At 63.8% G+C, this 57,671-nt stretch carries 33 protein-coding genes (2 of these 33 running past the window's edge); 15 read left to right on the forward strand and 18 right to left on the reverse strand.

The genetic code is table 11. The features are described from left to right. Positions 1-818, reverse strand: the 5' portion of a protein-coding gene (locus AC5WNI_RS13960) for a LysR family transcriptional regulator (protein ID WP_153636487.1). Its footprint begins 106 nt before the window's first position; 818 of the gene's 924 nt are visible here — the first part of the coding sequence; the start codon lies at positions 816-818; its stop codon lies off the left edge, out of view. 200 nt (positions 819-1,018) lie between these two features. Between AC5WNI_RS13960 and AC5WNI_RS13965 the strand changes: the two genes are divergently transcribed. From AC5WNI_RS13965 to AC5WNI_RS14025, 13 genes are all read left to right on the forward strand, one after another. Further along, positions 1,019-2,251, forward strand: a complete 1,233-nt coding sequence (locus AC5WNI_RS13965; protein WP_242007692.1) for a TauD/TfdA family dioxygenase — start codon at positions 1,019-1,021, stop codon at positions 2,249-2,251. A 131-nt stretch (positions 2,252-2,382) separates the two neighbouring features. Next, positions 2,383-3,585, forward strand: coding sequence for a GGDEF domain-containing protein (locus tag AC5WNI_RS13970; protein ID WP_175089233.1), 1,203 nt, complete (start codon positions 2,383-2,385; stop codon positions 3,583-3,585). Positions 3,586-3,749: 164 nt separating this feature from the next. Continuing rightward, positions 3,750-4,307: a lipocalin family protein gene (locus AC5WNI_RS13975; protein ID WP_175089232.1), complete on the forward strand. Its 558-nt coding sequence runs from the start codon at positions 3,750-3,752 to the stop codon at positions 4,305-4,307. A gap of 336 nt (positions 4,308-4,643) precedes the next feature. Then, on the forward strand, positions 4,644-5,462 hold the full coding sequence (locus AC5WNI_RS13980; protein ID WP_175089231.1) for a DUF1338 domain-containing protein: 819 nt from the start codon (positions 4,644-4,646) through the stop codon (positions 5,460-5,462). After that, positions 5,459-6,481 (forward strand): succinylglutamate desuccinylase, encoded by a 1,023-nt coding sequence (locus AC5WNI_RS13985; protein ID WP_175089230.1) that lies wholly within the window; start codon positions 5,459-5,461, stop codon positions 6,479-6,481. The genes AC5WNI_RS13980 and AC5WNI_RS13985 overlap by 4 nt, the downstream gene beginning before the upstream one ends. 570 nt (positions 6,482-7,051) lie before the next feature. Further along, entirely contained in the window at positions 7,052-7,846 is a 795-nt protein-coding gene (locus AC5WNI_RS13990; protein WP_175089314.1) for an ABC transporter ATP-binding protein, read from the forward strand. A gap of 187 nt (positions 7,847-8,033) precedes the next feature. Continuing rightward, a complete protein-coding gene (locus AC5WNI_RS13995) occupies positions 8,034-8,858 on the forward strand; it encodes a transporter substrate-binding domain-containing protein (protein ID WP_175089229.1) in 825 nt (274 codons plus the stop codon). A gap of 41 nt (positions 8,859-8,899) precedes the next feature. Next, the gene (locus AC5WNI_RS14000; protein ID WP_043334396.1) at positions 8,900-9,616 is read left to right on the forward strand and encodes an ABC transporter permease; all 717 of its coding nucleotides are present in this window, start codon (positions 8,900-8,902) and stop codon (positions 9,614-9,616) included. A gap of 41 nt (positions 9,617-9,657) precedes the next feature. Continuing rightward, positions 9,658-10,410: an ABC transporter permease gene (locus AC5WNI_RS14005; protein ID WP_175089313.1), complete on the forward strand. Its 753-nt coding sequence runs from the start codon at positions 9,658-9,660 to the stop codon at positions 10,408-10,410. Positions 10,411-10,659: 249 nt separating this feature from the next. After that, a complete protein-coding gene (locus tag AC5WNI_RS14010) occupies positions 10,660-11,424 on the forward strand; it encodes a transporter substrate-binding domain-containing protein (RefSeq protein ID WP_175089228.1) in 765 nt (254 codons plus the stop codon). A 334-nt stretch (positions 11,425-11,758) separates the two neighbouring features. Next, the gene (locus AC5WNI_RS14015; protein ID WP_175089227.1) at positions 11,759-13,048 is read left to right on the forward strand and encodes an efflux RND transporter periplasmic adaptor subunit; all 1,290 of its coding nucleotides are present in this window, start codon (positions 11,759-11,761) and stop codon (positions 13,046-13,048) included. Further along, complete coding sequence (locus AC5WNI_RS14020; RefSeq protein WP_175089226.1) at positions 13,045-16,239, forward strand: efflux RND transporter permease subunit; 3,195 nt, start codon at positions 13,045-13,047, stop codon at positions 16,237-16,239. Before AC5WNI_RS14015 ends, AC5WNI_RS14020 begins: the two co-directional genes overlap by 4 nt. Before the next feature lie 190 nt (positions 16,240-16,429). Further along, a complete protein-coding gene (locus tag AC5WNI_RS14025) occupies positions 16,430-16,840 on the forward strand; it encodes a hypothetical protein (protein ID WP_175089225.1) in 411 nt (136 codons plus the stop codon). Positions 16,841-16,981: 141 nt separating this feature from the next. Here AC5WNI_RS14025 and AC5WNI_RS14030 read toward each other — a convergent pair whose 3' ends face one another. From AC5WNI_RS14030 to AC5WNI_RS14045, 4 genes are all read right to left on the reverse strand, one after another. After that, a complete protein-coding gene (locus tag AC5WNI_RS14030; protein ID WP_175089224.1) occupies positions 16,982-17,599 on the reverse strand; it encodes a nucleotidyltransferase family protein in 618 nt (205 codons plus the stop codon). A 32-nt stretch (positions 17,600-17,631) separates the two neighbouring features. Further along, the gene (locus tag AC5WNI_RS14035) at positions 17,632-18,657 is read right to left on the reverse strand and encodes an XdhC family protein (RefSeq protein ID WP_175089223.1); all 1,026 of its coding nucleotides are present in this window, start codon (positions 18,655-18,657) and stop codon (positions 17,632-17,634) included. A 103-nt stretch (positions 18,658-18,760) separates the two neighbouring features. Further along, positions 18,761-21,145 carry a xanthine dehydrogenase family protein molybdopterin-binding subunit gene (locus AC5WNI_RS14040; protein WP_175089222.1) on the reverse strand — a complete coding sequence of 795 codons (2,385 nt, stop codon included), beginning with the start codon at positions 21,143-21,145 and terminating at the stop codon, positions 18,761-18,763. Further along, positions 21,132-21,725, reverse strand: coding sequence for a (2Fe-2S)-binding protein (locus AC5WNI_RS14045; RefSeq protein ID WP_438940918.1), 594 nt, complete (start codon positions 21,723-21,725; stop codon positions 21,132-21,134). The genes AC5WNI_RS14040 and AC5WNI_RS14045 overlap by 14 nt, the downstream gene beginning before the upstream one ends. 585 nt (positions 21,726-22,310) lie before the next feature. Here AC5WNI_RS14045 and AC5WNI_RS14050 point away from each other — a divergent pair. Next, the gene (locus AC5WNI_RS14050; RefSeq protein WP_175089220.1) at positions 22,311-23,501 is read left to right on the forward strand and encodes an MFS transporter; all 1,191 of its coding nucleotides are present in this window, start codon (positions 22,311-22,313) and stop codon (positions 23,499-23,501) included. 116 nt (positions 23,502-23,617) lie between these two features. Here AC5WNI_RS14050 and astB read toward each other — a convergent pair whose 3' ends face one another. From astB to fabV, 7 genes are all read right to left on the reverse strand, one after another. Continuing rightward, positions 23,618-24,964, reverse strand: coding sequence for an N-succinylarginine dihydrolase (astB, locus tag AC5WNI_RS14055; RefSeq protein ID WP_175089219.1), 1,347 nt, complete (start codon positions 24,962-24,964; stop codon positions 23,618-23,620). A 100-nt stretch (positions 24,965-25,064) separates the two neighbouring features. Then, positions 25,065-26,564 carry a succinylglutamate-semialdehyde dehydrogenase gene (gene astD, locus AC5WNI_RS14060; protein WP_175089218.1) on the reverse strand — a complete coding sequence of 500 codons (1,500 nt, stop codon included), beginning with the start codon at positions 26,562-26,564 and terminating at the stop codon, positions 25,065-25,067. Between the two features lie 151 nt (positions 26,565-26,715). Next, positions 26,716-27,747 (reverse strand): arginine N-succinyltransferase, encoded by a 1,032-nt coding sequence (astA, locus tag AC5WNI_RS14065; RefSeq protein WP_175089217.1) that lies wholly within the window; start codon positions 27,745-27,747, stop codon positions 26,716-26,718. Beyond that, positions 27,747-28,808, reverse strand: a complete 1,062-nt coding sequence (locus AC5WNI_RS14070) for an arginine N-succinyltransferase (RefSeq protein ID WP_043334469.1) — start codon at positions 28,806-28,808, stop codon at positions 27,747-27,749. Before AC5WNI_RS14070 ends, astA begins: the two co-directional genes overlap by 1 nt. 23 nt (positions 28,809-28,831) lie before the next feature. Next, positions 28,832-30,052 (reverse strand): aspartate aminotransferase family protein, encoded by a 1,221-nt coding sequence (locus AC5WNI_RS14075; RefSeq protein WP_175089216.1) that lies wholly within the window; start codon positions 30,050-30,052, stop codon positions 28,832-28,834. Positions 30,053-30,208: 156 nt separating this feature from the next. After that, positions 30,209-31,210, reverse strand: coding sequence for a GlxA family transcriptional regulator (locus AC5WNI_RS14080; protein WP_175089215.1), 1,002 nt, complete (start codon positions 31,208-31,210; stop codon positions 30,209-30,211). A gap of 227 nt (positions 31,211-31,437) precedes the next feature. Then, positions 31,438-32,640 carry an enoyl-ACP reductase FabV gene (gene fabV / locus AC5WNI_RS14085; protein ID WP_175089214.1) on the reverse strand — a complete coding sequence of 401 codons (1,203 nt, stop codon included), beginning with the start codon at positions 32,638-32,640 and terminating at the stop codon, positions 31,438-31,440. A 350-nt stretch (positions 32,641-32,990) separates the two neighbouring features. On the opposite strand from fabV, the gene AC5WNI_RS14090 reads away from it, so the two are divergent. After that, on the forward strand, positions 32,991-33,404 hold the full coding sequence (locus AC5WNI_RS14090) for a DUF7079 family protein (RefSeq protein ID WP_107336043.1): 414 nt from the start codon (positions 32,991-32,993) through the stop codon (positions 33,402-33,404). Positions 33,405-33,567: 163 nt separating this feature from the next. Here the strand turns inward: AC5WNI_RS14090 and AC5WNI_RS14095 are convergent, their stop codons facing one another. From AC5WNI_RS14095 to AC5WNI_RS14120, 6 genes are all read right to left on the reverse strand, one after another. After that, a complete protein-coding gene (locus AC5WNI_RS14095) occupies positions 33,568-34,236 on the reverse strand; it encodes a transglutaminase-like cysteine peptidase (protein ID WP_175089213.1) in 669 nt (222 codons plus the stop codon). A 22-nt stretch (positions 34,237-34,258) separates the two neighbouring features. Next, complete coding sequence (locus tag AC5WNI_RS14100; RefSeq protein WP_175089212.1) at positions 34,259-36,208, reverse strand: bifunctional diguanylate cyclase/phosphodiesterase; 1,950 nt, start codon at positions 36,206-36,208, stop codon at positions 34,259-34,261. Positions 36,209-36,274: 66 nt separating this feature from the next. Then, complete coding sequence (locus AC5WNI_RS14105) at positions 36,275-37,582, reverse strand: TolC family outer membrane protein (protein ID WP_175089211.1); 1,308 nt, start codon at positions 37,580-37,582, stop codon at positions 36,275-36,277. Positions 37,583-37,615: 33 nt separating this feature from the next. Continuing rightward, a complete protein-coding gene (locus AC5WNI_RS14110; RefSeq protein ID WP_175089210.1) occupies positions 37,616-38,998 on the reverse strand; it encodes an HlyD family type I secretion periplasmic adaptor subunit in 1,383 nt (460 codons plus the stop codon). Next, positions 38,991-41,165, reverse strand: a complete 2,175-nt coding sequence (locus AC5WNI_RS14115; RefSeq protein ID WP_254627048.1) for a type I secretion system permease/ATPase — start codon at positions 41,163-41,165, stop codon at positions 38,991-38,993. Before AC5WNI_RS14115 ends, AC5WNI_RS14110 begins: the two co-directional genes overlap by 8 nt. A 97-nt stretch (positions 41,166-41,262) precedes the next feature. Beyond that, positions 41,263-57,671, reverse strand: partial view of a VCBS domain-containing protein gene (locus AC5WNI_RS14120; RefSeq protein ID WP_495928552.1) — the 3' portion only. It continues 5,518 nt past the right edge of the window; the window shows 16,409 of its 21,927 coding nt (coding positions 5,519-21,927); its start codon lies beyond the right edge, outside the window; the stop codon is at positions 41,263-41,265.

The raw sequence follows: 57,671 nt of genomic DNA on the forward strand, positions 1-57,671 counted from the left end.
AGCGCGAAGACCTGCTCCAGCCCGCCATTGCCGGACGCCAGCCATTGCCGGAAATGGCCTTCATGCACCAGCGCCACCCCCATGCCGAGCCGCGCCATTTCCAGCGTCATCACCTGGGTATCACAGCTGATGGTGGAGGTCGTCTTCTCCAGCCCCAGTTGATCTGCCGCCACCAGCCAGCGCCGCCAGCCCACCGCAAAGCCTGCGGCATGCAGCAGCGTCATGCCGGCCAGGTCCGCCGCCGTGGTCAGCTGCGCGCTCAGCGCCGGACTCGCCACGACGGCCATTCTCTCCTGCCCTGCCCCCACCTGGATCGCCTCTACCTGCGGCCAGTCGCCCTGGCCGTAGCGCAGCTCGATATCCACCTGCTCGCCATCGAAGTCGCTCTGCCAGAAGGCACTGACCAGACGCAGCGCGATCTCGGGCTGATCACGATGGAAGTTCGCCAGCCGCGGCAACAGCCAGGCCTGCTGGCTCATCGGGGTCGCCCGCAGGCTGACCGGCGCGGCGCGCGAGGGGCCGAAGACTTCCAGCGTGCCTTCCTGAAGGCGCTGGAAGCCATCCTGCAGCGCTGGCAACCAGGCCTGACCGGCCGGCGTCAGATTGAGGCTGCGGGCGTGACGCACGAACAATGGCTGGCCAAGGCGGTCCTCCAGCTGGCGAATCCGCTGGCTAATGGCCGACTGGGTGACACTGAGCTCCTCGGCGGCACGCGTGAAGCTCATCAGGCGCGCAGCGGCTTCGAAGGCCTGCAACCAGGCCAGCGGCGGCAGGGGGCGCGGCAAGGCATCCGGCGTCGTGGGGGAAGGTTCGTGCATGGCTATCTCGCATCAGAGCATGAAGGTCAATCGGCACACATTAGCTCAGCTAAGTCATGGCCGTCATATTTCGCGTTGGCCAGCCGTGATGACGAGGGGGACAATGGCCTCATTCTCGGGTCACGGCTCAGCCATACGACCCAGCCACGCGACACGCGTCGGCTCACCTGCTACTGCACACACGACATAGGACGGCGCCCATGGAGACTCTCATCGCATCTGCCCCTGACACCCAAGGCACTGAAGCGTCACAGGCACGCCATCAGTGGGACATGAAGGAATACCTGCCCCATCACGAGGGCGCGCCGCTGGTGAAGGCAGACCACGACGAGACCCTGGCGTCACTGGCATGGGCCAGCGGTGAGCAGACCCGACTGCCGCTGATCTGGCTGCGCGACCACTGCGCCTGCGATCTCTGCCGTCATCCACAGACCTTCGAGCGCACCTTCATGCTGATGGACGACGCGGCCCTGACGGTGCACCAGATGCGTGTCGAGCAGGGCAATCTCGTCGTCGTCTGGCAGGACGGCCACACCAGCCGCTTCGATGCCGGCTGGTTGCTGCAACGTCGTCCGAGTGATGCGCCGCCGGCCACGCCGGTCCCTGCAAGCCAGGCCTGGCAGCAGGGCCATGAGCCTCACGTCACCGCCTTTGCCGACTACATGGCCGGTGGACAGGCGCGCCTGGGCTGGCTGGAAGCGCTGTGCCGCGACGGCTTCGCGATTCTGGATGCCGGCCCGACGGCAGGCGGCGAGATCGACCAGGTGGCCGCGACCATCGGCCCGATCCGCGCGACCAACTTCGGTGGCCGTTTCGAGGTCTTCTCCAAGCAGGCGCCCAACAACGCCGCCTACACGCCGATCGCACTGGAACTGCACACCGACCTGCCCAACTGGCGTCAGCCGCCAGACATCCAGATGCTCTACTGCCTGGCCAATGAGGCCGAAGGCGGAGACTCCATCTTCGGAGACGGCATGGCGGTCGCCGAAGCCCTGCGCGAGCGGGACCCGCAGGCCTTCAGGCTGCTGGCCGAGACTCCGGTGGACTTCCGCTTTGCCGACGAGACCACCGACCTGGTGGTGCGCGAGCCGGTGATCCATCTGGATGCCAACGACAAGGTCATCGAGGTGCGCTTCAACAACTGGATCCGCGACAGCCTGCGCCTGCCGCTGGAACAGATGCAGGCCTGGTACAGCGCCTATCGCCAGTACTGGAGCATCCTGCGGGAACCGGCCTTCCGCCTGCATCTCAAGCTGGAAGCCGGCCAGATGGTGGCCTTCGACAACCGCCGCGTGATGCACGGACGCAAGTCCTTCGACCCGACGACCGGCCGCCGCCACCTGCAGGGCTGCTATGTGGATTACGACATGGTGGAATCCGCGCTGCGCGTCACGGCGCGCCAGCTGGCCGGTGCCAACCTCACTCAGTCGTGAGCACGAAAGCTCTCATGCCGCGGAGTACTTGAAATAGCGTTGAACCGCACGCAAAGGTTGCGGCGGTTCCTCCAGGGCATACCACGCAAGGCAGTGGCATCCTGAGAGTCTGGCAACTCAGGTATCGCCCCATGAATCCCATGACACTCTGCTTTGCGGATGACACCCTGGAACGACGTTATCGGCGTCGACAGATCGAGACCTCACACAAGCTCAGCCGGATCACCATCCCGCTGAGCTGTCTGCTGTTCGCGTCCTATGGGCTGATCGAGCTCAGTCTGCTGGAGCACTACGAGCCCTACCTGCTGCTGCGCACCAGCGTTCTGATCGGCGTGTTGGGCCTGTTCCTGCTGTCACGCCTCCCGCGTTTCCGACACCACGTCAACGGCATCCTGTGCCTGGCCTCGCTGGTGGCAGCGCTGGGGACGCTGGCGATGTTCCATGTGGGGGACGGTCACGCCGGAGAGCACCTGGTGGAGAGCCACGCCGCCGGACAGCATGAGGACGAGCATGGTGACTTCCCGGTCTACTTCGTCGCCCTGTTGCTGGTGGTCTTCTGGACCTACACCCTGCTGGGACTGCAGTTCATCTATGCCATGGCCTGCGGACTGCTGATATGGATGGGCTGCACCGTCAGCTGCGCGCTGATGCATCTTGGCTCCGATACACTAGTGGAGGTCAACGAAGTCTTCTTCATGATGGCCGTCAATATGCTGGCAGGCCTTAGCGCCTACTCGCGCGAGCGCCAGAGCCGGCAACTCTTCCTGCATGAATGCCATATCACCGGCGAGCGGGACGATCTGCGCGACCACGCGATGTGCGACTCGCTCACCGGGCTGCTCAACCGGCGCGCCCTGCTGACACGCCTCGACCAGATACTCGACATTCAGACCCCCGGCACGGTGCAGGCCGCACTGTTCATCGACCTCGATGGCTTCAAGCCCGTCAATGACCGCCACGGCCATGCCATCGGCGATGAGGTGCTGCGCATCACCGGCGAGCGCCTGGGCAACACCCTGCGCGGCAACGATATCGTCGGTCGCCTGGGCGGCGATGAATTTCTGGTGCTGATCAGCCGTGAGGGCAACGGCCGCAAGGGCCCGGAGCAGCTGGCGGAACGTCTGATCGACGCCATCAGCCGTCCCATCACGCTGGAAGTGGATGGCGAGCCGCTGATCATCGCCGTCAGCGCCAGCATCGGCATCAGCCTGTTCCCCTTCTCGGGCGCCACGCCGGAAACGGTCATCGCACGCGCCGACAGCGCCATGTACGAGGCCAAGCAACGCGGACGTGGCGTCGTCGTCACCGGCAATCCGCTGCGTCTGGTACTGTGAGGCTCGACGCCTCAAGCATCTCACCGCGCCACCCTCCCTCTTGAGACAGCGGCAGACGCCCCAATGAGACAAGGATGACGTTTCATCCTTCTTCTCATGACCCGCATCACGCAAGGACACCCCACGACTCATCAATGGGGCGTACTGGCGCATGGAGCCTGCCAATGACACGCTTGCCGCATCTAGCCTTCTCTCTCGGCTGCCTCGGCCTTCTCGGCGGCTGCGCCGGAGTTCCCTCCGGCACCCAGCCCGTCGAGGGCTTCGAGCTCGAACGTTACTACGGTGAATGGCACGAGATCGCCCGCCTCCCCAACAGCTTCGAGGAGGGCCTCAGCTGTGTCAGCGCCGATTACTCGCCCCGCGAGGACGGCGGCGTGCGCGTCATCAATCGCGGCTACAACGCCGAGCAAGGGGAATGGAGTCAGGCCGAAGGTCGCGCCTACTTCACCCGGGGCAGCGAGACGGCGGCCCTCAAGGTCAGCTTCTTCGGCCCCTTCTATGGCGGCTACAACGTGCTGGCGCTGGATGAGGACTATCAGTGGTCGCTGGTGGCCGGTGCCGATCGCGACTACCTGTGGATACTGGCGCGTGAGCCACAGCTGGATGACGTCACCTATCAGGCGCTGGTCGATCAGGCCGCCGAGCTGGGCTTCGCCACCGACGCGCTGATCAAGGTCGAGCAGGGCGATGCCTGCCCTTCTCCTGACAACACCGATAGCTGACACCGAACGCTGACATCAAAAGCCTTCGCGCGAGTCGTGGTTGCTTGAGGTCACAGGCCGCCCCCGATTCCGAGCCCCGTAGCCAAGAGCCAAAGCCCAAGGCCTGGAACCAAGGTCTAAACCGGCGCGTGGCGTTTATATGGTGCGGACAGCCGCTTTCATCCAACCGACCTCGCATCTTGTCACGCGCGCGCGGCTCGCCAATGGTGAGCTGACAATCTTCCGGGGTAGCGCCTCGCCGAGTTCGCCACCCTGATGCCAATCGTTTGATGCTGTCGCCCAGTGCCAGTGCCGCCTCGCTGCACTGGGCTACTCAGTTCAGAGGGAGCCCGTGCCATGGATATCCAGCAGTTCTTCAGCGCCCTGTGGGATGACTACGTCGCCATGACGCCCCAGGCCCAAAAGATCCAGGATGCCTTCATCGCTGACGGCGAGACCATCGTCAACGACCACGTCGCCTTTCGCACCTTCGATCGCGGGCCCATCACCCTGAGCGCGCTGGAGCCTCACCTGCTGGCGCTGGGCTATACCCGCTTCGCACCCTATGATTTCTGCGAGAAGAAACTGCGCGCCTTCGGCTATCTACCGCCATCTTCCGACATGCCGCGCGTCTTCCTCTCCGAGCTGAAATGCCACGAGCTGTCCGAGCGCGCCCAGGCGATCATCGATGGCCTGGTCAGCCAGATCTCGCCGGATGCCGTCACCCAGCCCTCCGTGCTGTGGTCGGGCCGCCTGTGGAAAGCGCCCAGCTTCGAGCAGTATCAGCGTCTGATGGAAGAGAGCGAATATGCCGCCTGGCTGTCGATCATCGGCCTGCGCGCCAACCACTTCACCATCAGCGTCAACGCGCTCAGCCATCACGACACGCTCGACAAGGTGCTGGCGCGTGTCGAGGCGCTTGGCCTTGGCATCAATCCGGCCGGAGGACGCATCAAGGGCTCGCCCGAGGTGCTGCTGGAGCAGGCCTCCACCCTTGCCGACCGCCAGACCTTCACCTTCGCCGGTGGCGAGGAGCATGAAATCTCCACCTGCTACTACGAATTCGCGCGCCGCTATCCCGACGCCAATGGCGAGCTGTATCAGGGCTTCGTGGCGGCCAGCGCCGACAAGATCTTCGAATCCACCAATGTTCGCCAGGAGCCGACTGCCTCGTGATTGCCGACTGGCTAGACCTGACACTCGAAGGCCACGCCAGCGCACGTGGCATGGGCCGTATTCCCGGCGGCCGCTATGAGATCGTCGCGCCCGGCGTGCTGGAGATCACCCCCGACGTCATGGGGCCCAAGGCGCGCCCGTGCGTGATCTCCGCTGGCATCCACGGCAACGAGACCGCCCCCATCGAACTGCTCGGTGAACTGATCGCAGGCCTGGAGAGCGGTCATCTGATCATCGGGGCTCCACTGCTGCTGATTCTGGGCAACCTACCCGCCATCCGCAGTGGCGAGCGCTTCATCACCACCAATCTCAATCGGCTGTTCAAGCGCGCCGAGGCAAGCGTCACAGGCAACGACTGCCCGTCGGATGATGAGCCGGCGCGCGCGCGTCAGCTGATGGCGGCCGTGGACACCTTCTATGCTCGCTTCCCGCTGACCGAGGGCACGCGCCGTCTGCACTACGACATGCACACCGCCATCCGCGACAGCCTCTATCCGCGCTTCGCGGTGGTGCCCTTCAGTGATGGCGATGCCATCAGCGCAGCGCAGTGGCCGATATTGAGCGCCGCCGGCATCCAGGCCGTGCTGCACCAGCATCAGCACAGCTGGACCTTCTCGCACTATTCGCGCCACTACCATGATGCCGACGCCTTCACGCTGGAGCTGGGCCAGGTACGCCCGTTCGGCGCCAACGACATGGCGGCGCTCGCACCGATGAAAGCCCTGCTCGCGGCACTGGCGACCGGCACGGCGCCCGCCGAAGCGGACCCGGAGGCCATCGACTACTTCACGGTGGAAGTGGAATTGATGCGTCAGTCAGCCGACTTCACGCTGTGCTTCAGCGAGGATGTCGCCAACTTCACCGCCTTCGCCCCCGGCAGCGTGGTGGCCGAAGACGCCGCTGCTGGCCCCTGCATCATCGGCGATACGCCACTGCGGGTGGTCTTCCCCAACGCGAAGGTGGAGATAGGCGCCCGCGCCGCCCTGCTGCTGGCCGAGAGTTCGACACCGACAGACTGAGTCCCCAGACACTGAACAACAAGCGCCGGCGTTCTGCCCGCCCACTCCCCGCAGGGCGCAGCACGACGGCGCGATTGCACTGATGAAAGCCTTGACTACAACGACAACAGGCGACCTTGATCATGAAGACTCCTCCCCCACTGCCGGACGGCATCCACGTGCGTCCTTGCACGCTCCACCAAAGTCGTAACATTCCTCCACGCCAGATAGCGGTGAACCCTGCGTTGAGCTGGTAGAATCGGCCCCCTTTCCCGTCCACGACATGCAAGCACAGGCATTCTTGGCCTGTTGTAGACGGTCACTGGCAGCGAGAACGACGATCAATCGGACTGATCGTGAGGAACTGGCCATGCCCCTGACGGCATTCTCCGCCACTCCTCCCGTGCCACGCCTTGCCGCCTCACCACGTCTGCGTCGCGCAAGTCAGCGAGTGGCAGCGAAGGCAGTGCCAGGCAGCCGTGCCATGTCGGCAACGAACCTGTATCCCGAGCCCGACCGCCCCGCGGCGGACTCGTGGCGTGTCATTGCCCCCAGGGCTGGCAACGTCCGGATTGGAGTAACTGCATGACCATGAGATCTTCCGTGGCCGAGAGCCCGAGCAGCGACGCGCTGCCTCTCGAGGTCCGCAACATCACCAAGTCCTTCGGCACCAATCAGGTGCTCAAGGGCTTGTCGCTGCAAGCACACAAGGGAGATGTCATCACCCTGATCGGTGCGTCCGGTTCCGGCAAGAGCACCTTTCTGCGCTGCATGAACCTGCTGGAGCAGCCGGACGGTGGCGACATCTTCGTGCATGGCGAGCAGATCGGCTTCAAGGAAAGCCGCCGTGGCCGTGAACCGATGAACTGGCGTCAGGTCGAGCGCATGCGCGCGCGCCTGTCGATGGTCTTCCAGGGCTTCAATCTGTGGTCGCACATGACGCTGCTGGAAAATGTCATCGAGGCGCCGATCCACGTGCTCGGTAAGCCGAAGAAGGAAGCCATCGCCCACGCACGCAGCCTGCTGGACCGCGTCGGCCTTCTCGAGCGCGCCGACTACTATCCGGCGCAGATGTCCGGTGGCCAGCAGCAGCGCGGCGCCATCGCACGCGCGCTGGCGATGGAGCCGGAGGTGATGCTGTTCGACGAGCCGACCTCGGCCCTCGACCCGGAACTGGTCGGTGACGTGCTCAAGGTCATGCGTGACCTGGCCGAGGAAGGCCGCACCATGGTGGTGGTGACCCACGAGATGAGCTTCGCGCGGGATGTCTCGAGCCAGGTGGTCTACCTGCACCAGGGACTGGTCGAGGAGGCTGGCAAGCCGGAAGACGTGCTGGGCAATCCCCAGTCGGAGCGCCTCAAGCAGTTCCTGGCGCCCAAGTACTGAGAAAGCGCCCTGATCAGCAGCCCTGATCACCAGTACTGTTGAATATCTCTTGGCCCATCGCTGAGCCAACCGCTCGGCCTGTGGCAGATCCGGCACGGTGATCCCGTGACCGGCACATGATTCAGCACCGCGAGCGCCACGCCAATGGCAAGCCTCGAGGTGTCCAAGACTTCAGGAATGACAAGCAATGAAACAGTTCGCGACACGTGCCCTGCTGGGTCTCACCCTCGGTCTCTCCAGCTTCGCCATTGCCACCAGCGCCGCCCAGGCGGCCGATGTGCCGGACCCGCTGCGCCTGGGCATCGACGTGCCCTACGCGCCCTTCGGCTACAAGCTGCCCAGCGGTGAGCTGACCGGCTTCGAGATCGAACTGGGCAACGCCATCTGCGCCCAGCTCGCCACTCACTGCGAATGGACCGAGCAGGACTTCGACGGCATCATCCCGGGCCTGATGGCGCGCAAGTACGACGTCATCATGTCGGCGCTGACCATCAATCCGGAGCGTGAGCGTCAGGTGCTGTTCTCCGAGCCCTACTTCACGCCGCCGTCCGGCTGGTTCGTCAAGGCGGATAGCCCGCTGGCCGGCGCGAACAACCTCGATGCAGAGGCCCTCAAGGGCAAGGTGATCGGTGTCCAGCGCGGCAACCTGCAGGATCACTACGTCACCGACCTCTACGGCCGCAAGGCAGAAGTGCGCCGCTACACCAAGCTCGATGACCTGGTGCTGGACATGGACAGCGGCCGCGTCGATGTCGCCTTCCTGGACCTGCCGGTCGGTCAGGACACCCTGGTCAACGCCAATGACGGCAACTTCGTCAACACCGGCAGCGCCATCAGCGAGCCGAAGAAATACTTCGGCGACGGCTTCGGCATCGCCATGAAGAAGCGCGACCGCGAGCTCAAGAAGGCCATCGATGGTGCCCTGGAAGCGCTCAAGGCCGATGGCACGCTCAAGCGTCTCAACGACAAGTACTTCGCCAGCGCCGCCATCGCGTCCGACAACCACCAGTAAGCCGCTGAACGGGTTATTCGGCGCTTCACGGGAGATTTCCCATGATTGACCTACAAGGCTACGGGCCCAGCCTGCTGGAAGGTGCCTGGGTCACGGTGCAACTGGCCGTGCTGGCCCAGCTGCTGGCCATCGCGCTGGGGTTATTGACGGCGACGGCCAAGATGTCGCGCTCCACACCTCTGCGCTGGCTCGCGACGCTCTACACCACCATCATCCGCGGCGTTCCGGACATCGTGCTGATGCTGCTGCTGTTCTTCGGTGGCCAGATCGGCATCAACATGGTCACCGACTGGCTGTACGACAGCTACGACATCGACGTCTTCGTCAATGTCGATGAGTTCACTGCCGGCGTCGTCACCATCGGCTTCATCTTCGGTGCCTACATGGGCGAAACCTTCCGCGGCGCCTTCATGGCGGTGGATGCCGGTCAGATCGAAGCCGGGCGTGCCTATGGCATGAACGACTGGAAGGTCTTCAAGCGCATTCGCTTCCCGCTGATGATGCGCCACGCCCTGCCGGGGCTGGGCAACAACTGGATGGTACTGCTCAAGACCACCGCCCTGGTGTCGGTGATCGGGCTGGTCGACATGGTGCGTGTCGCCAGTGAGGCCGCCAAGGCGACCCACGAGCCCTTCACCTTTCTGTTGCCGGTCGCGGCGGGCTATCTGCTGATCGCCACCGTGTCCGAGTGGGGACTGGCACGTCTCAAGAAGCGCTATAACGCCGGATTCGGGGAGGCTAGCGCATGGAACAACTGAATGAGGCAGGCTCCTCAGGCATCATCGCCCAGCTGGGCCGGATGCTTGAGGATGCGCTGAGCGACAACTACATCTTCACCGCGACCACTCTCTGGCACTACTGGGAAGGGCTGGTCACCACCGTACAGCTGGTGTGTCTGGCGCTGCTCATCGGCCTGATAATGGCCGTACCGCTGGCGATCATGCGCGGTTCGCGCCGTCGCTGGGTGAAGATGCCGGTCTATCTCTACACCTATGTCTTCCGTGGCACGCCGCTGCTGATCCAGCTCTATCTGATCTACTACGGCGTAGTGTTCTTCGACGGCTTCGACATCTCGCTGGGCGTGACCAGCGTGCATGTGCCCAGTATCCAGGAGACCTGGCTATGGGATTACTTCCGTGATCCCTTCGTGCCGGCGCTGCTGGCCTTCGTGCTCAATACCGCAGCCTACACCACCGAGATCTTCCACGGTGCCATCCAGTCGACCCCCAAGGGCGAGATGGAAGCCGCCCGCGCCTACGGCATGTCACGCGGCAAGATGATGCGTCGCATCATTCTGCCCAGTGCCTTCCGTCGGGCACTGCCGGCCTACGGCAATGAAGTCATCTTCATGCTGCATGCCAGTGCCATCTGCAGTGTGGTGACGCTGCTGGACCTCACCGGCGCCGCACGCGACATCTACGCGCGCTTCTATGCGCCCTTCGAGGCCTTCCTGTTCGTCGCCGCCATCTACCTGTGTCTGACCTTCACCATCATTGCCATATTCCGGCAATTGGAGAAACGCCTGCTGGCACACTTGAAACCATTAAGCTGAACGTCAAAAGCGCCCTTTGGAGGGCGCTTTTTTCATATCAGGAGATAACGGCAGGAATTCATCTCGTTTAACGACCGTTTGAATTTGTCCATTGACCCTCTTCACCACAGCCTCGGTCTGGGCTAGTGTGGAGCCACTGGCATGACACACCCCCTTATGTTCCCGACTCAGACGACTGGTGTTCAGGAGGGAGTGTCTGATGCCACTGATCAGCCAGTATGACCAACAACAATGATGGATGGGACTGACATGAAGAAGCTTCTGGGAATCTCCCTGCTGGGTGCAGCATTGATGGCCGGTGGCGCTCAGGCGGCCGAATCGCTGCGCATCGGCGTCGACGTGCCCTACGAGCCGATGGAGTACAAGACACCCGACGGTGAGCTGACCGGTTTCGATATCGAACTGGGCAATGCCATCTGTGCGAAGATCAACCGCGACTGCGAGTGGGTCATCCAGGCGTGGGACGGCATCATTCCCGGCCTGATGGCGCGCAAGTACGACGCCATCATGTCCTCGATGACCATCAATGAGGAACGCCGCGAGAAGGTGCTGTTCTCCGACACCTACATCACTCCGCCCTCCGCCTGGTTCGCCCCGTCCGACAGCGAGCTGAGCGCCACCTCCACCGAGGCCCTGGCCGGCAAGGCCATCGGCGTGCAGCGCGGTACCCTGCAGGACAACTACGTCACTGATCTCTATGGCAAGAATGCCGAGGTCAAACGCTACACCACCGCCGATGACCTGGTGCTGGACATGGACGCGGGTCGCCTCGATATCGCCTTCCTCGATTTCCCGGTAGGCAAGTCCACCCTGATCGACGGCGGCAACGGCAACTACAAGGCCGTGGGTGAAGTGGTCACCGAGCCCAAGAAGTACTTCGGCGACGGCTTCGGTATCGCCATGCGCAAGCGTGACAAGGACCTGGCCGAGCAGATCAACGGTGCCCTGGCCGAACTGAAGGCCGATGGCACCTACGACACCATCCATACCAAGTACTTCGGCGAGAAGCAGTAAGTTCGACTCAAGCGGCATGCCAGCCATGCCGTGATGTCTGCGCCATGAGATGAGCGGCAATAGACACAAGTGACATGTTCGACAACAAACCCCGTTGGCATCTACCGCGGGGTTTTTGCGTTGAGGCAGTGTTCAGTGACATTCAGCCACCTGTCTTGTGACAACCCTGTCACGACCTGAACAGGGCCAATCGCTCAAGCGCATCACGTGGAAAGCATGCCATCTACACAATTGGTGCAATTTCAGCATCAAAGCAGTGTGTCTGATGGGACTTATCGATAATGCGCAGTCTCTCTAGGATGCCGTGCAACTCCTTCTGCAACGGTAGATTCCCATGTCGAGACTGAACTCACGTCCGGCGCGCCTTTCTCGTATCGCCTCTTCCCTGCTGCTGACCCTCGGCGGCCTGCTGACGCTCAGCGCCTGCAGTGAAGGCAGTGGTGAAGCGAACGACAGCGCGCAACAGACGCCCCCCACGATGGAAGTCGTCGCTGCCATCTCGCAGCCGGTGGCGGCCTGGCACACCTATACCACGCGCCTGGAATCTCCCCAGCGCGTACAACTGCGCCCACGCGTGAGCGGCGAAGTCGAAGAAGTGCTGTTCACGGAAGGCAGTCAGGTAAGCGCCGGCACGCCACTGGTACGCCTTGATCAGCGCCCCTTCAAGGCTGAGGTCGAGCGACTGGAAGCCGATGTCGCTCGCTTCAAGGCCGAACTGGCCAACGCGCGCAGCGAGTCCGGTCGTGCCGCCAGCCTGGTCAAGCGCCACCTGATCTCCCGCGAGGAAGCCGATTCACGCAGCACCAATGCCACCGGTCTGAGCGCTCAGCTCAAGGGTGCCATCGCTCAGCTGGAGCGTGCACGCCTGGATCTGGACTACGCCACCATCCGTGCCCCGATCGACGGCCGCCTGTCCAATGCGCGTATCACGCGTGGCAACACGGTACAGGCGGGGGAAAGCGTGTTGACCACTCTGGTCGAGACCCGTCAGCTGGACGCCTATATCGACATCAGCGAGCTGACCTGGAACAAGGACTTCGCGCATGTCAGCGCCGAGGACCATCTGCCGGTGGAACTGCAGCTGGCCGGACAGGAAGACTTCCCCTTCCAGGGTGAGCTCGACTTCATCGACAACAGTGTCGACATCGATACCGGCACCCTGCGCATCGGCACCACCTTCAATGCCGATGATCCCGCTCTGCGTCCGGGTGCCTTCGCGCGCCTGCGTATCGCCTCACCCGAGATCCGTGATGCCGTACTGATTCCGGAACGCGCCATCGGCACCGATCTGGATCGTCAGTTCGTGCTGGTGGTCGGTGAGGACAACACCCTCGCCTACCGTGGCATCAGCACCGGTCCGCGCTTCGGCACGCTGCGCGCCGTGACCGATGGCCTGGCCGCCGGTGACCGCGTGCTGGCGGCTGGCCCCGCCAAGGCAGGCCCAGGCATGCCGATCAGCCCCAAGCTGGTCGACATCGAGGATGACGGTGCCCTCAAGTCACTGGCGGCGCGTGTCTCCCGCCTGCAGGGGCAGCAAGCTGCCCGCCAGTTGAACCAGGACAACGACCAGAAGGCCGCGACTCTCGCCGAGGCTGACCGTCAGGCAGCCGGAGGCCGTTCGTGAACATCTCCGGTTTCTTCATCAAGCGCCCGGTCTTCGCCGCGGTGCTGTCGATCCTGATCGTCATCGGCGGCTTGCTGTCGCTGTTCAAGCTGCCCATCTCCGAGTATCCCGAAGTCGTGCCACCCACCGTGGTAGTGCGCGCCAACTATCCGGGCGCCAACCCGGAGGTCATCGGCTCCACCGTGGCCACGCCGCTGGAACAGGAAATCACCGGCGTCGAAGGCATGCTGTACATGGATTCCCAGGCGACCTCCGATGGCAATCTGACCCTGACCGCGACCTTCGCGCTGGGCACCGATCTGGACAAGGCCCAGGTCCAGGTGCAGAACCGCGTGGCTCGCGCCACGCCGCGTCTGCCGCAGGAAGTGCAGCAACTCGGCATCACCACCGAGAAGGCCTCGCCCAATCTGACGATGGTGGTCCACCTGACATCCCCGGACGGCCGCTATGACCAGCTATGGCTGTCCAACTATGCGCGCCTGAACCTCAAGGACAATATTGCCCGTCTCGAGGGGGTCGGCGACGTGCAGCTGTTCGGTGCCGGCGAGTACTCGATGCGCGTGTGGCTCGACCCGGACGCCGTGGCGGCGCGAGGCCTGTCTGCCGGTGACGTGATCAGTGCGCTGCGTGCGCAGAACCAGCAGGTCGCCGCCGGCTCCATCGGTGCTCAGCCCTCGCCTGACGACAACCAGTTCCAGCGTCTTCTCAATGTTCGTGGCCGTCTGGAAAGCACCGAGGAATTCGAGAACATCGTCATCCGTATCGATGAAGACGGCCGTCTGACACGCTTGAAGGATGTCGCGCGTGTCGAACTGGGCGCCGACAGCTATTCGCTGCGCGCGCAGCTGGATGGCAAGGATGCCGTGGCGATGCCGATCTTCCAGCGTCCCGGTTCGAATGCCATCGCACTGTCGGATTCCGTACGTGAGCGCATGAGCGAGATGTCCGACGCCTTCCCGGATGGCGTCAGCTACGACATCGTCTATGACCCGACGGTCTTCGTGCGTGGCTCCATCGAGGCGGTCATCGACACCCTGTTCGAGGCCATCCTGCTGGTGGTGATCGTGGTGATCCTGTTCCTGCAGACCTGGCGTGCCTCGATCATTCCATTGATCGCGGTGCCGGTCTCGCTGATCGGAACGTTTGCGGTCATGCAGATGATGGGCGTGTCGATCAATACGCTGTCACTGTTCGGACTGGTGCTCGCCATCGGTATCGTCGTCGATGACGCCATCGTGGTGGTGGAGAATGTCGAGCGCAACATCGAGCTGGGCCACTCGCCCATCGAGGCCACCCAGATCGCCATGCGCGAGGTGACCGGCCCGATCATCGCCATCGCGCTGGTGCTGACGGCGGTATTCGTGCCGACGGCCTTCATCAGCGGCCTGAGCGGCCAGTTCTACAAGCAGTTCGCGCTGACCATCACCATCTCGACGCTCATCTCGGCCTTCAACTCGCTGACGCTGTCACCGGCGCTCTCCGCCCTGCTGCTCAAGCCGCATGGCAGCAAGCCGGACTGGCTGACCCGCGTCATCGACGGCCTGTTCGGTCGCTGGCTGTTCGCGCCGTTCAACCGTGCCTTCAATGCGATGGCCAACGGCTATACCGGCCTGATCAAGAAACTGCTGCGCTTCGGTGTCATCGTCGGCGTTATCTATCTGGCCCTGCTCGGCGCCACCGGCAAGCTGTTCGACAGCGTGCCCGGCGGCTTCATCCCGGGGCAGGACAAGCAGTATCTGGTCGCGATGGTTCAGCTGCCGGACGCCGCCAGTCTCGACCGTACCTCCGAGGTCATCGACGAGATGCAGGCACTGGCGCTGGACACACCGGGCGTGGCGCACACCGTGGCCTTCCCGGGGCTTTCCGTGAACGGCTTCGTCAATGCCTCCAACTCCGGCATCCTGTTCACACCGCTGGATGACTTCAAGGATCGTCAGTCGCCCGAGCTTTCCGGTCAGGCGATCGCCGCCGAGCTCAATCGCAAGTTCGCCGGCATCGACGAGGCCTTCGTCGCCGTCTTCCCGCCACCGCCGATTCTGGGCCTGGGCACCACGGGTGGCTTCAAGTTGCAGCTGCAGGACCGCGGCAACAAGGGCTTCGATGAGCTGTTCGCCGCCGTACAGACCATCACCGCCAAGGGCAACGCCGATCCGCGCCTGAGCAGTGTCTACTCCAGCTTCCGCATCCAGGTGCCGCAGTACGACATCGATCTGGATCGCGAGCAGGCGATGATCATGGGCGTGCCGGTGGAACGTGCCTTCGAAACCCTGCAGGTCTATATGGGCTCGCTGTACGTCAATGACTTCAACCGCTTCGGGCGTACCTATCAGGTACGCGCCCAGGCCGAGCAGTCGGCGCGTCTCGACCCGGATGACATCCGCAACCTCAAGGTGCGCAGCGACAACGGCCGCATGATTCCGCTGGGCAGCTTCGTCAAGGTGACACCGACCACCGGCCCGGACCGCGTGATGCACTACAACACCTTCGTCAGTGCCGACATCAACGGCTCACCGGCGCCGGGTATCTCCAGTGATCAGGCCAAGGCCGCCATCGAGGAAGTGCTGGCCGACAACCTGCCACAGGGCATCGGCTACGAGTGGACGGAGGTGACCTACCAGCAGGTGCTGGCCGGCAACACCATGATCTACATCTTCCCGCTGGTGGTGCTGTTGGTATTCCTGGTGCTGGCCGCCCAGTACGAGAGCTGGTCGCTGCCGCTGGCGATCATCCTGATCGTGCCGATGACGCTGCTGTCGGCGCTGGCCGGCGTGTGGCTGACGGGGGGCGACAACAACATCTTCACGCGGATCGGCTTGATCGTGCTCGTGGCGCTGGCGTGCAAGAACGCTATCCTGCTGGTCGAGTTCGCTCGTGAGCAGCAGCATGAAGGTCAGAGCCGCCTGGATGCCGTGCTGACAGCCTGTCGCCTGCGTCTGCGTCCCATCCTGATGACATCGGTGGCCTTCACCGCCGGCGTGGTGCCACTGGTACTTGCCACCGGTGCCGGCAGCGAGATGCGTCAGGCGATGGGCGTGGCGGTGTTCTCCGGGATGATCGGCGTCACCGTGTTCGGCCTGCTGCTGACACCGCTGTTCTATGTCGGTATCCGCCGCCTGGTCGAGAAACGTGAATCGCATCAGGACACTGGGACGTCGGACAGCGATGGCGAGTCAGGCCAGCATACCCACTGAGCCATTCACTGATACGACCACTCTGTCGAGAGATCGAGGACAGGCGAACGCCACGGGGCGTCGCGGATTCAGTAACCACTGAAGCATTGACTCCCCGTTGGCAACACTGCCATTCCGTTCGTGGCATGTTTACTGCTCACGACTCTCGGCATAATGCCCATCAATATCTACCCACTCGGGAGCAGGTGCCATGTACGCCGATACCTTCAATGATCTGGCCCTCGAGGCCGAACTCGAAAACTTCGCGCACCGCTGGTTCTCCATGCTCAACCGCATGGCGCCTGCCATCGAACTGGCGGAGCTGCTGGGCGAGGAAGCTTCCATCCAGCTGCTGGATGAAACCCTGACCGGCAGCGGGTACCTGGCCAACTGGGAGCAGCGACGCAGCGAGCTGCTGGTCAATGGCCATGCACTCGGTTGGGTGCGTGCGCAGCGCAACAGCCTCGACAGCGCCACCCTGCGCATGGGCGGAGAGCACCGTGCCGCCATGCGCGATGGCAGCGTGTTGCACACGCACTTCGACGCCGAGTGGGTGCTCGACCTGAGCTGGGGCGAGCCGCGTATCCAGAGCATCAAGCTGCTGGATATGCGCACGCTGTAACGCGATAGGCAGACAGCAAAAGGCCCCGTCACTTGATGGTGACGGGGCCTTTTGCTGTCTGGAGGGGCCTGTATCCAGCGCACATGACTTCTTTCAGTTTCAGCCTCTGAGTCTCATTCCCTCTGTCTCAGACCCTCTGTCTCAGTCTCTGAGCTTCAGCATCGCTGGCGTGTCGATGTCGTGATGGATACCGGCATCACCGACTGCCACCTCACGCAGCGCCTCGCGATGTCGCGCGATCACCTCACGCGCGCCCTCGCCGCCCTCAAGTGTCGCAAGCTCTGCCCACAGCGTCCGCCCGAACAGCACCGGATGCCCGGGCCTGCTGTCCTCGCCTTCAAGCCTCGGTCGCACGATATGCACGCCATCTGCCTGGGCCTCGGCCTGAAGGACATGAAAGGTCCGCGCCGTGATCTGCGCCATGTCCGCCAGCCACACTGCTGCCACCTGCACATGCGCCAATGCCGCTTCACCACGGAGCTGACGGAAGGCATCGCCAAGACTCCCACCGAGGCCGTTGCCCGCCTGCGGCGCACGCCAGATTCGCCCGGCATGCTCACGCGCGAACACCTCTCCCAGCAATGCGGCGGGATCATCGTCTTCACGCAGCAGCAGACGCCAGTCCACCTCACAGCACATGACCCGCGACAGCGTCGCCATCAGCAGTGTCTGGCCATTTCCCAGACGCGCCTGACGCTTGTCACTGCCGAAGCGGCGACTCTGCCCTGCGGCCATGACCAGGATGATCGACTCATTCATGGGCGGCCTCCCTGACTGTCTCCTGAGCGGCTTCACAGGCTCTCGCGAGCGCGGCCACGGCGGATACGCACGATATCGGCCATCACCGCCAGCGCGATCTCGGCCGGCGTCTTGCTGCCCAGATTCAGCCCGATCGGCATCACGATGCGCGCAATCTCCTCGTCACTGAGACCACCGCTGCGTGCCAGCCGCTCGGCGCGCGCCGTTGAGGTACGCAGCGAACCCATCACCCCGATATAGAACGCGGGCTGGCGTACCGCCTCGATCATCGCCAGATCATCGATACGCGGGTCGTGGGTCAGCGCGACCACGGCGGTGGCGGCATGACAGCCGCCGGCGGCGATGAAGCGTGACGGCAACTCACGGCGCAGGCTGACGCCCTCGAGCGGCGCCTTGCGAGCATCCCAGTCGGCCAGCACTTCCTCGCGTGGCTCACAGATGATCACCTCGAAGCCGAGGCTGACGGCGAAAGCTGCGCAGGCTTCCGCTACCGGCGATAGGCCCGCCAGCAGCAGACGCGCCACCGGCCCGACCCGCAGCTGATAGCCGTAGGCCTCACCCATGTGGCCCTTGAGAGGCTCGACCCGCTCCCCCAGCCCGCTGTCGCACTCAAGCCTACGCGCGCCATCCCCCTCCAGCATCACCTGTCGCAGACGCGGCGTCTGGCCCTCGAGTGCCGCGCGCAGGGCCTCGAGGTGCGCGATGTCCGCGTCACAGGCGGTGAAGCGCTCGACCAGTACGTCCAGGATACCGCCGCAGGGCAAGGCGATCCCTGCGCCCTGATGGCCGCCCTCGCCATAGCGGATCACCTGGGCGGGCGCGGTGAATTCCCCGTCAGCCAGGCGCGCCAGAAAGTCCTCCTCGACACAGCCGCCGGACAGGGAACCACGATGTTGCCCATCAGCGCGCGCCACCAGCCAGGTGCCCGGCTCACGCGGCGAGGAGCCGAAGGTGGCCAGCACCGTGCACAGCCAGATCGGACGCGCAGATGGCTCGCCATCTGCGGGTGCCAGCCAGTCGATCGCCTGATGGATCACTTCAAGATCAAGGTGTTGCATCAACAATCTCTCATATCAGAAGCCTGCGCACGCTCTGAAGACACGAAACCCGCCACCCGGGCATGCCGGAATGGCGGGTATCAGAGGCATTAACTGGAGAAGGTCAGGCCTCGCTGAGCGCGGCCTTGAGCGCCGCCGGACGCATCGGCAGGTCACGCAGACGCACGCCGACCGCATGCTGAATGGCGTTGGCGATCGCCGGTGCGACCACCGTGGTGCCCGGCTCGCCGAGGCCGACCGGCATCTCGGTGCTGTCGACGAATTCGAGATCCATCTGCGGCACCTGATGCATGCGCAACGGCTGGTAGGCACCCAGATTCTGCGCCACCGGACCGCCCTCGCGGTATTCGGTGCCTTCGTGCAGCGCCATCGAGACGCCCCACAGGAGCGAGCCTTCCAGCTGCGCCATGGCGCCATCCGGATGCGCCAGCGTACCGGCATCCACCACGCTGGTCAGCTTCTCGAGCTTGACCTCGCCGGTGGCGCGATCGACCTTGACCTGCGCCACACAGGCCACCCAGGTCGGCATGCTACGTTCCTGACCGAAGCTCAATGCCACGCCCATGCCGGTGTCTGCCGGCAGGCTGTCGCGCTCGCTCCAGCCGGACTTCTCCATCACTCGCTTGAGCACGCTGCGCAGACGCTCGGCACCACCGGTGCTGACCGGCGCCTTGCCGGCATTGCGGCCTTCGGCGTCCAGCAGCGCGAGACGGAATTCGGCCGGGTCCTGGCTGGCGGCCAGTGCCAGCTCATCGATATGCTGTTCGACCGCCCACAGCGTCCAGCCAGGTGCGACGGAGCGCAGGTAACCGGGCACGAAGGCCTCGTGGGCGACCTTGTTCTGCTGCGCCCAGACACGCTGGGTGCCGACGTTGTACCAGTGATCCGCGCCGCTGATGGAGAAGGAATCCAGCTTGCCGCCACCTTCGATGGCTTCTGCCATGAAGGCCGGCATCAGGGCTGCCGTCGGCCAACCGGCGGCGGCGGCGTGCTCGGAGGCCACCACGCGCCCCTCGGCATCGAGGCCGGAGCGCAGACGCTGCACCGAGGGCGAACGCACGCAATCGAAGCGGCTGTCATCGGGGCGCGTGAAGATCATCTTCACTGGACGCCCCACGGCCTTGGCCGCCAGCGCCGCCGGCACGGCGTAGTCACCATGCAGACGACGCCCGAAACCACCGCCCAGATACAGCTGGTGATGGGTGACCTTGCCTTCCTCGAGCTCCAGCGCCTTGGTGACCAGCGAGGTCAGCAGGGACTGCTGCTGATTGCCGCAGTGGATGTGCCAGTGGCCATCCTCTTCGTAGGCCAGCGCATTGGCCGGCTCCAGCGTGAAGTGCAGCACGCTTGAGGTGGTGAAGGTGGATTCCACCGTGGTGGCGGCATTCTCGAGCAGCGGCGCAGGGTCGCCCTGATCCACCAGCAACGAGCCATTGTCACGGCTCGGCGAGCTGACCAGACGCTGGCCCTCGGCCTGGATCGCCATCTCGTCGACCTGATAGCTGTCGCCCTTGCTCCACTCGACCTTGAGCAGATCAGTGGCACGCATCGCCGCCGAGAAATTGTCGGCGATGACCGCAAGCCAGCCCTGGCAGATGCCGGACGGGTCCTTGAGCTCGATGGTCTGGCGATAGCCGATGACCTTGCGGGCCTCGCTGTCATCGACGGCGGTGACCTTGCAGCCGAAGCGGCTCGGCGGCATCACCGGACGCGCATGCAATGTCTTGCCGACACGCGCCTCGATCTCTGCCGGCAGGGTGTAATCGATGCCGTAGACGGCCTGACCGTTGGTCTTGGGCGGCACGTCCAGCGCGTTGCCTCTGGTGCCCAGCACGCGACGCTCGGAGGCCGGCTTGAGCTCGATGGCCGCAAGCTCCTCCTCGGAGAAGCTGCGCTCCAGCCCCGCCGCGACGATCTCGCCATAGCCCAGCGACTGATCGCCACTGATGACGCGCCCCTTGCGCGCCTTGCAGCTCTCGACCGCCACGCCCATCTGCTGAGCACCCGCCTCGATCAGCGCGATACGTCCCGCCGCACCGGCCTGTGACAGCGGCTGGTAACTCTGGTGAACCGACCAGCTGCCGCCGGTGATCATGTAGCCCCACTTGGGAGCGCTGTCGACGTAATCGACCTTGACGCTGTCCCAGTCGGCCTCAAGCTCCTCGACCACCAGACGCGCGAGGCTGGTGGCGACGTGCTGGCCCATCTCGGACTTGGTGATATGCACGGTGACGGTGCCATCAGTGGCGATGGCGTACCACATGGTCGGCTCGAAGGCGCCGGCGGACAGCGTCTCGCTGGCCGAACCCTTGCCGTCTGACCCGGCGGCCAGCGCCGCGCCGGACACGCCGAAGGCCAGCATGGTGGAACCCGCCACACTGCCGATCAGGAAGCCACGCCGCGTGATGCCGCCGCGGCTCGAGGAAGTCTTGTGCGCGGCAGCAAGCTCGCGCTGATGCGCGGCCAGCTTGTCATCAAACCTTGCCATGAGACGTCTCCTCGACAGCAGAATGGGACGCGGGGCCAGCCATGGCACGCGGGTCGAAGGTGCCGACGCCGGCAGTCGCGGCCGTGGCGTCGGTCTGCTGACCGCTCACCTGACTGGTGGCACGCTCATTGGCGATGGTGGCGGCACGCTTCACCGCACGATGGATACGCACGTAGGCCATGCAGCGACACAGGTTGCCGGCCATGGCGGCGGTGACCTGCTCATCGGTGGGGTCGGGCGTGTTCTTGAGGAAGTCGGCGGCCTGCATGATCTGGCCGGACTGGCAGTAACCGCACTGCGGTACCTGCTCCTCGACCCAGGCCTGCTGCAGCGGGTGATCATCGTTCTCGGCTAGCCCCTCGATGGTGACGATGTCACCACCTTCGGCGGCCAGCACCGGCAGGACACAGGTACGCGCCGCTGTGCCGTTCAGGTGCACGGTACAGGCGCCGCACTGGGCGATGCCGCAACCGAACTTGGTGCCTGTCAGACCCAGGTGCTCTCGCAGCACCCATAACAGCGGGGTTTGCGGATCGACCTCGAGACTGACGGCCTTGCCGTTCAGAGTGAAGTTGGCCAAGGGGCTTCTCCTCAGGAGCATGAAGCAGGGGGCAGGGTTCGGACAACGCGTGCAGGGAGTCGTGGCCAGCCAAGGCGTCAGCTGACTGACGTGGCGTTGGTTCGGCGTCAGGGACCGACCCCGGGCCTTGAGGCCTGGCACGATTCGAATCGGTGAATTCTACAGGTCACGATCAGGCATTATGGTGCCAAGAAGGAAACAGTGTGATGTCACTGAGCTCATCCTGACCATGCAGATACTGTCTTGCATGCCACACAGTATAGCGTTTCACGCCTTGTCATCGGCAGATGTTTGCATGACATCGGTCCGCCCAGGGACAGGGACGGTAGCGGTCGAGGACGATGGCAACGCCCCAGCACGAGGGCTCCCGCGAAAGCATATGACTGGCTGGTATGGATGAGAGTGTCGCAGACGCGTCTGACAGCGGCGTTTCCGGCATCTGTACTTTTATGAGAATAAAGTGAAATGTAGCGAGAGTCCTAATGTAGCGAGAGTCCTCATGCAGGACGTTCCGCCCATGGCCAGCACCGGGGGCAGGAACAGCAAGAACAACGACAATAACGATTGCCAGCATGAGGATCTGACATGCAACTGAACTGGAAGGCAACGATCGCGTTGGCAGCGCTGATACTCGCCATCAACACCGGGGCGCGCCAGGCGATGGGCTTCATGCTGCCACCGATGGCCAGCGAACTCACCTGGGGCATGGGAAGTCTGTCATTCGCGCTTGCCATCCAGAATCTGGTCTTCGGCCTGGCCGCGCCCATCGCCAGCAAGCTGTCGGATCGCTTCGGCACCCTCAGCGTCTTTCTGGTCGGCAGTCTGTGTTACGCGGTCGGCATGGGCGTCACCGCCCTCTGGCCGACCCCGACGGTGTGGATGCTGGGCGCGGGCGTACTGGCCGGCATCGGCATCGGGGCGACCACCTTCCCGCTGGTGCTGGCTGCCGTCACTCGCGTGGTCCCCCTCCAGCATCGTGGCATCGGGCTGGGCATCGCCTCGGCCGGCGGCTCCTTCGGGCAGCTGATCTACTCGGTCGCGACTCCGATGCTGGTGCTGATCGACTGGAAGATCGCCATGCTGGCGCTTGGCGCCAGCTGTCTGCTGCTGATTCCCATGGCCCTGCCGTTGCTGCGTCGCCCGTCGGCCGGCAGTGAGACACAGGCGGAGGATGTCCCGAGCCAGGGCCCGCTTCTGCAGGACCGGCGCTTTCTGGCGCTGGCCGGCGGCTTCTTCGTCTGCGGCGTGCATGTCGCCTTCATCGCCACCCATCTGCCCAATTTCGTGGTCGCCTGCGGGCTGCCCTTGAACGTGGCCGGCAATACGCTGGCGATCATCGGCGCGCTCAATATCGCCGGCACCATCCTGTTCGGGGCCTGGGGCGGCCGCCGCCACCCGCCGCAGCTTCTGATACTGATCTACGTGTGTCGCGCTGCGCTGGTGATGGCGATGGTGGTCATTCCCCCCAGCAGCGCCCTACTGTATGTCTTCGGTGCGATCATGGGTGTGCTGTGGCTATCGACGGTGCCGCTGACCAGCCAGGCCGTCGCGCTCTACTTCGGCCAGAAACGTCAGGCCTTCGTGTTCGGCATGGTGCTGGCCGCCCACCAGGTCGGTGCCTTCCTGGGAGCCTGGGGCGGTGGTGTGGTCTATCAGCTGACCGGCAGCTACGACCTGTTGTGGATCGCCAGCGCTATCTTCGGCCTGCTGGCCGCGCTCGTGCACTGGCCGGTGCGCCGCGAGCCCAAGCGCAGGGTGCAGCCACAGCTGGCTTGAGTGGCGCCACGGCTTCCACTTATCAAGCCTCAGACCTCTGATCACACCTTCACAACGACACAGCCCCACCGGCGAGACCGATGGGGCTGTGTCGTTCATGGCGTCAGCGGGGGCGATCAGCGCTGGAAGGCGTAGACATTGCCGACCTTCAACAGCCGCGTCAGCTCATCCAGTGCCACCAAGGTTTCCTCGGCCAGCTGCGGATCGGCAAGGTCTGCCGGCGTCAGGCTGTCACGGTAGTGACGCTTGACCCAGGCACCCAGCTCGGCATGCAGCGTATCGCTCATCATCACGCGCCCGGACAGCGCGGCGCGCTCGGCGTCGCTGAGTACCACGCGCAGACGCAGACAGGCTGGGCCACCGCCATTGCGCATGCTCTGCTTCACGTCCTTGACCAGCACTTCGCCGATCGGGTTCGGGCCGGCCAGAATCGCATTCTGCAGCGCGTTCCACACCGCCTCGTTCTCCTGACACTCGCCCGGCACCACCAGCGTCATGCTGCCATCGTCGTTGGAGAGCAGCTGCGAATTGAACAGATAGGACGACACGGCATCCTCGAGACTGACGGCTTCCAACGGCACGCGGATCGGGATCAGCGGCGTGGACAGCTTGGCGCGAAGCTCGTCGAGCACCGCCTCCTCATTGCGGAAGGCCAGCTCGTGATAGAACAGCACCGGGCCATTGCCCACCGCGATGACGTCGTTGTGGAAGACACCGGCATCGATGGCCTCCGGATGCTGCTGGGCGAACACCACCTGGTCTTCGCTCAGACCATGATGACGCGCGACGGCCTGACTGGCTTCCAGCGTCTGACGCGCCGGATAGCGACGCGGTTCGACGCCATCACCGCCGAAAGCCTGGCGGCCGTAGACGTAGAGATGCACGCCAGGTCCGCCGTGGCCATCGCACAGCCGCGTATGGTTGGCGGCGCCCTCATCGGAGAAGGCCGGCGTCGCGGGCAGCGCGGGGTGATGCGCGAAGTGGCCATCGTCGGCGAAGATGGCACCCAGGATGCGCCCGGTGGTCGCGGGTTCCAGGTAGCGGTGGAAGCTGGACTGCAGGTTGGCCGGCGTGAAGTGCACACGGCCATCACCACTGTCGCGTGACGGCGTGACGGTGGCGGCGTTGGCGGTCCACATGCTGGAGGCAGAACACACCGCGCGCAGAAGCTGCGGGGCCTGCTCGCTGGCCGCCTTCAACACCTGGGCGTTGCTGCCGGTGAAGCCGAGGTCACGCAGTGCCCCAAGGTCCGGGCGCTGCTGCGGCAGCAGAATCCCCTGTGCATACCCCAGGTCCGCCAGCGACTTCATCTTGTCGAGGCCCTGCAGCGCGGCTTCGCGCGGGTTGGAGGCCAGCCCGCCGTGGCGCATCGAGGCCACGTTGCCATGCGCCAGACCGGCGTAGTTGTGGGTCGGGCCGACCAGGCCATCGAAATTGATCTCTTGATACGAAGTATCGGACATGAAGGTCTCCTGCCACGACGCCTTGCCAGCTCAGCAAACAGGCACGGCGGGCGTCGTGGTCAACAATGGGTAAGCGGCAGCGGTGCCCGAATGGACGGCCTTACAGACGGATACCGGCCGGCAGGTTCGCGGGCAGCGCCAGCTCCTCGGCTTCCATCGAGGCGACCGGATAGCTGACATAGTCGGCGGCGTAATAGGCACTGGGGCGATGGTTGCCGCTGTCGCCGATGCCACCGAAGGGCGCATCGCCGGAGGCGCCGGTGGTCTGGCGGTTCCAGTTGACGATGCCGGCGCGAATGCGCAGCAGGAAGTCGTCCCAGTCAGCGCGATCGCCACCGATCAGCCCGGCCGAGAGGCCGTAGCGGGTGTCATTGGCCAGCGCGATGGCGTCGTCCCAATCGGCGTAGCGGTGGATCTTGAGCAGCGGACCGAAGAACTCCTCGTCCTCGAGCGCAAGGCCAGTGACATCGATCAGCGCCGGGCTGAGCAGACTGGTGCCCTCTTCCACCTGCTGCATGCGCACGATGACGTTGCCGCCCAGCACTTCGAGATCGTCCTGCGCCTTGAGCAGACCCTCGGCCGCGGCGACGCTTGCCAGGCCGCCATAGAAGGGGGCGTCCTGCGCGAACTGCCCCGCCACCCGCAGCTCACGCAGCGCCGTGGCCAGTGTCTCGATCAGACGATCACCGACCTCGCCCTGCGGCACGATCAGGCGCCGCGCACAGGTACAGCGCTGACCGCCCGAGGCGAAGGCCGACTGGATGATCGCCAGTACCGCAGCGGCTTCATCCTGCACATCGCGCACCACCAGCGGGTTGTTGCCGCCAAGCTCCAGCGCCAGCAGCTTGCCGACCTGACCGGCGAACTGGCGGTGCAGCAGCTTGCCGACCTTGGCACTGCCGGTGAACAGCAGTCCATCGATGCCCTCGGACTGGGACAGGGCCTGGCCGACTTCCGCTGCGCCCTGCACCAGATTGATCACGCCGGCGGGCAGGCCCGCGGCCTCCCAGCACTGCAGGGTGAGATCGGCGGTAGCCGGGGTCAGCTCGGAGGGCTTGAACACGCAGGCATTGCCCGCCAGCAGCGCCGGTACCATGTGGCCGTTGGGCAGATGCCCCGGGAAGTTGTAGGGGCCGAAGACGGCCATCACGCCGTGCGGACGGTGGCGCAGGACTGCCTGGGTGCCCGCGACATCCTTGGCACGCTCGCCGGTACGCTCATGATAGGCCTTCACCGAGATCGCGATCTTGCCGATCATCGCGCCGACCTCGGTGCGTGCTTCCCACAGCGGCTTGCCGGTTTCGCTGGCGATGCTGACCGCCAGCGCTTCGCGGTGCAGCTCCAGCTGATCGCGGAAGCGCTCCACCACCGCCAGACGCGCCTCGAAGCCCAGACGTGCCCAGGCCGGGAAGGCCTGACGCGCTGCCGCGACGGCCTGCTCGACCTGCGCGGCAGTGGCAGCGGCGCCCTGCCACAGACGTGCGTGGGAGACGGGGTCGGTCTTGGTGAAGAATGCGGCCTCGCCCGCTTGCCACGCGCCGTCGATGAAGAGCTGTTGACGCACGTTGAGTGTGGCGGGAGTCGAATTCGTAGTGGTCATGGCATGCCTCATCGAAAGGGCGCGCCGCGCGAGCGACGCTGAACAAGGAGTAACGGGACAGTTGGCGATCTGCCCCGCTGATGGCAAAAGGACGCAAGGCGGTATACGCCTGCGAGTTGGCGCGAAGAAGCGGATGCCCGTGGCGGACGCTTCAGCCGGCCAGCACGCGCAGCGTGTCGCCGCCGGTGACGCCGAGGCGTTCGGCCTCATCACGGTACAGACGCACATGGCAAGCGCCGGAGTCGTCCCGGGTGACGTCATGGCTGATCCAGCTGGCACGGAAGTCGGCCATGCCGGTGGTGGCGGCCATCACAGAGGGACGCTCGCAGGCCGGGGCATCAGATGCGATCACCTCGACACTTGCCAGCTGGCTGTCACGCACGGCGCGCACATCATCGATATAGGCCTCGACCGTCGGGCCGCCATCGAAGATGTCGACGTAGCCTTCCCAGCGCAGCCCTTCCTTCTTGAGCATCGCCACCGCCGGCCGGGTGTGCTCATGCACCTGCCCGATGGCAGCCCGCGCGGGCTCGGAGAGAAACGGCGTATAGATCGGGAACTTGGGCATCAGCTCGCCGATGAAGCTCTTCTGGCCCATGCCGGTGAGGCGGTCGGCCTCATTGAAGTCCATCGGGAAGAAGTGGCTGCCCAGACATTCCCAGAACGGGCTACGCCCTTCAGGTGTGAAGACACCGCGCATCTCGGCCAGTACCTTGTCGGGGAAGGCCGCGCGGAACTGTGCCATGAACAGCCAGCGCACCTTGGAGAGCAGCGCGCCGTTGCGGTCCTTGCGCCAGCCCTCACGCAGGAACAGCGAGCAGACCTCGGCATCACCGGTGTGGTCGGAACACAGCGTCAGCGTATCCAGGGTGCGATGCAGATCGAGCTGCACCGAGGAATGCGCCAGCGAACCGAGGCGATAGTGATAGAACGGCGCATCGGTGCCCACGCAGGCCTCGATGGCACAGCAGCCCGCGATGCTGCCGTCGCGATCATCCTCGAGCACGAAGAAGTAAAGGCGATCATCGCCGGGTTCGCGGCCCTCGAAGGCAGCCAGGGTGCGCTCTATCTTGGCGCTGAGAAACTCATGATTGTCCGGCAGCGAGGTGAAGCCGACACCGGTTTCCCGCGCCAGTACCTTGAGGCCTTCGATATCGTGTCGAGCGATAGGACGAATGCGCATTACAACTCTCCCTCATCCATCGTCGGCAATGGCATCGGCACGGCGAGCACCGCACGCCCCTCTTCCACGCCCAGTACCTCGGCCTGCTGCGGCGTCAGCATCAGCTGGCCGGTCGGCGTCAGGGCATAACGCGCCAGCACGCAGCGGAAATCGCCGAGTCGCTGGTTGGCTACCATCGCCGGCACTGCATCCGGCAGGCTTTCCTGCGGACGGATACGCACCGGATGCCAACCGCACTGCTTGAAGGTGTGCAGACGCTCGCACTCCGCCAGCAGCAAGGGGCCGGCATCGAAGATGTCGACATGACGCGAGCGCGAGAAACCCTCGGCGAGCATCTCCTGCATGGCGTACTCATGGCGCGGATTCTCACGCCCGATGGCGGCGCGCGCCTGGGGCGTGAGCAGCGGCAGATAGAGCGGGAACGGCGGCATGACCTCGGCGATGAAGCTCTTGGAGCGCACCCCGGCCATCTGATTGATTTCATTGAAATCACGATCAAAGAAGTGCTGGCCGACGCTGTCCCAGAACGGGCTGACCTGGCGCTCGTCGCGCGTTTCCAGATAGCCCGGGAAGGCCACCGCCAGTTCGGTGGCGAAGCGTTCCGGGTACTGGGCGATGAACATCAGGCGTGCGCGGCGCAACAGGCTGTCCGCATCCGTCTCGCGGTAGCGGGCATCCAGCGACAGCGCGCACAGCAGCGTGGCGTCCGACACCTCATGCGACAGCGACAGCGTCTGCACTTCGTGGCGCACGTTGAGCTGCTGCGAGGCGTGGATCAGCGTTTCCTGACGATAGGTGTAGTAGGCCTCCCGCGCGCCAGCCTCGGCGCGCAGTGAGGCGGTACCGACCACTTCACCGGTATCGAGATCTTCCAGCACGAAGCAGTAGATCTCGTCGCCCGGGAAGTCGATCTCGGCACGAAGGCTCCGCTGGGAGCGCAGAATGCGCTCCTCGAGGCGATCACGATGTGCCGGTAGATTGGTCAGGCGAGGCGTGGCCGTGGCCGCGAGCCGCTCGAGAGCGAGCAGATCGCGGCTTTCGGCAGGCCGCACCACCAGCATCGGGGCACTGCTCATGGCGCTGCTCATGCAGATGCAGAGGCGGCGACGAAGTTCGCCACGGCGCGGTCGAGCTTGTCGAGACCGCTCTGGATCTCCTCTTCGCTGATCACCAGCGACGGTGCCAGACGCAGCACGTCAGGACCGGCGATCAGCACCATCAGACCTTCTTCCATCGCCAGGTTGAGAATGTCCTTGGCACGCCCTGCGTAGTCCGGCGCCATCTGGGCACCGATCAACAGACCCATGCCACGTACTTCCTTGAAGACACCGTGACGCTTGGCGATGCCTTCCAGACCGTTGCGCAGCAACTCGTGGCGGTGGGCGACGCCCTCGAGCACTTCCGGCGTGTCGATGGTCTCGAGCGCCGCCAGACCCACGGCACATGCCAGCGGGTTGCCGCCGTAGGTGGAGCCGTGAGTGCCGATGGCCATGGCCGGTGCGATGCGATCGGTGGTCAGCATGGCGCCCAGCGGGAAGCCGCCGCCGATGCCCTTGGCGGTGGTCAGGATGTCCGGCACCACACCGAAGTGCTGGTAGGCGTACAGGTGGCCGGTACGGCCGGCACCGCTCTGGACTTCATCGAAGATCAGCAGCGCATCGTGCTGGTCGCATAGTTCACGCAGTCCTTCCAGAAAGGCCTGCTCGCCCGGGATGATGCCGCCCTCGCCCTGCAGCGGCTCGACGATGATCGCGCAGGTGTCATCGCCCATCAGCTCGCGCACGGAGTCGAGATTGTTGAATTCGGCGTGCTGGATACCGCCCGGAATCGGTCCGAAGCCCTGGGAATACTTGGGCTGACCACCGACGCTGACGGTGAAGAAGGTGCGGCCATGGAAGGACTGACGGAAGGAGATGATCTTGTCCTTCTTCTCGCCATGGGTGTCGTGGGCGAAACGACGCGCCAGCTTGAGGGCGGCCTCGTTGGCCTCACCACCGGAGGAGCAGAAGTAGACCTTGTCGGCGAAGGTGCGCTCGGTCAGCGCCTTGGCCAGCGCCAGTGCCGGCTCGTTGGTGTAGACATTGGACAGGTGCCAGACCTTGTCGGCCTGGTCCTTGAGCGCCTTGACCAGCGCCGGGTGGCAGTGACCCAGCGAGGTGACGGCGATGCCACCGGCGAAGTCGATGTACTCGCGACCTTCCTGATCCCACAGACGGCTACCCTCGCCGCGTACCGGAATGGCAGCCTGGGGTGCGTAGTTGGGCACCATGGCATGGTCGAAATCGGCACGGGTCAGCTGGGTCATCGTCTCTTCCTCATCGCGGGGTCTTGGCATGGCCGACCGATGATCGGCAAGCCACGGGTCATGACACTCGAGTATAGGGAGGCGAGATGACAAAGACTTTCAGCGAAAGGACGACGACTTATGTCAGGAGGCGACTTTTGTCATCCAGGTAAGGTGTCAGGCCTGCAGCATGAGACGTTCGTCGCGGGGGCTGCGCCCGAAATGGTTGCGAAACGCCGTGGAGAAGTGAGCGGCGCTGGAAAAGCCGGTGGCCAGCGCGATCTCGCCGATCGGCTGATCGCTCTCGCGCAACAGCTGGCGCGAACGCGCCAGGCGCAGATCCAGATAGTAACGGCTGGGCACCGCCTGCAGATGCTTCTTGAACAGCCGCTCGAGCTGACGCCGCGAGATACCGAGGTGCTCGCCGATCTCGTGGGTAGAGAGCGGCTCCTCGATATTGGCCTCCATCAGCGTCACGGCCTCCACCAGTGGCTGCGGCGCATGGGCGAAACGGTTCTTGAGCGGCACGTGCTGTGGCTCGTCCGCCAGCCGGATGCGCTCGCAGACGAAGTGCTCGGAAACCTTCTCGGCCAGCGCGCGACCATGCTGCTGGGCGATCAGCGTCATCATCATGTCCATCGCCGCGGTACCACCGCCGCAGGTGACACGATCGCGGTCCAGCTCATAAAGCTGATGGGAGACGTTGACCTGCGGGAAGTCGCGACGGAAGGATTCGGCGCGCTGCCAATGAATCGTCGCACGATAGCCATCGAGCAGCCCGGCACGAGCCAGCTCGCGGGTGCCGGTGGAGATGCCGCCCAGCATCACGCCACGTTCGGCCAGACGCTTGAGCCAGGCCAGCAGCGCGGGATTCGAGGCCACCTCCTGCGGGCCCGCCTCCCCCGCCGGCTGAGCGCCGCACACGAACAGGGCGTCCAGATGGCGCGAATCACTGGCGACCAGACTGTCCGGCGAGAGGCTCAAGCCCGCCGCGGACGCCACGCCACGCCCGTCAAGCGCGAAGGTGACGGCCCGATAGAGTGTCTGCCCCGCGAGCTGATTGGCCACTTGCAGGGGCTCCAGCGCACAGGCCTGGGACAACAACGAGAAGCCGGGCAGCAGCACGAAGCCTATCTGGCGTTGCTGGGCCTGGGGAGAAACCAGTGAATCCACGGGCATGAGTATGGCGCTGAATCCGTCGGGTAGAAGGTGAGTCAAACGAGCGGTGGATGTCGGTGGATATCAAAGTCATGCCACCAGACTGCCATCAGAGTGCCGCCATATTGTGCCATGCCTGCTACGCCAATGCCTGACCAGCGCCCCAGAGACAGCACCACAAAGGCTGTGCAAACGACAACGCCACCCCGAAGGATGGCGTTGTCGTGCATCAGAGCTTTTATCCGTGCTTACATCTGCACGACATCGAACTCGACATCGGTGGCAACATCGGCATCGTAGTCGACGTCGTCACGGGTGAAGCCGAACAGCTTCAGGAATTCCTGCTTGTAGCTGGCGTAGTCGGTGATGTCGAACAGGTTGTCGCTGGTGACCTGCGGCCACAGTTCCTGACAGGCCTGCTGGACGTCGTCTTTCAGCTCCCAGTCATCAAGACGAAGACGGCCGGACTCGTCGGTGGCGATCTCGTCTTCGCCATAGAAGCGCTCGGCGTAGAAGCGGTTGAGCTGCTCGATGGTGCCTTCGTGCAGGCCCTTCTCCTTCATGATCTTGTAGACCATGGAGATGTAGAGCGGCATGACCGGGATCGCGGCGCTGGCCTGGGTGACCACGGACTTGAGCACGGCCACGTGGGCACGACCGCCCTTGGCGGACAGCTTCTCGTGGATGCTGCCGGCGGCGCGATCCAGATCTTCCTTGGCGCGCCCCAGCGCACCGTGCCAGTAGATCGGCCAGGTGATCTCGGTGCCGATGTAGCTGAAGGCGACGGAGCGGGCGCCCTCCGCCAGCACGCCAGCCTCATCCAGCGCCTGCATCCACAGCTCCCAATCCTGACCACCCATCACGGTGACGGTATCTTCGATTTCCTGCTCGGTGGCCGGCTCGACCTCCGCTTCGATGATGGTGTCCTTGTTGGTGTCGATGGCGGTCGCGCGGTAGGTCTCGCCGATCGGCTTGAGCACGGAGCGCTTCACTTCACCGCTGTCCGGCAGCTTGCGCACCGGAGAGGCCAGCGAGTAGACGACGAGGTCGACTTCGCCCATGTTGGCCTTGATCAGCTCGATGGCCTTGGCGCGTGTCTCATGCGAGAAGGCATCGCCATTGATGGCCTGGCTGTAGAGGCCTTCCTGCTTGGCGAACTTGTCGAAGGCGGCAGAGTTGTACCAGCCTGCGGTGCCGGCCTTCTTCTCGGTGCCCGGCTTCTCGAAGAACACGCCCAGAGTATCGGCGCCATAACCGAAGGCTGCCGTGATGCGTGCCGCGAGGCCATAGCCGCTGGAAGAACCGATCACCAGCACCTTCTTCGGACCACCGTCACGCTTGTCACCGACTGTCTTGCGGGTGATGGCGATCTGCTCGGCGACATTCTGCTCGCAGCCCTTGGGATGTGTGGTGGTGCAGATGAAGCCACGAACCTTGGGTTTGATGATCACGTAAAGAACCTCGTTTGCTGTTGGCCCGGCGTGTACCCGCCGATGCGATACTCGCTTCACGCTGACAGCAGGCAATGGCCGTCCCTGGATGGTGAAGCGTATCGTGAAATAGGGCGTTCGAATCCCGTAAAGCAGGCTCAGTGCCAGCTCATGGGCGCTATTCTAGCGGCTGTCGGCGACGCTGTCCGCCCTGCCGTCATGATCCGCCATCTGCCTGCATATCACTGGAGCCGGCCGCGGCGGCTGCCGTATCATGTAGGCCTTTTCACGTACTGCCATTCCACTGCCGTCCTGCATTCGCCGCTGGTTGCCAGCCGCACTGTCCGACAGGCTCTGCCCAGGATGTTTTCATGAACGATCAGAACGCTCACCTCGCCCCCGATGTGGCCGCCCTGCTCGAGCGCCGACAGGACATCTGGCTGGCGCTGTCTCCACTGTGGCTGGAACGCGAACCGCGTGAAGCCGAGTATCAGCACATGGCAGAAGTCGTCGAAGCCCAGGGGCTGAGCTTCCAGGAACTGGAAAAGCTCTATCGGCTTGAGATGGCCCCGGTACTGGTGCGAGAACAGGTCAGCATGACACCCAATTTCAAGGGCTTCGATGACAGCCAGCTGTTGTCGCGCCTGCTGCAGCATACGCATCGTCTGACGCGTGGCCGGCGCATGTTCTGGCTGCTGTTTTCGGGGCTGGCCACGATGCCGAGTCGCCATCGCTACGGGAATCTGCTCGAGATCCTGCACCTGCGCGGCAACACGCCCCGCTAGCGCGCCCCGCAATCTGCACGGGGAAGCCTGACGAGGGCTCTGGCCTGCAACGCCTGAATGGCAAGACACCCCGCGACCGGAAGGTCACGGGGTGTCCTGTAGTGCTCAACTAGTGCCTGGTGGAGCTCAACCGCCATTCCTCGAGGGGCTGACGACGCCAGGCTCATGGCCGTTTGTGGCGCGGCACTCTCAGCACCCCTTGTGCGCGGCGCTTCTGCCAATCAGACAGACTTGAAAGGCCGCGGCTGTCGCTGATGCGCTTGCCCCCTTCCAGACGTTTGCTCATCCACAGCGCACTGCCATTGAAACTGTAGATAGGCAGCAGGTCCGTACGCTCACTGGCCGGCAGGATGGAACTGTTCAGGTTGTCCAGTACATCAGGATTGCGCGTATTGACGCCCTGATAGGTCACGACCATGTGGAACTGGTTGAGGCTGAGCGCCTTGACGTAGTGCAGACGCAGGCGGTCTTCCGGTACGCCAAGCTCGCGTAGAGTCAGGTACTTGGCCATGGCGAAGTCGTCGCAATCACCGGCCCCTGCCCCCAGAAACTCCTGCGGCGTCGCCCAGTAATCGGTCGCTCCCCAGACGCTGAGATCATCGGTGAAGTCGAGACGATTGAAGAAATCGTTCACTTCGCTCAACTGACGCCTGACCGGCGCGCCCTCCAGACGCTGCAACAGTTGCTGCCATTGCTGCACACGATTCCAGCCACCTGTCCCGTAGATCTGGATGAACTGGCGGGAGTCCACCGCCTGTGCCAGACCCGCACCGAGCGACAACGCCAACAGCACCCCGACCGCAAGACCCTCCCACCAGCGGCGATGATTCATGTCGAGGCACCCTGAATGTCACTTAGCGAGGCATATCTTCTGCTGGATTGGCGAGCCTTGCCATGACATCGACTGCCGGTGACACGAAGCCCTGATAGCCATCTGCGCCCAGCGACATCGCCCGCACCTGATCCGCCTCGGATTCGACGCGGGTCACGATGACCTGCGACTCGACCTGATGCGCCGTCATGCACAGACTCTGCAGCAGCTCGGTGTCGACGTCTTCGCGCTTGAAGAACGCCTGGTCGATCTTGACGTAATCAGGCCGCAGCGCCGACAGATAGCTGAGCTCCTTCAGCTCTCGGGCGAAGCGGTCGATGCCGCCCCGCGCACCCAGTTGACGAGCATGTCGGAACAGCATCTTGATACGCTCCTGATGTCTGAGGGCGATGCTTTCGGATACCTCGATATCCAGACGCTTGCACAGACGCGGATGCGCCGCCAACCAGTTGAGCAGGCCAATATAACTGGCTTCATCGTCGAAGGTTTCTTCGGTCAGGTTGAGCGCCAGTCTTGGCACATCAATCCTGTCGATATAGGACGCCAGCCACTCCAGAGCGCGCAGATCGAACTGCGCCCCCATGCGGAAATGGCGAATCACGGGCAGGAAGTCACCCGCACGATGCAGTTCATCGCCATCGCGCAGACGGGCAAACAGCTCGCGGTGCAGCTCGCCGCCATCATTGAGCAACACTGGCTGAGCGACGAAATCGAGCCCCTTGGGGGCGTCCAGAGCCTTTTCGATGATCTCGCGCCATTCGCCTCGCGGACGTGCACGGCCGCCCGCAGGGGCCAGCTCCACGCCAGACCCTTGCTCGATAGCCTGGCGAAGCGTGGCATCTGCAACGGCAAACATCTGGGTACGCTGCATGCCCGGCTCACGCCGAACGGCGCCAATGGCACAGTTCTCCGGCGGAATATCCACCAGCGGATTGGCATCCAGCAGGTGGTCGATATCCTCCGCCAATAGCGTGAGAAATTCCTGAAGCCGAGTCTCATCGGTTTCCGGCAGCAACAGACCGAAATCACTATTGGCCAGGCGCGCGGCGATGATCGCCTCACCCGCCAGTTCACGATCTTCCAGTTTGCGCGCAATGGCTTTCACCAGAGCATCACGCCCCTTGTAGCCCTGCTCGCGATACACCACCTCGATATGCGACACACGCAGCAGCGCGAAGCTGCCACCCATCGGCTCGCTCAGCCACTCATCGACCGCTCGGTTCAAATAGCCCCGGTTGCCAAGCCCCGATACCGAGTCTTCTTCCGCCTGGCGCTGCAGACGCGCCAGCTGCGCGGCCTGAGCCTCGAACTGGGTCTGAAGGCGCTGTCCCAGACGATTGACCGCCGAGGTAATGCCCTTGAGCTCCGCCACGCTGGTCTCCTCCAGCGGCGCGTCGAAGCGCTGCGTCTCCATCTCATTGAGGCGAGACGAAAGGCGCTCCAGCGGGCGCAGCAGACGGCGCATGACCAACGAGGCAACCAGCAGCGTGATCAGGCCGCCCAGCAGCAGCCAGAGCGCCAGACGCTTGGCCAGCTGCCAGAGCTGATCGTAGCCCTGGGCAGATTCACCGGTCAGGCTGATCGTGCCCAACGACGCCCAACCACCGGGCAGCTCTCGGCTCGCCGATTCCACCGGCATGGGAATCAGGTCACGAAACCACTCCGGTGCCAGACTCTCGCGCACGACATTGAAAGCGATGGGCGTCGCGATGGCCACGCTCTCCAGCCTTGCATCGCGCACATGACCACCATCCACCGTGGCACGGATCAGGGCTTCGGCACTGGCGGCATCGCCAAGCTCTACATGTGGCACCAGCGCGAGACTCAAGCTCTGGGCGAGATTCGAGAGTTCGACGCGTTGTCGTTCGGCCAGTGCATCACGGGTGTTGTTGACCTGGATGAAGAAGATACCGAGGGAGAACCCCAACAATACCAGCAACATCAAGGTAAACAGGCGGCGCGAAAGACTCATCTGATTTCCTCATCAACCATCAGCATGGCAGCAGCGCTTCCAGAGTTCGGGAGCGCCGTGGGTGGCTTAACCCTGTTGTTGGACGGGGACGGCAACACTCATGGAATCCAGCAGAGCGCCGGTCGCCGACAGCAGGCGATAGTTGGCGGTTTCCAGATCAAAACGGGCGCGAATCAGGTTCTGTTGAGAGGTGAACAGCTCACTCTCGCTATCCAGAAGGTCCAGCAATGTGCGACGCCCGATATCGAATTGCTTGCGATAACTCTCGCGAGTATCAGTCGCGGCACGCACATAACTTTCCAGGTAATCGATCTGGCGCTTGAGGTTCTCGCGGGCATTCCATGCCAGACGAATCTCGTCACGTACATCGCGCATCACGCGATCATTGTCGTGCTCGACCGCTTCCAGCGCTGCCTGACGACCGCGGATCTCGGATTGATCGCGGCCACCACGATACAGGTTGTAGCGCATGACCAGTTCGACGCTCCAGTCGTCTGACTTGCTCTTGTCCTGGTCATAATCATTGTCCAGCGTGCGATTGCCCTCGAGACTGAACTCGGGGTAGTTATCCCCCTTCTCGGCATTCACTTCATGGCGCGCAGCATCAATGGAGACCCGTGCCGCCGCCAACAGCGGGTTGCGCTGATTGGCCTGCACGTAGGCGCTCTCGACATCCTCGCTGAGCAGGCTGGTGTCGATACCCGGCATGCTGAGGTCCGACGGCATCTCACCCACCAGACGCAGATAGGCAGAGCGGGAATCCTCGAGATTGTTGATCGATGACAGCACGCTGGCTTCGGCATTGGCCAGACGACCATCCACCTGACGCACGTCACTGCGCGCACCAAGGCCGGACTCCGCACGCCGCCCGATATCATTCGAGATGCGGCGGTGAGCCTCGAGATTGGCTTGTGCGTACTTGAGAATCAGCTCATCACGCATGACCTGCAGATAAGCGCCGGCCGTATCCAGCGCGATGTCATTGGCCTCGGCCGCGACCTGCAGGCGCTGGTAATCCGCCTCTGTCTCGGCCTGGCGAATGCGCTCGATTGTCGTGTTGCCGTCCCAGAGCAGCTGACGGATGGTCAGATCAAGACGTGTGTAATCGTGCCAGTCGTCATCATCATTGACACCGTCATCTTCCGAGTCGAACTTGCCATAACCCAGACGACCGGTCAGATCCACCGTCGGGCGATACGCCCCACGCTGGGTTTCCGCTTCTTCGAGTCGCTGTATGTGGCGTGATACCTGAATGCGCGTGCGCGGGTTTTCCATTACCGCTCGGGATACGGCCTCTTCAAGAGTCGCAGCCGAAGCCTGAACGCCAAACCCCATCCCTGCGGCGATGCTCAGCGCCAAGAGTGTCTTTTTCATTATGAGTTACCCTCGAATCCATCAAATCCTTGATCAACGTTCACGCAAGGCACCTTGCCTGGCGCGCAGAATCGGCTTCATCAAATATTGCAGTACGGTCTGATTGCCAGTGATCACATCGACACTGGCCTGCATGCCCGGAATGATCGTGAGCGGATCCGAGTCACTTCCAAGGTGGTTCTGCTCCGTCAGCACCTTGATCTCGTAGAAACTGTTGCCTTCCTCATCCTGCACAGTATCCGCACTGATCTGATCGACCTTGCCTTCCAATCCACCGTAGATGGTGAAATCGTAGGCAGATAACTTGACGACCGCCGGCTGTCCGATTCTCAGGAAGCCGATGTCCTTGGGAGCGACTCGCGCCTGAACCAGTAGCTGATCCTCGATGGGCACGATCTCCATCAGGTCTTCCCCGGGCTCGATGACGCCGCCTATGGTATTGATATTCAGCGTCTTGATGGCGCCCTGAACCGGAGAGGTCACCAAAGTACGATCGAGTCGGTCCTGAAGACTGGTGCGCCCCTCACGCAAGCGACCTAGATCCGCCTGGGTCTTGGCGAGTTCTTCCGCGGCACGTGAGCGGAATTCCTGCGCGACGCCGACCCGATTCGAGATGGCTTCATCCAGCTCCGATTGCTTGCCCGGCACGGCCAGGCGCGCCGATTCAAGATCGCCCCGCAGGTCGTTGACCTCACGCTGGATCTTGAGAAGGTCTACCTGAGAGACCACGCCTTCACGCACCAGCGGGGCCGTCATGCCCAGCTCGCGACGCGACAGTTGATAGCTGCGCTCAAGACTGTTGATGCGCGACCTCAACTCACGCAACTCCTGCTCTTTCTGCAGAATCTGCTCACGCGCGCCATTGAGGCCACTGTTGAGCTGATTCAGATGCGTGCGATATGCCGTCATCGCACGCGACACCAGAGCGGGACTACGCGCCTTGAATTCTTCATCGAAGGGCAACTCGATATTCTTCACGATCACCTGATCCTTCCAGGCGTCCGCGGAGGCGTTGACCTCGATGGACTCAAGCTCGGTATCGTACTGAATGATGGTGGCCTGCAGGCCATCGAGGGTCGAGACACGCTCACGCAGATCGGAACCTGCACTGGTGTCGTCGATACGCAGCAGTGGCTCCCCCGCCGAGACGACTTGACCTTCCTTGATATAGATCTCGCGCACGATACCGCCTTCCAGGTTCTGGACAACCTGCAGGTGCGTCGAGGGTACGACCTTGCCGGAGCCGCGAGTGACGACCTCCAGACTCGCCTGGCTGGCCCAGATGATGAAGACGACCACGAATGCGAGCACCATCCAGATCAGGATGCGCGACTTCCAGGGGGTCGCCAGCAAGACAGCTGAACTGACATCGTCGAGATGGTGAAGGTCACGCTGCTCAATCGGTGCCTTAGCCACGATTCACCTCCTGCTTGCGCCCGGCGACTCGGCCTTCATTCAAGGCGCTCAGCACCTGCTGCTTGGGCCCATCGGCGACGATGCGCCCTCCTTCCATGACGATGACGCGGTCTACCACGTCGAGCATGCTGCTCTTGTGGGTGACCAGCACCAGCGTCTGGCTGCGTGGCAGGGACTTGAGCATTCTGCGCAGACGCAGCTCGGCGCGGTTATCCATGTGCGAACCGGGCTCATCGAGCAGCAAGAGCGGGGGACGCATCAAGAGTGCACGTGCCAGCAAGACCGTCTGACGCTGACCGCTGGAGAGCATGCGCCCACCCTCGCCCACCTGACGGTCCAGTCCTTCAGGGTGATGACGAGTGAATTCGGTCACGCCGGAGGCGTCAGCCGCGAGTTCGATCTGTACATCACTGGCGTGTGGTTGGCCGAGGGTGATGTTGTCGCGAATGGAGCCGAAGAACAGTGCACTGTCCTGGCCCGCATGGCCGATATGCCGACGTACGTCGGCGGGATGCAGCTGATTGAGATCCAGCCCATCAATACGAACGCTGCCAGCCGTAGCACGATACAGACCAGAGATAAGGCGCTGCAAAGTACTCTTGCCAGCACCGATACGCCCGATGATCGCGATCCTCTCACCTGGTTCGATGGTCAATGAGATATCCGACACGGCAGGCGGCGTATTCGGCGCATAGGCAAAGCCGACGCGATCGAATTCGATGCGCATCTGCAAGTGCTCGCGGTGAACGTAACGACGATCTTCCGACTCCTCCGGCAATGCCATGATCTGCTCAAGCGCACTCATCGCACTGCGAGTCTGACCGATGCGCGTGATCAACAATGCCAACTGCCCCAGCGGCTGCAACGCACGACCGGACAGCATGACCGCGGCGATCAAACCACCAACAGACAGGCGTGCATCCGCGATCAGATAGACCCCGAACACGACCAGCGCCACCGTGGTGGCCTGTGTCAGCGACATGCTAAGCGAGCTGACAGAAGTCGTCAGGTTACGGCTTTTCACCCCCCAATGCGCGATCTGCCCGACAGCCCGTTCATACCGACGCTGGGTTTCCCCCTGAGCATTGGCCAGCTTGAGGCTCTCAAGGCCGGAGACGGCTTCGACGAGGCGCGCATTGCGCTCCGTCGCCAGGCGAGACCCCTGCTCGATGCTGCTGCGCAGCGGTTTCTGGATCGCCAGACTGTAGACGAGCAGAATCACGAGCGCGGCGAATGGCACCAGAACCAATGGCCCCGCCACGATCCAGATCACCAGCAGGAACAGCAGGGCAAACGGCAGATCGACCAGGGTGGTCAGGGTTGCGGAAGTAAAGAACTCGCGGATCGAATCAAACTCCTGCAAGTGCTTCACATAGCCACCGACGGAGCCGGGTCGCGCTTCCATCCGCAGGTTCATGGTCTTGGAGAAGAGCTTCGAGGTCAGCAACACCTCGGACTTCTTGCCCGCCGTATCCATGAAGTAGGCACGTGTCTGGCGCATCACGAAGTCGAACACCATGATGATCGCCATCCCTGTCGCCAAGACCCACAGCGTGTTGAAGGCCAGATTGGGCACGACCTTGTCATAGGCGTTCATCACGAACAGTGGTGATGCCACGGCAAACAGGTTGATCAATATCGACGCCAGAATCACGTCACGATAGATCGGCCGCGACAGCTTCAGCGTTGACCAGAACCAATGGCCATCACTCTGCTTGAGCGTTTCCGGTGCGCGTTCATCAAAGCGGTGCTCCTGCTTGAGATAGACGACACGCCCATCATGACGCTCAGCCAGTGACTCTATATCGACCAGCTCATCACCCTCGGCCTCAGGCTGATGGATCCTGGCCTTGCCTGCGTCGTTGTCGACCTCCAGCAAGACGACAGCACGCTCTTCCTTGAGTATGAGAATGCACGGCATCAGCATGTCGCTGATGGCCGTGATCTGCTGATTGACCAGTTTGGCACTCAGATTGGCACGTGCCGCGGCACGACTGACAAGTGCCAGGGGAAGACGGCCTTCCTCCATGGGAAGACCATCGACCAGCACTGCTGCAGATCTGGGATTGCCGTGGTAACGCGCCATGAAGACCAGCGCATTGAGAAGGGGATCGCCCTCCCTCTCGCCAACAGGCTCCGGTCTTAATGGCGTGGGTTGATCGCTCAACCTGTCCTCCTTAGTAGGGCACTTCGCAGATGTCTCTACGGCAAAGTCTAATACAGCAAGGGGAGACAGCCTAAGCCATCTCCCCTATCACATCGATTCAGCCGTCAACATTCGTCTTGAGACTGTTGCTGTCGAGCAGAGATTGAATGATCTGCGTATCCGTGTCGCCACCTGATGTCAGGTCGACATCCTGCAGATTGATCTCTTGCGTGATATTGCTGCCATCGGACCCATCGACACTGATCTCGATATTGGTACCACCCTCTCCATCTGACTCGAAGTGCAGGAAGCTCGAGAGCGTATCGGCATCCTCATCAGCCTCCAGCAGATCAGACAGATCGATGACATCGCCATCCGCGACACTGAAGTCGGTGATGGTATCCGTCGCCATGCCGCCTTCGCTATTGATGTCATCACCACCCAGCCACTGGAAGGTGTCAGCACCATCGCCGCCGGTCAGGATGTCATTGCCGGTACCTCCGACCAGAAGATCATCACCCTCACCACCAGAGAGGATATCGTTGCCGGTGCCGCCCCGCAGCGTATCGCTGCCGCTGCCGCCTTCCAGACGATCACTGCCTACACCTCCACTCAAGGTGTCATCGCCAGCCTGCCCGATCAGATAATCGGCATAGAAAGGCCCGTCACCATCGCCGGTCAAAGTATCGTCACCGGAAGTCCCGATCACGACAGCCAACTTGTCGACATCAATGCTGACGCTGGAAGTGTTGGTATCCCCGTCATTGTCGACCGTCACGTAATCGAAGCTGTCCGTGGAGCGCTCGCTGACATTCTCCGGCGGTGTGTAGGAGAAATCACCGCTCCCCAGATTGAACAGCATGCTGCCGCCCAGTTCCGTCGAAATGGTCAGCTCCAGGCTGTCTGCATCGTAGCTGCTGTTGTCGGTGCCAGTGGCAGAAACAGCATTGGTATCCGGATCATAACTGTAGGTCGTGCCATCCACGGTGACCGACTGCAGATAACCGCCATCCGCTCCCAACAGACTGCCATCCACGGAGCTGCCCGAGACAAGCTGACCACTGACCGGTGATTGGACAGTAGCGGCGAGGGTATCGTCGAGATCCTCAAAGCTGGTAACGACAGTGCTATCAAGGTCTTCAACCGCTGAGCCGTCATAGGCAATCGGATCAAGATTGGACTCTGTGACATTGCTACCCAAGCCGATAGCGTAGGACTTGATGCCATTATCGACCAGGAAGTCAGTCCAGATATCCTCTTCATCGTTCGAGATACCGGCATCAGCGCTATACACGAACCCACCGGTAAGGACATTCAATTCCCTAGAATCCCCATCACCATAGTTTGGCTCACCATCGGAGAAGAAATAGGAAATGCTTTGCGCATCTTCCAACGCCCCATCTTGGGAGTAATTCTCGATGGCAGCAGCTAGCGCAGAGTCGTAGTTAGTGACTCCATTGGCAACAAGACTATCCAATATGATTTCAACTTCACCGACGGTCATCCATGCATCTTGCGCTGTGCCAATGGTTGAGAACGTGACCAGATTGATACGTACGTCACCAAAGTCATCGTAGGCCTCAATCAGAGACTTGATGGAATCAATGGCGCTCTGCAGGCGAGTTTCACCATCGATTCCATCAGTTGTATTCATGGAACCTGACACATCAAGAATGATAGTGAGATTTGTGTCCACCAGCGTCGAGGAGAAGCTCTGCGCTTCCTGCTGCTCGGGTGCATCATCCTCGATGCCGATGGTCAGCGTGCCGGTAGAGCTTGCGCCTTCGCTATCCGTTGCGAGCACACCGAAGTCCAGAGACAGGACATCTTCACCATCACCCGAATGATCGACCGCCTGACTCAGAGTGAAGGTATAGGCACCGCTGTCATCGATGGTCACCGTCGCGACTTCATTGCCATCAGCATCGGTTGCCACCATTGACTGGGTACCGCTGCCGGACCAGGCCACCGCACTGCCACCGGAGGTGATGGCCGTGGCAGGAGCCGTCAATACCAGCGACACGCTGTCACTATCGACGTCCGTGACGGAAACCGTACCGGTGACGGTGGTGGCATCGGTGGTATCCGTGAAGCCATCAGCCGCATCACTGTCGGCGATACCGCCTTCGAGCCCTTCTTCACTGACACGGCCTTCAGTCGCAGTCACCACCGGGGCATCGTTCGTCCCCTGGATGGTAATGGTGACATCCTGGGTAGCTGTCGCTCCTGCCGTATCCGTGACAGTGACGGTGTAGGTCAGGACCAGTGACTCGCCTGCAGACAGGTAGTCGAAGCTTTCCCCGGCAGCACTGCTGTCGAAGGACCAGTTGAGCGTACCTTCAGTGCTCTCATCATCGATGATGGCCCCGGTATCCACGCCCAGCAGCGCAAGCAGGTCATCGTTGTCCAGCGTACCGGTGTCTCCAGCACTGGAGACGCCGGTGACGCTCGGCGTCACGATGTTGCTGAGATCCACGTCATCCACCGACAGAGTCCCGCTGGCACTCAGCGGTGAATCCGTCTCCGTCAGGCTGGCGGCGGTACTGTCGCCACTGCTGACACTGATCGCCGGGCCGTCGTTGCGACCATTGATGGTAATCGTCAGAGTGGTGCTGGAGGTATCACCGTCAGCATCCGTGATCACGTAGGTATAGACGTCCGTGACCGACTCACCGACCGCCAGGTACTGCAGGTCGTCGCGTGCTGACTGGTAGCTGTAGGAGCCATCCGCCGCCAGGGTCAGCTCGCCGTGCTCACCCGTGATCACGGCCGCCGCGCCATCGCTCACCGTGACGGTTTCTGATCCAGAAGTGACGGCGGTGACGGTGACCGCATCGGCCCCCAGGGTGTCCGCCGTCGCAGATGAGCCGTTCACCACGTTGCCGGTAACGGCAGCACTACGATTCTCGTTCATGCTGCGGGTATCAGCGTTGGCGATCGGCGCGGTGTCCAGAACGGTGACATCCAGACTGGATGTGGTGCTCTGACCGGCAAGATCCGTCACCACGACAGCGAAGTCGTCAACGACACTGTCATCGCCACCGGCATGATCAGCCGCAGTGCCATCTTCCACATAGCTGTAGGAGACCACTCCGGTGTCGGCATCATAGCCAGTAACGGTCAGTGTCCCTTCGCCATCTGGATTGGAAATCACTACCGGTGTGGTGTTGGCGTCCGTGATATCCACACCAGCGATTGTCACTGCCGCAATACCTGCCGCAGCTTTCACGGTAAAGGTATCGGTGACAGTACCTCCTGTCGCTTCGGTGACCGACTGACCTTCCAGTGAACTGATGACCGGCATTGCATCATCAGTACCGGTGATCACGATATCCACTGTCGTGGTGGAACCATCGCTGAGCTGCACGATGTACTGCTCATTGATCGTGTCGGCAGATGTCAGCCCCTGCACAGCGGCAGTGTCGTTATCCAGCGTATAGGTCCAGCTACCGTCGGCATCGACAGCGAAGGTACCGTAGAGACTGCTGTCGTCAGTGGCCGGCGTAAACGTCGGGGCGTCACTATCGACATCGGTTGCGGTCAGCGTACCTGAAGCTTGTGTCACACCATCTTCGGCCACTGCCCCATCATCTGCACTGATGACAACCGGATCATCGACCGCCGTGACACCCTGGAAGCTGAGAATGGCTTCATCAACTTCGGTGCCATCCGTGATCACATAGGTGGTGTCAGGTACCGGACCGTTGTAATTCTCGCCGGGCGTGAAGGTGAAGGTACCATCGGCATTGATAAGCAGTGTGCCGACTTCGCCAAGATCCGCTGTCTCGCCCGGGTCGTATGTATCGCCGTCAACAGTGAAGCTGACGACGCTCAACTCATCACCATCGGCGTCGACGTCATTGCTCAGGACGTTGCCGCTGACCGGAGTATCTTCCTCGACCAGAATCGGGCCATCGTCATAGGCCACTGGCTTGTCGTTCAAGCCCTGGACATTGATGGTGATGACAGCGGTATCCGAATCCCCATCCGCATCAAGGATGGTGTACTCGAACTCCTCCTTGACCAGATCACCCGCTCCCAACGCCTGGGCACGTACATCATCCAGGTCATAGCTGAAGGTGCCATCGGTATTGAGGGTCAAGCTACCGTAGCTGCCATCGACGGTAACGCTGCCCTCATTGTCTACCAGTGAAGTGCCATCGAGATGCGTGATGGTCACGCCATCAGCGCCCAGCTCATCCTGTCCGCCGCCGACAACACTCGAAATGACATTGGTGTTGATCACCGGCTCACCATCCGGAGACGTATCATCTTCCCGAATGGTGTAGGTATCGTCATTGGCGACAGGCGCGGTATCCAGAATCTTGACATCAAGACTGTCACTGGTGCTCTGCCCAGCCAGGTCAGTGACGACCACGGCGTAGTTGTCGAACACGCTATCGTCACCAGCCGAGTGATCCGCAGCCGTACCATCCTCCACATAGGTGTAGGACACGGTGCCGGAATCGTAGCCCGTGATGGTCAGCGTGCCTTCGTCATCAGTCGCACCCGGGATCACGATGGGGTTATCCACTGACGCCGTAGTGATATCCGTGCCATTGATGGTGACGCTGGCGATGCCGGCATCCGCTTCCACCTGGAAGGTGTCAGTGACAGTGGCACCCGTGGCCTCGGTCACTTCCTTGTCAACCAGCGTGATGACCGGCACTGCATCGGCCGAGCCCGTGATGTTGATGGTCAGCGTGGTGCTGGAATAGTCACCATCGCTGTCTTCCAGCACATAGGTGAAGACGTCTTCCGCCGGCTCACCCTCTGCCAGTGACTGCGTCTTGGTGGTATCCAGAACGTAGGTATAGCTACCGTCACTGTTGAGCGTCAGCGTACCGTAATCGCCCGTGACCGTAGCACTGCCGCCGTCGGCAATTCCGGTATCGTCCAGTTTGCAGACCATGAACGGCGCATCTGCACCCAAGACGTCCTCATTGTCATTGGCACCGTCGATCACGTTGCCCGTGAGCTCATCCGTCGCATCTTCATCAATATCGCGCTCATCCGGCTTGGCCGTCGGCGCGGTATCCAGAATCTTGACGTCAAGACTGTCGCTGGTGCTCTGCCCAGCCAGATCAGTGACGACCACGGCGTAGTTGTCGAACACGCTATCGTCACCAGCCGAGTGATCCGCAGCCGTACCATCCTCCACATAGGTGTAGGACACGGTGCCGGAATCGTAGCCCGTGATGGTCAGCGTGCCTTCGTCATCAGTCGCGCCCGGAATCACGATGGGATTATCCACTGACGCCGTAGTGATATCCGTGCCATTGATGGTGACGCTGGCGATGCCGGCATCCGCGTCCACCTGGAAGGTGTCAGTGACCGTCTCCCCCGTGGCCTCGGTCACTTCCTTGTCAGCCAGCGTGATGATGGGGGCTGCATCGTCCACGCCGGTGATCAGGATGTCGACCGTGGTGGTCGAGCCATCGCTGAGTTCGACGGTGTAGGTCTCGGTAACGGTCTCGCCGGCGGCCAGCGCCTGGGTCTCGGCGGCGTCGTTGTCGAGGGTGTAGCTCCACTCGCCATCGCTGCCGACCGTGAAGCTGCCGTAGACACTGCTGTCATCGGTGGCGGCGACGAAGGTCGGCGCGGTGCCGTCCACGTCGGTGGCGGTCAGCGTGCCGCTGGTGACCAGGGTGCCATCCTCGGTGACTTCGCCGCTGTCATCGGAGATCACGGCGCCGTCGTCCACGCCGGTGATCAGGATGTCGACCGTGGTGGTCGAGCCATCGCTGAGTTCGACGGTGTAGGTCTCGGTGACGGTCTCGCCGGCGGCCAGCGCCTGGGTCTCGGCGGCGTCGTTGTCGAGGGTGTAGCTCCACTCGCCATCGCTGCCGACCGTGAAGCTGCCGTAGACACTGCTGTCATCGGTGGCGGCGACGAAGGTCGGCGCGGTGCCGTCCACGTCGGTGGCGGTCAGCGTGCCGCTGGTGACCAGGGTGCCGTCCTCGGTGACTTCGCCGCTGTCATCGGAGATCACGGCGCCGTCGTCCACGCCGGTGATCAGGATGTCGACCGTGGTGGTCGAGCCATCGCTGAGTTCGACGGTGTAGGTCTCGGTGACGGTCTCGCCGGCGGCCAGCGCCTGGGTCTCGGCGGCGTCGTTGTCGAGGGTGTAGGTCCACTCGCCATCGCTGCCGACCGTGAAGCTGCCGTAGACACTGCTGTCATCGGTGGCGGCGACGAAGGTCGGCGCGGTGCCGTCCACGTCGGTGGCGGTCAGCGTGCCGCTGGTGACCAGGGTGCCGTCCTCGGTGACTTCGCCGCTGTCATCGGAGATCACGGCGCCGTCGTCCACGCCGGTGATCAGGATGTCGACCGTGGTGGTCGAGCCATCGCTGAGTTCGACGGTGTAGGTCTCGGTGACGGTCTCGCCGGCGGCCAGCGCCTGGGTCTCGGCGGCGTCGTTGTCGAGGGTGTAGCTCCACTCGCCATCGCTGCCGACCGTGAAGCTGCCGTAGACACTGCTGTCATCGGTGGCGGCGACGAAGGTCGGCGCGGTGCCGTCCACGTCGGTGGCGGTCAGGGTGCCGCTGGTGACCAGGGTGCCATCCTCGGTGACTTCGCCGCTGTCATCGGAGATCACGGCGCCGTCGTCCACGCCGGTGATCAGGATGTCGACCGTGGTGGTCGAGCCATCGCTGAGTTCGACGGTGTAGGTCTCGGTAACGGTCTCGCCGGCGGCCAGCGCCTGGGTCTCGGCGGCGTCGTTGTCGAGGGTGTAGCTCCACTCGCCATCGCTGCCGACCGTGAAGCTGCCGTAGACACTGCTGTCATCGGTGGCGGCGACGAAGGTCGGCGCGGTGCCGTCCACGTCGGTGGCGGTCAGCGTGCCGCTGGTGACCAGGGTGCCATCCTCGGTGACTTCGCCGCTGTCATCGGAGATCACGGCGCCGTCGTCCACGCCGGTGATCAGGATGTCGACCGTGGTGGTCGAGCCATCGCTGAGTTCGACGGTGTAGGTCTCGGTGACGGTCTCGCCGGCGGCCAGCGCCTGGGTCTCGGCGGCGTCGTTGTCGAGGGTGTAGCTCCACTCGCCATCGCTGCCGACCGTGAAGCTGCCGTAGACACTGCTGTCATCGGTGGCGGCGACGAAGGTCGGCGCGGTGCCGTCCACGTCGGTGGCGGTCAGCGTGCCGCTGGTGACCAGGGTGCCGTCCTCGGTGACTTCGCCGCTGTCATCGGAGATCACGGCGCCGTCGTCCACGCCGGTGATCAGGATGTCGACCGTGGTGGTCGAGCCATCGCTGAGTTCGACGGTGTAGGTCTCGGTGACGGTCTCGCCGGCGGCCAGCGCCTGGGTCTCGGCGGCGTCGTTGTCGAGGGTGTAGCTCCACTCGCCATCGCTGCCGACCGTGAAGCTGCCGTAGACACTGCTGTCATCGGTGGCGGCGACGAAGGTCGGCGCGGTGCCGTCCACGTCGGTGGCGGTCAGCGTGCCGCTGGTGACCAGGGTGCCATCCTCGGTGACTTCGCCGCTGTCATCGGAGATCACGGCGCCGTCGTCCACGCCGGTGATCAGGATGTCGACCGTGGTGGTCGAGCCATCGCTGAGTTCGACGGTGTAGGTCTCGGTGACGGTCTCGCCGGCGGCCAGCGCCTGGGTCTCGGCGGCGTCGTTGTCGAGGGTGTAGGTCCACTCGCCATCGCTGCCGACCGTGAAGCTGCCGTAGACACTGCTGTCATCGGTGGCGGCGACGAAGGTCGGCGCGGTGCCGTCCACGTCGGTGGCGGTCAGCGTGCCGCTGGTGACCAGGGTGCCGTCCTCGGTGACTTCGCCGCTGTCATCGGAGATCACGGCGCCGTCGTCCACGCCGGTGATCAGGATGTCGACCGTGGTGGTCGAGCCATCGCTGAGTTCGACGGTGTAGGTCTCGGTGACGGTCTCGCCGGCGGCCAGCGCCTGGGTCTCGGCGGCGTCGTTGTCGAGGGTGTAGCTCCACTCGCCATCGCTGCCGACCGTGAAGCTGCCGTAGACACTGCTGTCATCGGTGGCGGCGACGAAGGTCGGCGCGGTGCCGTCCACGTCGGTGGCGGTCAGCGTGCCGCTGGTGACCAGGGTGGTGTCCTCGGTGACTTCGCCGCTGTCATCGGAGATCACGGCGCCGTCGTCCACGCCGGTGATCAGGATGTCGACCGTGGTGGTCGAGCCATCGCTGAGTTCGACGGTGTAGGTCTCGGTGACGGTCTCGCCGGCGGCCAGCGCCTGGGTCTCGGCGGCGTCGTTGTCGAGGGTGTAGCTCCACTCGCCATCGCTGCCGACCGTGAAGCTGCCGTAGACACTGCTGTCATCGGTGGCGGCGACGAAGGTCGGCGCGGTGCCGTCCACGTCGGTGGCGGTCAGGGTGCCAGTCGCTTCCAGGGTGGTGTCTTCGGTGACTTCGCCGCTGTCATCGGAGATCACGGCGCCATCGTCCACGCCGGTGATCAGGATGTCGACCGTGGTGGTCGAGCCATCGCTGAGTTCGACGGTGTAGGTCTCGGTAACGGTCTCGCCGGCGGCCAGCGCCTGGGTCTCGGCGGCGTCGTTGTCGAGGGTGTAGCTCCACTCGCCATCGCTGCCGACCGTGAAGCTGCCGTAGACACTGCTGTCATCGGTGGCGGCGACGAAGGTCGGCGCGGTGCCGTCCACGTCGGTGGCGGTCAGCGTGCCGCTGGTGACCAGGGTGCCATCCTCGGTGACTTCGCCGCTGTCATCGGAGATCACGGCGCCGTCGTCCACGCCGGTGATCAGGATGTCGACCGTGGTGGTCGAGCCATCGCTGAGTTCGACGGTGTAGGTCTCGGTGACGGTCTCGCCGGCGGCCAGCGCCTGGGTCTCGGCGGCGTCGTTGTCGAGGGTGTAGCTCCACTCGCCATCGCTGCCGACCGTGAAGCTGCCGTAGACACTGCTGTCATCGGTGGCGGCGACGAAGGTCGGCGCGGTGCCGTCCACGTCGGTGGCGGTCAGCGTGCCGCTGGTGACCAGGGTGCCATCCTCGGTGACTTCGCCGCTGTCATCGGAGATCACGGCGCCGTCGTCCACGCCGGTGATCAGGATGTCGACCGTGGTGGTCGAGCCATCGCTGAGTTCGACGGTGTAGGTCTCGGTGACGGTCTCGCCGGCGGCCAGCGCCTGGGTCTCGGCGGCGTCGTTGTCGAGGGTGTAGGTCCACTCGCCATCGCTGCCGACCGTGAAGCTGCCGTAGACACTGCTGTCATCGGTGGCGGCGACGAAGGTCGGCGCGGTGCCGTCCACGTCGGTGGCGGTCAGGGTGCCAGTCGCTTCCAGGGTGGTGTCTTCGGTGACTTCGCCGCTGTCATCGGAGATCACGGCGCCGTCGTCCACGCCGGTGATCAGGATGTCGACCGTGGTGGTCGAGCCATCGCTGAGTTCGACGGTGTAGGTCTCGGTGACGGTCTCGCCGGCGGCCAGCGCCTGGGTCTCGGCGGCGTCGTTGTCGAGGGTGTAGCTCCACTCGCCATCGCTGCCGACCGTGAAGCTGCCGTAGACACTGCTGTCATCGGTGGCGGCGACGAAGGTCGGCGCGGTGCCGTCCACGTCGGTGGCGGTCAGCGTGCCGCTGGTGACCAGGGTGCCATCCTCGGTGACTTCGCCGCTGTCATCGGAGATCACGGCGCCGTCGTCCACGCCGGTGATCAGGATGTCGACCGTGGTGGTCGAGCCATCGCTGAGTTCGACGGTGTAGGTCTCGGTGACGGTCTCGCCGGCGGCCAGCGCCTGGGTCTCGGCGGCGTCGTTGTCGAGGGTGTAGGTCCACTCGCCATCGCTGCCGACCGTGAAGCTGCCGTAGACACTGCTGTCATCGGTGGCGGCGACGAAGGTCGGCGCGGTGCCGTCCACGTCGGTGGCGGTCAGGGTGCCGCTGGTGACCAGGGTGCCGTCCTCGGTGACTTCGCCGCTGTCATCGGAGATCACGGCGCCGTCGTCCACGCCGGTGATCAGGATGTCGACCGTGGTGGTCGAGCCATCGCTGAGTTCGACGGTGTAGGTCTCGGTGACGGTCTCGCCGGCGGCCAGCGCCTGGGTCTCGGCGGCGTCGTTGTCGAGGGTGTAGCTCCACTCGCCATCGCTGCCGACCGTGAAGCTGCCGTAGACACTGCTGTCATCGGTGGCGGCGACGAAGGTCGGCGCGGTGCCGTCCACGTCGGTGGCGGTCAGGGTGCCGCTGGTGACCAGGGTGCCGTCCTCGGTGACTTCGCCGCTGTCATCGGAGATCACGGCGCCGTCGTCCACGCCGGTGATCAGGATGTCGACCGTGGTGGTCGAGCCATCGCTGAGTTCGACGGTGTAGGTCTCGGTGACGGTCTCGCCGGCGGCCAGCGCCTGGGTCTCGGCGGCGTCGTTGTCGAGGGTGTAGCTCCACTCGCCATCGCTGCCGACCGTGAAGCTGCCGTAGACACTGCTGTCATCGGTGGCGGCGACGAAGGTCGGCGCGGTGCCGTCCACGTCGGTGGCGGTCAGCGTGCCGCTGGTGACCAGGGTGGTGTCCTCGGTGACTTCGCCGCTGTCATCGGAGATCACGGCGCCGTCGTCCACGCCGGTGATCAGGATGTCGACCGTGGTGGTCGAGCCATCGCTGAGTTCGACGGTGTAGGTCTCGGTGACGGTCTCGCCGGCGGCCAGCGCCTGGGTCTCGGCGGCGTCGTTGTCGAGGGTGTAGCTCCACTCGCCATCGCTGCCGACCGTGAAGCTGCCGTAGACACTGCTGTCATCGGTGGCGGCGACGAAGGTCGGCGCGGTGCCGTCCACGTCGGTGGCGGTCAGCGTGCCGCTGGTGACCAGGGTGCCATCCTCGGTGACTTCGCCGCTGTCATCGGAGATCACGGCGCCGTCGTCCACGCCGGTGATCAGGATGTCGACCGTGGTGGTCGAGCCATCGCTGAGTTCGACGGTGTAGGTCTCGGTGACGGTCTCGCCGGCGGCCAGCGCCTGGGTCTCGGCGGCGTCGTTGTCGAGGGTGTAGCTCCACTCGCCATCGCTGCCGACCGTGAAGCTGCCGTAGACACTGCTGTCATCGGTGGCGGCGACGAAGGTCGGCGCGGTGCCGTCCACGTCGGTGGCGGTCAGCGTGCCGCTGGTGACCAGGGTGCCATCCTCGGTGACTTCGCCGCTGTCATCGGAGATCACGGCGCCGTCGTCCACGCCGGTGATCAGGATGTCGACCGTGGTGGTCGAGCCATCGCTGAGTTCGACGGTGTAGGTCTCGGTAACGGTCTCGCCGGCGGCCAGCGCCTGGGTCTCGGCGGCGTCGTTGTCGAGGGTGTAGCTCCACTCGCCATCGCTGCCGACCGTGAAGCTGCCGTAGACACTGCTGTCATCGGTGGCGGCGACGAAGGTCGGCGCGGTGCCGTCCACGTCGGTGGCGGTCAGCGTGCCGCTGGTGACCAGGGTGCCATCCTCGGTGACTTCGCCGCTGTCATCGGAGATCACGGCGCCGTCGTCCACGCCGGTGATCAGGATGTCGACCGTGGTGGTCGAGCCATCGCTGAGTTCGACGGTGTAGGTCTCGGTGACGGTCTCGCCGGCGGCCAGCGCCTGGGTCTCGGCGGCGTCGTTGTCGAGGGTGTAGCTCCACTCGCCATCGCTGCCGACCGTGAAGCTGCCGTAGACACTGCTGTCATCGGTGGCGGCGACGAAGGTCGGCGCGGTGCCGTCCACGTCGGTGGCGGTCAGCGTGCCGCTGGTGACCAGGGTGCCGTCCTCGGTGACTTCGCCGCTGTCATCGGAGATCACGGCGCCGTCGTCCACGCCGGTGATCAGGATGTCGACCGTGGTGGTCGAGCCATCGCTGAGTTCGACGGTGTAGGTCTCGGTGACGGTCTCGCCGGCGGCCAGCGCCTGGGTCTCGGCGGCGTCGTTGTCGAGGGTGTAGCTCCACTCGCCATCGCTGCCGACCGTGAAGCTGCCGTAGACACTGCTGTCATCGGTGGCGGCGACGAAGGTCGGCGCGGTGCCGTCCACGTCGGTGGCGGTCAGCGTGCCGCTGGTGACCAGGGTGCCATCCTCGGTGACTTCGCCGCTGTCATCGGAGATCACGGCGCCGTCGTCCACGCCGGTGATCAGGATGTCGACCGTGGTGGTCGAGCCATCGCTGAGTTCGACGGTGTAGGTCTCGGTGACGGTCTCGCCGGCGGCCAGCGCCTGGGTCTCGGCGGCGTCGTTGTCGAGGGTGTAGCTCCACTCGCCATCGCTGCCGACCGTGAAGCTGCCGTAGACACTGCTGTCATCGGTGGCGGCGACGAAGGTCGGCGCGGTGCCGTCCACGTCGGTGGCGGTCAGCGTGCCGCTGGTGACCAGGGTGCCATCCTCGGTGACTTCGCCGCTGTCATCGGAGATCACGGCGCCGTCGTCCACGCCGGTGATCAGGATGTCGACCGTGGTGGTCGAGCCATCGCTGAGTTCGACGGTGTAGGTCTCGGTGACGGTCTCGCCGGCGGCCAGCGCCTGGGTCTCGGCGGCGTCGTTGTCGAGGGTGTAGGTCCACTCGCCATCGCTGCCGACCGTGAAGCTGCCGTAGACACTGCTGTCATCGGTGGCGGCGACGAAGGTCGGCGCGGTGCCGTCCACGTCGGTGGCGGTCAGGGTGCCAGTCGCTTCCAGGGTGGTGTCTTCGGTGACTTCGCCGCTGTCATCGGAGATCACGGCGCCGTCGTCCACGCCGGTGATCAGGATGTCGACCGTGGTGGTCGAGCCATCGCTGAGTTCGACGGTGTAGGTCTCGGTGACGGTCTCGCCGGCGGCCAGCGCCTGGGTCTCGGCGGCGTCGTTGTCGAGGGTGTAGCTCCACTCGCCATCGCTGCCGACCGTGAAGCTGCCGTAGACACTGCTGTCATCGGTGGCGGCGACGAAGGTCGGCGCGGTGCCGTCCACGTCGGTGGCGGTCAGCGTGCCGCTGGTGACCAGGGTGCCATCCTCGGTGACTTCGCCGCTGTCATCGGAGATCACGGCGCCGTCGTCCACGCCGGTGATCAGGATGTCGACCGTGGTGGTCGAGCCATCGCTGAGTTCGACGGTGTAGGTCTCGGTAACGGTCTCGCCGGCGGCCAGCGCCTGGGTCTCGGCGGCGTCGTTGTCGAGGGTGTAGCTCCACTCGCCATCGCTGCCGACCGTGAAGCTGCCGTAGACACTGCTGTCATCGGTGGCGGCGACGAAGGTCGGCGCGGTGCCGTCCACGTCGGTGGCGGTCAGCGTGCCGCTGGTGACCAGGGTGCCATCCTCGGTGACTTCGCCGCTGTCATCGGAGATCACGGCGCCGTCGTCCACGCCGGTGATCAGGATGTCGACCGTGGTGATCGAGCCATCGCTGAGTTCGACGGTGTAGGTCTCGGTGACGGTCTCGCCGGCGGCCAGCGCCTGGGTCTCGGCGGCGTCGTTGTCGAGGGTGTAGCTCCACTCGCCATCGCTGCCGACCGTGAAGCTGCCGTAGACACTGCTGTCATCGGTGGCGGCGACGAAGGTCGGCGCGGTGCCGTCCACGTCGGTGGCGGTCAGCGTGCCGCTGGTGACCAGGGTGCCGTCCTCGGTGACTTCGCCGCTGTCATCGGAGATCACGGCGCCGTCGTCCACGCCGGTGATCAGGATGTCGACCGTGGTGGTCGAGCCATCGCTGAGTTCGACGGTGTAGGTCTCGGTGACGGTCTCGCCGGCGGCCAGCGCCTGGGTCTCGGCGGCGTCGTTGTCGAGGGTGTAGCTCCACTCGCCATCGCTGCCGACCGTGAAGCTGCCGTAGACACTGCTGTCATCGGTGGCGGCGACGAAGGTCGGCGCGGTGCCGTCCACGTCGGTGGCGGTCAGCGTGCCGCTGGTGACCAGGGTGCCATCCTCGGTGACTTCGCCGCTGTCATCGGAGATCACGGCGCCGTCGTCCACGCCGGTGATCAGGATGTCGACCGTGGTGGTCGAGCCATCGCTGAGTTCGACGGTGTAGGTCTCGGTGACGGTCTCGCCGGCGGCCAGCGCCTGGGTCTCGGCGGCGTCGTTGTCGAGGGTGTAGCTCCACTCGCCATCGCTGCCGACCGTGAAGCTGCCGTAGACACTGCTGTCATCGGTGGCGGCGACGAAGGTCGGCGCGGTGCCGTCCACGTCGGTGGCGGTCAGCGTGCCGCTGGTGACCAGGGTGCCATCCTCGGTGACTTCGCCGCTGTCATCGGAGATCACGGCGCCGTCGTCCACGCCGGTGATCAGGATGTCGACCGTGGTGGTCGAGCCATCGCTGAGTTCGACGGTGTAGGTCTCGGTGACGGTCTCGCCGGCGGCCAGCGCCTGGGTCTCGGCGGCGTCGTTGTCGAGGGTGTAGGTCCACTCGCCATCGCTGCCGACCGTGAAGCTGCCGTAGACACTGCTGTCATCGGTGGCGGCGACGAAGGTCGGCGCGGTGCCGTCCACGTCGGTGGCGGTCAGGGTGCCAGTCGCTTCCAGGGTGGTGTCTTCGGTGACTTCGCCGCTGTCATCGGAGATCACGGCGCCGTCGTCCACGCCGGTGATCAGGATGTCGACCGTGGTGGTCGAGCCATCGCTGAGTTCGACGGTGTAGGTCTCGGTGACGGTCTCGCCGGCGGCCAGCGCCTGGGTCTCGGCGGCGTCGTTGTCGAGGGTGTAGCTCCACTCGCCATCGCTGCCGACCGTGAAGCTGCCGTAGACACTGCTGTCATCGGTGGCGGCGACGAAGGTCGGCGCGGTGCCGTCCACGTCGGTGGCGGTCAGCGTGCCGCTGGTGACCAGGGTGCCATCCTCGGTGACTTCGCCGCTGTCATCGGAGATCACGGCGCCGTCGTCCACGCCGGTGATCAGGATGTCGACCGTGGTGGTCGAGCCATCGCTGAGTTCGACGGTGTAGGTCTCGGTGACGGTCTCGCCGGCGGCCAGCGCCTGGGTCTCGGCGGCGTCGTTGTCGAGGGTGTAGGTCCACTCGCCATCGCTGCCGACCGTGAAGCTGCCGTAGACACTGCTGTCATCGGTGGCGGCGACGAAGGTCGGCGCGGTGCCGTCCACGTCGGTGGCGGTCAGCGTGCCGCTGGTGACCAGGGTGCCGTCCTCGGTGACTTCGCCGCTGTCATCGGAGATCACGGCGCCGTCGTCCACGCCGGTGATCAGGATGTCGACCGTGGTGGTCGAGCCATCGCTGAGTTCGACGGTGTAGGTCTCGGTGACGGTCTCGCCGGCGGCCAGCGCCTGGGTCTCGGCGGCGTCGTTGTCGAGGGTGTAGCTCCACTCGCCATCGCTGCCGACCGTGAAGCTGCCGTAGACACTGCTGTCATCGGTGGCGGCGACGAAGGTCGGCGCGGTGCCGTCCACGTCGGTGGCGGTCAGGGTGCCAGTCGCTTCCAGGGTGGTGTCTTCGGTGACTTCGCCGCTGTCATCGGAGATCACGGCGCCGTCGTCCACGCCGGTGATCAGGATGTCGACCGTGGTGGTCGAGCCATCGCTGAGTTCGACGGTGTAGGTCTCGGTGACGGTCTCGCCGGCGGCCAGCGCCTGGGTCTCGGCGGCGTCGTTGTCGAGGGTGTAGCTCCACTCGCCATCGCTGCCGACCGTGAAGCTGCCGTAGACACTGCTGTCATCGGTGGCGGCGACGAAGGTCGGCGCGGTGCCGTCCACGTCGGTGGCGGTCAGCGTGCCGCTGGTGACCAGGGTGCCATCCTCGGTGACTTCGCCGCTGTCATCGGAGATCACGGCGCCGTCGTCCACGCCGGTGATCAGGATGTCGACCGTGGTGGTCGAGCCATCGCTGAGTTCGACGGTGTAGGTCTCGGTAACGGTCTCGCCGGCGGCCAGCGCCTGGGTCTCGGCGGCGTCGTTGTCGAGGGTGTAGCTCCACTCGCCATCGCTGCCGACCGTGAAGCTGCCGTAGACACTGCTGTCATCGGTGGCGGCGACGAAGGTCGGCGCGGTGCCGTCCACGTCGGTGGCGGTCAGCGTGCCGCTGGTGACCAGGGTGCCATCCTCGGTGACTTCGCCGCTGTCATCGGAGATCACGGCGCCGTCGTCCACGCCGGTGATCAGGATGTCGACCGTGGTGGTCGAGCCATCGCTGAGTTCGACGGTGTAGGTCTCGGTGACGGCCTCGCCGGCGGCCAGCGCCTGGGTCTCGGCGGCGTCGTTGTCGAGGGTGTAGCTCCACTCGCCATCGCTGCCGACCGTGAAGCTGCCGTAGACACTGCTGTCATCGGTGGCGGCGACGAAGGTCGGCGCGGTGCCGTCCACGTCGGTGGCGGTCAGCGTGCCGCTGGTGACCAGGGTGCCATCCTCGGTGACTTCGCCGCTGTCATCGGAGATCACGGCGCCGTCGTCCACGCCGGTGATCAGGATGTCGACCGTGGTGGTCGAGCCATCGCTGAGTTCGACGGTGTAGGTCTCGGTGACGGTCTCGCCGGCGGCCAGCGCCTGGGTCTCGGCGGCGTCGTTGTCGAGGGTGTAGCTCCACTCGCCATCGCTGCCGACCGTGAAGCTGCCGTAGACACTGCTGTCATCGGTGGCGGCGACGAAGGTCGGCGCGGTGCCGTCCACGTCGG

The organism is Cobetia sp. PDI-12MA, assembly GCF_059507695.1.

Excerpts from the sequence above, each read along its gene's own strand:
- AC5WNI_RS13965 (WP_242007692.1), top strand. The coding sequence starts at position 1,019 with ATGGAGACTCTCATCGCATCTGCCCCTGACACCCAAGGCACTGAAGCG.
- AC5WNI_RS13970 (WP_175089233.1), top strand. The coding sequence starts at position 2,383 with ATGAATCCCATGACACTCTGCTTTGCGGATGACACCCTGGAACGACGT.
- AC5WNI_RS13975 (WP_175089232.1), top strand. The coding sequence starts at position 3,750 with ATGACACGCTTGCCGCATCTAGCCTTCTCTCTCGGCTGCCTCGGCCTT.
- AC5WNI_RS13980 (WP_175089231.1), top strand. The coding sequence starts at position 4,644 with ATGGATATCCAGCAGTTCTTCAGCGCCCTGTGGGATGACTACGTCGCC.
- AC5WNI_RS13990 (WP_175089314.1), top strand. The coding sequence starts at position 7,052 with ATGAGATCTTCCGTGGCCGAGAGCCCGAGCAGCGACGCGCTGCCTCTC.
- AC5WNI_RS13995 (WP_175089229.1), top strand. The coding sequence starts at position 8,034 with ATGAAACAGTTCGCGACACGTGCCCTGCTGGGTCTCACCCTCGGTCTC.
- AC5WNI_RS14000 (WP_043334396.1), top strand. The coding sequence starts at position 8,900 with ATGATTGACCTACAAGGCTACGGGCCCAGCCTGCTGGAAGGTGCCTGG.
- AC5WNI_RS14005 (WP_175089313.1), top strand. The coding sequence starts at position 9,658 with ATGCTTGAGGATGCGCTGAGCGACAACTACATCTTCACCGCGACCACT.
- AC5WNI_RS14010 (WP_175089228.1), top strand. The coding sequence starts at position 10,660 with ATGAAGAAGCTTCTGGGAATCTCCCTGCTGGGTGCAGCATTGATGGCC.
- AC5WNI_RS14015 (WP_175089227.1), top strand. The coding sequence starts at position 11,759 with ATGTCGAGACTGAACTCACGTCCGGCGCGCCTTTCTCGTATCGCCTCT.
- AC5WNI_RS14025 (WP_175089225.1), top strand. The coding sequence starts at position 16,430 with ATGTACGCCGATACCTTCAATGATCTGGCCCTCGAGGCCGAACTCGAA.
- AC5WNI_RS14030 (WP_175089224.1), bottom strand. The coding sequence starts at position 17,599 with ATGAATGAGTCGATCATCCTGGTCATGGCCGCAGGGCAGAGTCGCCGC.
- AC5WNI_RS14035 (WP_175089223.1), bottom strand. The coding sequence starts at position 18,657 with ATGCAACACCTTGATCTTGAAGTGATCCATCAGGCGATCGACTGGCTG.
- AC5WNI_RS14040 (WP_175089222.1), bottom strand. The coding sequence starts at position 21,145 with ATGGCAAGGTTTGATGACAAGCTGGCCGCGCATCAGCGCGAGCTTGCT.
- AC5WNI_RS14050 (WP_175089220.1), top strand. The coding sequence starts at position 22,311 with ATGCAACTGAACTGGAAGGCAACGATCGCGTTGGCAGCGCTGATACTC.
- astB (WP_175089219.1), bottom strand. The coding sequence starts at position 24,964 with ATGTCCGATACTTCGTATCAAGAGATCAATTTCGATGGCCTGGTCGGC.
- astD (WP_175089218.1), bottom strand. The coding sequence starts at position 26,564 with ATGACCACTACGAATTCGACTCCCGCCACACTCAACGTGCGTCAACAG.
- astA (WP_175089217.1), bottom strand. The coding sequence starts at position 27,747 with ATGCGCATTCGTCCTATCGCTCGACACGATATCGAAGGCCTCAAGGTA.
- AC5WNI_RS14070 (WP_043334469.1), bottom strand. The coding sequence starts at position 28,808 with ATGCTGGTGGTGCGGCCTGCCGAAAGCCGCGATCTGCTCGCTCTCGAG.
- AC5WNI_RS14075 (WP_175089216.1), bottom strand. The coding sequence starts at position 30,052 with ATGACCCAGCTGACCCGTGCCGATTTCGACCATGCCATGGTGCCCAAC.
- AC5WNI_RS14080 (WP_175089215.1), bottom strand. The coding sequence starts at position 31,210 with ATGCCCGTGGATTCACTGGTTTCTCCCCAGGCCCAGCAACGCCAGATA.
- AC5WNI_RS14090 (WP_107336043.1), top strand. The coding sequence starts at position 32,991 with ATGAACGATCAGAACGCTCACCTCGCCCCCGATGTGGCCGCCCTGCTC.
- AC5WNI_RS14095 (WP_175089213.1), bottom strand. The coding sequence starts at position 34,236 with ATGAATCATCGCCGCTGGTGGGAGGGTCTTGCGGTCGGGGTGCTGTTG.
- AC5WNI_RS14100 (WP_175089212.1), bottom strand. The coding sequence starts at position 36,208 with ATGAGTCTTTCGCGCCGCCTGTTTACCTTGATGTTGCTGGTATTGTTG.
- AC5WNI_RS14105 (WP_175089211.1), bottom strand. The coding sequence starts at position 37,582 with ATGAAAAAGACACTCTTGGCGCTGAGCATCGCCGCAGGGATGGGGTTT.